Origin of the sequence: Caballeronia sp. INML3B, assembly GCF_023631305.1 — a bacterium.
GTDB classification, from domain to species: Bacteria; Pseudomonadota; Gammaproteobacteria; order Burkholderiales; family Burkholderiaceae; genus Caballeronia; species Caballeronia turbans.
In genome coordinates, this window is sequence record NZ_JALQDI010000012.1 from 57,672 (window position 1) to 114,348 (window position 56,677).

Here is a 56,677-nt window from a genome sequence, read left to right on the forward strand (position 1 = left end):
CCGTGTCGATGAAGCATCTGCTGCGCGTCGAGACACTCCACGGTTTCGCCTTTGCATCGAGCTATCCGAGCCGCGTGACGATCCGGCACGTCGGCAGCGGACAGACCTGGCATCTGCCGCTCAAATGGGCCGCGGACCATAGTGCCGACTCGACCTTCACCGTGCCCGTCGCGGCCAAGCTCGGCGAATACAGCGTGACGCTCGACAACGGCGCGACGTCCGAGAATGACGACAACGCCAACGCCAACGCCAACGACAACGACAACGCCGTCACGCAGTCGTACGAATCGGGCAGCTTCCGCGTCGAGGAATTCCGCCTGCCGGTGTTCAAAGGCTCGATCAGCGCGGGTGACGGCAAGTCGCCCGGGCTCGTCGCGGCGCCGGAAGCGGCGGTCGCGGTGCGGCTCGAATATGTGCAGGGCGGACCGGCGTCGAATCTGCCGGTGCAGGTGTCCGCGCTCGTGCGCGATACGGCGCCGCCCTTCGCTTCGCAGTACGAGGCGTTCAGCTTCGCGCCATATCGGAAACCGGCGAACGATGGCGCCAGCGCGCCCGCCGAGGACGAAGACAGCGAGCAGCAGGACAACGCGACGACGAAGCTCATCGCGGACAAGCTGCGTGTCACGCTCGATCGGGACGGCGTCGGCAAGGTCACGGTAAAGCCGCTGCCGGCGGTCGAATCGCCGAAGCGTCTCGCGCTCGAAGCGAGCTTCGCCGATCCGAACGGCGAGATTCAGACGATCAGCGGCGGCACCCTGCTCTGGCCGGCCGCGGTGGCCGTCGGCGTGAAGGCGGGGCATTGGGTGTCGGTCGGCGGCGCGCTGCCCGTGCAGGCGCTCGCGCTCGATTTGCAGGGCAAGCCGCGCGCGGGCGTATCGGTCGATATCAAGGCCGTCGCGCGCGTGATGTCGAGCTCGCGCAAGCGCATGGTGGGCGGCTTCTACGCGTACGACAATCACACCGAGAGCAAGGATCTCGGCACGCTGTGCAGCGGCAAGAGCGACGACCACGGCATCGTCTCGTGCGAGGCGAAGCTCAAGGAACCGGGCAACGTCGATCTGATCGCGCTCGCCAAGGACGGCGACGGCCACACGGCGAACGCGAGCACATCGGTATGGGTCACGCGCGAGGACGAGTTGTGGTTCGGCGGCGAGAACACCGACCGCATCGACGTGTTGCCGGAGAAAACGAGCTACGAGCCGGGCGAGACCGCACGCTTTCAGGTGCGCATGCCCTTCCGCTCGGCGACGGCGCTCGTCGCGGTCGAACGTGAAGGCATCATGGAGACGCGGGTCGTCGAACTGAACGGCAAGGATCCGACCGTCGAGCTGAAGGTCGGGAATGCGTGGGGGCCGAACGTCTACGTGTCGGTGCTCGCGTTGCGCGGGCGTATCCGCGAAGTGCCGTGGTATTCGTTCTTCACGTGGGGATGGAAGGCGCCGGTCGAATGGGCGCGCGCGTTCTGGTACGAGGGCCGGCAGTATCAGGCGCCGACGCCGCTCGTCGATCTGTCGAAGCCCGCGTTCCGTTACGGGCTCGCGTCGATCAGGGTGGGCACGGCGTCGCACAGGCTCGCGGTGAGCGTGAACCCGGACGCGACGTCGTACACCGTTCGGAGCAAGGCGCACGTGAAGGTGAAAGTCGCGCTGCCCGATGGCAAGCCCGCGCCCGCCGGCACGCAGATCGCCGTTGCGGCCGTCGACGAAGCGTTGCTCGAACTGATGCCGAACCGAAGCTGGGACGTGCTCGAAGCGATGCTGCAGCAGCGCGCGTATGGCGTCGAGACGGCGACCGCGCAAATGGAGATCATCGGACGGCGTCACTTCGGGCGCAAAGCGGTGCCTGCGGGCGGCGGAGGCGGACACAGCGCGACGCGCGAGTTGTTCGACACGCTCTTGCTGTGGAATCCGCGCGTCACGCTCGACGCCAAGGGCGAAGCCAGCGTCGATGTCCCGCTGAACGACGCGCTCACCCGCTTTCGGATCGTCGCGATCGCTGCGGTCGGCGCGGGGCAGTTCGGCACCGGTAGCGCTTCGATTCAAAGCGCGCAGGATCTGCAACTGATCTCGGGATTGCCGCCGCTCGTGCGCGTCGGCGATGCGTTTCGCGCGCAGTTCACGCTGCGCAACACGACGGCGCGAACGATGCGCGTCGTCGTCACGCCGCGCGCCGGCACGCTCGCGCTCGACGCGCGCACGGTGCAGCTCGCGCCGGAATCGTCGCAGGAAGTGGTCTGGGATGTGACGACGCCCGATGTGCCCGGCGCGGAATCGTCCGCGAGTCTTGCCTGGGAGGTGAGCGCCGCCGAACAGGCCGGCCCGCGCGCAAGCGATGCCGTAAAAGTGGCGCAAAAAGTCGTCGCGGCGGTTCCGGTCACCGTGCAGCAGGCGACCATCGCGCCAGTCGACGGCACGTTCACGCTGCCCGTCGCGCCGCCCGCCGATGCGAGCAAGTCGAGCGACGGCGCCGTGCGCGGCGGCATCGCGGTGTCCCTGCAGCCGAAGCTCGCCGATGGCCTGCCCGGTGTGCGCCGCTGGTTCGAGCGCTATCCGTACAACTGCCTCGAGCAGCAGACCTCGCGCGCGCTCGGCCTGATGGACGCCGTGCAATGGCAGGCCGTACTCGCGAAGATGCCGTCGTATCTGGACCGCGACGGCCTCGCGAACTACTTCCCGCCCGCCGACGACGAGCGCCCGACCGGCAGCCCCGCTCTCACCGCGTATCTGCTCGCCGTCACCGATGAAGCCGCGAAGCAGGACGGCCGCTTCGCCTTGCCCGCCGATCTGCGCAACCGGATGGCGGCGGGCCTCGCGAATGTCGTCGACGGCAAGATCGAGCGCAAGTTCTGGGCGCCGCGCAACGATCTCGACTTCGAGAAGCTCGCGGCCATCGAGGCTTTGTCGCGCTATGGCCTCGCGCAGGCGCGCATGCTCGACTCGATCACGGTCGCGCCGGATCAGTGGCCGACATCGGCGGTGCTCGATTACTACGCGATCCTGTCGCACGTCGACGGCATTCCGAATCGCGAGGAAAAGCGCGCGCAGGCCGAGCAGATCATCCGTGCGCGCCTGACGTATCAGGGCACGCGCCTCACCTTCTCCACCGAGCGCGACGACGATCTCTGGTGGCTCATGAGCGGCACCGGGACGAACGCCGCGCACGCGGCGCTCATTTTCGCGGACGCGCCCGGATGGAAGGACGAGATGCCGCGCGTCGTCGCGGGCTTGCTCGCACTGCAGAAGAACGGCGCGTGGCAGACGACGACCGCCAATCTGTGGGGCGCGCTCGCGGTCGGCAAATTCTCGCGGCTCTTCGAAAGCACGCCGGTGACGGGTCATACGTCGATTCAACTCGGCGCCTCGACGCAAAGCGTGAACTGGAGCGCGCCGCCTTCGAGCGCGCCCGCATCGGCGACGTCCGTCACAAAGACCGCCAGCGTGCGCAGCGTAATGCTGCCGTGGAGCAGCGCTTCGCTCACGCTGACGCAGGAGGGCACCGGCAAGCCGTGGGCGACGATCGAAAGTCTCGCGGCCGTCGCGTTGAAGGCGCCACTCGCGGCGGGCTATCGCATCGCGAAGACCGTGACGCCGGTCGATCCGGCGGTGAAAGGCGTGCTCTCGCGCGGCGACATCGTGCGTGTGCATCTCGATATCGACGCGCAGAGCGACATGACCTGGGTCGTCATCAACGATCCGATTCCCGCGGGCGCGACGATTCTCGGCTCCGGCCTCGGACGCGACTCCGAAGCGGCGACCCAGGGCGAGAAACAGGATCGCGGCGCGTGGCCTGCTTTCGTCGAACGCAGCTTCGATGGTTACCGCGCGTACTACGGCTATCTGCCCAAAGGCAAGCTGACCGTCGAATACACCATGCGGCTTAACAATCCCGGCACCTTCGGCTTGCCGCCCACGCGCGTCGAAGCGCTCTACGCCCCCTCGTCGTTCGGCGCGTTGCCGAATGCGCCGGTGGTGGTAAAGCCGCTTGCCGCAAAGTGATGTCATGAAACGCGCCGCCGGCTTCGTCACCGCGTGCGTTCTTTCGGCGGCGGCGCACGCGTCGCCGGGCTTCGACGACGTGCGCGCGAACTGGCGCAGCTCCGACTGGGTCCTGCTCGCCCGCGACGGCGAGCCGCTTGCCCGCACGCGCATCGACAAGAGCGCGCGGCGCGGCGACTGGGTCGCGCTCTCGGATGTATCGCCGGCATTGCGCGAAGCGATCGTCGTATCGGAGGACAAGCGCTTCTACGAACACGCGGGCGTCGACTGGCGCGGCGCGGCGGCAGCCGCGTGGGGCAATCTGTGGAACACGCGCACGCGCGGCGCATCGACGGTGACGATGCAGCTCACCGGACTCATCGGAGCCGATAAATCGGCCGGCCGGCGCTCGATCGGCGAAAAGGCCGGGCAGACGATCGGCGCGCTTTGGCTCGAACGAACCTGGCGCAAGGATCAGATTCTCGAGGCGTATCTGAATCTCGTGCCGTTCCGCGGCGAGATCGTCGGGTTGTCGGCGTTGTCGCAGACACTTTTCGGCAAGGCGCCGTCCGGGCTCGACGAACGCGAGGCCGCGCTCGCCGCTGCACTCGTGCGCGCGCCGAACGCCCCGTATGCGAAAGTCGCCGCGCGCAGTTGCGTGATCCTGCGCGATATGCAGGCGCTGCACGGCGTCGCCCGAAGCGTCGATCCATGCGTCAATCTCGACAGCTACGTTCAGCTCACGCTCACGCGCACGGCCGCCGCGCCCGCTTATGCGTCAGGCGACGACGCCCTCGCGCCGCATCTCGCGCGACGTGTCGCGAGCGAGGTGCATCCGGCGGCGGGCGCACGCGTGCGCTCCACGCTCGATTCACGCCTGCAACGCTTCGCCCGCGACACGCTCGCGCGAACGCTCGCCGAACTGAACGCGCGCGCGCATCCGCGCAACGTGCACGACGCGGCGGCCATCGTGATCGACAACCGTTCGGGCGACGTGCTCGCGTGGGTCGGCTCGGCAGGCGGTTTGTCGAACGCGCCGGAGGTCGATGCCGTACTCGCCCCGCGTCAGGCGGGCTCGACGCTCAAGCCCTTCCTCTATGCGCAGGCCTTCGACGAGAAGCGCCTCACCGCCGCCACGCTGCTCGACGACGCGCCACTCGATCTCGCGACCGGCGGCGGCCTCTACATACCGCAAAACTATGATCACGATTTCAAAGGCTGGGTGAGCGTGCGTACGGCCCTCGGCTCTTCGCTGAACGTGCCGGCGGTGCGCACGCTCGTGATGGTCACGCCGCATCGATTCGCGAAGACGCTGGTCGCGCTCGGCATTCCCTTGTCGCGGGCGGGCGACTACTACGGCTTCAGCCTCGCGCTCGGCAGCGCCGACGTCACATTGGCGTCGCTCGCCAACGCCTATCGCGCGCTCGCCAACGGCGGCATCGCTCGCCCCATCTTCGATCTCGCCGAACATCGGCCGACATCTGCCGCAAACCGCGTCTTCAGTCCCGAGGCGAGCTTCATCGTCACCGACATCCTCGCCGACAACAACGCGCGCACGCGCACCTTCGGCTTCGACAGCGTGCTCGCGACACGCACCTTCAGTGCGGTCAAAACGGGCACGAGCAAGGACATGCGCGACAACTGGGCGGTCGGTTTCACTTCGCGATACACCGTGGGTGTGTGGGTCGGGAACGCGGACGGCGCACCGATGTGGGACGTATCCGGTGTGACGGGCGCGGCGCCGGCGTGGAACGCCATCGTCAACTATCTGAACCGGCGATCGGATAGCCGTCCGCCGCCAGCGCCGCCGGGCGTCGTACAGACGCGCGTCACGTATCAGAACGAGATCGAACCCGCGCGCAGCGAATGGTTCGTGCGCGGCACGCAGATGAGCGCCATCGGCCTCACGGCGAATGCGTCGCAGACCGCACGCGGCGCGAATGCCGATGCACGGGCGGCACGCATAGGCGCGCCCACGGACGGCACGATCTTCGCGCTCGACCCGGACATTCCGCCCGCGCGCCAGCGCGTGTGGTTCGAGCGCGCGGACAGCGGCGCGCGCCTTGCGTGGCGGCTCGACGGAAAGCCCTACGGCCACGACGCCCGCGCCGCATGGCTGCCGTGGCCGGGCCGTCACGTGCTCGAACTCATCGATGCAAAAGGCGAAATCGTCGACAAGGTCGGCTTCGAGGTTCGCGGCGCCTTCGCGAAAACGGCCTCGGCCGCGTCGAAGTGATGAAGGTCGGCAGACACCGCGACGTCATCCATCCGGCATTTCGCAACGTTAAAGATTGTGCGGAAAGCGCGGTGCGCGCGGCGGGGTCGTGCACAATGCGAACCGTTATCGTTGCGGGACCGGGTTTTTGCCCTATCCTTAACGGCATCTTTCCGACTGGCCCGAACTTATCGATTCATCCTTTCTCTCTCAAGCTGGAGTGCCGTCATGCTGAAAAAGCTGCTGATGCTGTGCGTAGCGTTGATGCTGTCGATGGGTGCGGCCTTCGCCGCGGTCGATGTCAATACCGCCGACCAAGCCGCGCTGGAAGCGGTGAAAGGGCTGGGGCCGGTGAAGTCGAAGGCGATCATCGACGAGCGCACGAAAAACGGCCCGTTCAAGGACGCCGACGATCTCGCGACCCGCGTCAAGGGGCTCGGCACGAAGTCGGTGGCGACGCTGGAGCAGAACGGCCTGACGATTGGCGGCTCGTCGCTGCCGCCTACGGGCAAGACCCCGAAGCCCGCGACCACGTCGACGCAAGGCGGCAGCGCCGCGCCGAACTCGACGGTGAAGTCATCGGCGGCGGCCACCGGCGCGACGTCGCCGGCGGCCACTACGGCGCAGACGCCGGCTACGGCACCTGCCGCGCCGGCATCCGGCACGAAGGCGTCGAAGAAATCGAAGAAGGAAAGCGCGGCTGCAGAAACGGCGAGCGCTTCGGGCCCGTCCGCCGCGAGCGACGCGAAGCCCGCCAAATCGAAGCGCAGCAAGAAAGACAAGGCCGCCAGCGCCGCGGCTGCCAGTCAGTGATTCTTCGGGGAACCATGTCGAAGGAAAGTTGCCTTCGTATGACCATCGTTGAACGGCCGCTCGCGGCCGATGCCCGCGACGCCATGCCCGGTTCAAAGCCGGACGCGGCGGTGCGGGCGAACCCACCCCGCAACCTCTCGTAGTGAGACTGTCATGAGCCTACTCGATATCCTCGCCTCCTCCCTCGGCAATTCATCGCAACAACCAGGCGGCCAACAGGGCCAGTCCGGCCAGGCCGCGCTGATCGCAGCGGCGCTCGCATTCGTCAACAGCCAGCCGGGCGGCATCATGGGCCTGATCCAGCGCTTCCAGCAGCACGGCGCGGGCGATGTCGTCCAGTCGTGGATCGGCACCGGTGAGAACAAACCCATCAGCCCCGACACGCTCACCAACGTGCTCGGCCAAGACAATGTCGGCGCACTCGCGCAAAAGGCCGGCGTTTCGGGCGACCAACTCTCGGGCATGCTGGCGGCAGTGCTGCCGCATATCGTCGATCGCGCGACGCCCAATGGCGAAGTGCCGCCCGAAGGTCAGCTCGATCTGACCGGCGTGCTCGGCTCGCTCGGCGGCCTCGCCGGTCTCTTCGGCAAGAGCGAAGAGCCGAAGCAGGGTTAAGCGCGCTAATTCGGCTTGCATCGAAGGCCCCGCAGGCATCGCGCCGCGCGGGGCTTTTGCTTTTCGCACAGCGCTTTCGAGCGAGCAAAAAAGAAAAAAGGGCAACGAATCGCTTCGTTGCCCTTTTGCATGAACGGCCGCCCCGCTTGCGGGACGGCCCCGTGGCGCGTCAATGCACGACGCGATCGAACACGAACTCGCCTTCCCGCACATCGACCGGAATGACGTCCTTCGGCCCGAAACGCCCGGCGAGGATGAGCTTGGCGACCGGATTCTCGATCTCCTGCTGAATCGCACGCTTGAGCGGCCGCGCGCCGAACAGCGGGTCGTAACCGACCTTGCCGATCTGCCCGAGCGCCGCATCCGACACTTCGAGCTGCATGTCGAGCTTGGCGAGACGCTCACGCAGACGCTGCAGTTGAATCCTCGCGATCGACTCGATGTTCGTGCGGTCGAGCGCATGGAACACGACGACGTCGTCGATACGGTTCAGGAACTCCGGCCGGAAGTGCAGCTTCACTTCTTCCCAGACGGCATCCTTCACCTTCTCCTGCGGCTCGCCGACCATGCCCTGAATGACTTGCGAACCAAGGTTCGACGTCATCACGATCACCGTGTTCTTGAAGTCGACGGTGCGGCCCTGGCCATCGGTCATGCGGCCATCGTCGAGCACTTGCAGCAGCACGTTGAACACGTCCGGGTGCGCCTTCTCGATCTCGTCGAGCAGAATCACGCTGTACGGCTTGCGGCGCACGGCTTCGGTCAGATAACCGCCTTCCTCGTAGCCAACATATCCCGGCGGCGCGCCGATCAAACGGGCGACGCTGTGCTTCTCCATGAACTCGCTCATGTCGATGCGGATGAGATGATCCTCCGAATCGAAAAGGAAGGCCGCGAGCGCCTTGCACAACTCGGTCTTGCCGACGCCCGTCGGCCCGAGGAACAGGAACGAGCCATACGGTCGGTTCGGATCGGACAGACCCGCGCGCGAACGGCGAATCGCATCCGCCACCGCGCCGATTGCCTCGTCCTGGCCGATGACGCGCTCATGCAGCTTGCTCTCGATCTGCAGCAGCTTCTCGCGTTCGCCCTGCATCATGCGCGACACGGGAATGCCGGTGGAACGCGACACCACTTCCGCGATTTCCTCCGCCCCGACTTGCGTGCGCAAAAGACGCGGACGCGTCGGATTGTTCTGCTCCTGCGATTCGGCCTGCGTCACCTGCTTCAGGCGCGCTTCGAGCTCGGGCAGCTTGCCGTACTGCAACTCGGCGACTTTTTCGAGCTTGCCTTCGCGCTGCAAACGCGTGATGTCCGCGCGCACCTTCTCTATTTCTTCCTTCAACTGCGCGCTGCCCTGCACTGCCGCTTTCTCGGCAGTCCAGATTTCCTCGAGATCGGAATACTCGCGGTTCAGCCGGTCGATTTCCTCTTCGATCAGTTGCAGACGCTTCTGCGACGCCTCGTCCTTCTCCTTCTTCACGGCTTCGCGCTCGATCTTCAACTGAATGAGACGGCGGTCCAGCTTATCCATCTCTTCGGGCTTCGAATCGATTTCCATCTTGATGCGCGACGCGGCTTCGTCGATCAGATCGATGGCCTTGTCCGGCAAGAAGCGGTCCGTGATATAGCGATGCGACAGTTCCGCGGCCGCGACGATAGCGGGATCGGTGATTTCGACGCCGTGGTGCAACTCGTACCTTTCCTGCAAGCCGCGCAGGATCGCGATGGTCGCTTCCACCGACGGTTCATCGACGAGCACTTTCTGGAAGCGCCGCTCGAGCGCCGCATCCTTCTCGATGTACTTGCGATATTCGTCGAGGGTGGTTGCGCCGATGCAGTGCAGCTCGCCGCGCGAGAGCGCCGGCTTGAGCATGTTGCCCGCGTCCATCGCGCCTTCGGCCTTGCCCGCGCCGACCATCGTGTGAATTTCATCGATGAAGACGATCGTCTGGCCTTCGTCCTTCGCTATGTCGTGCAGCACGGCTTTCAGGCGCTCCTCGAACTCGCCGCGATACTTCGCGCCTGCGAGCAGCGCCGCCATATCGAGCGACAGCACGCGTTTGCCCTTGAGCGTTTCCGGCACTTCGCCGTTGACGATACGCTGCGCGAGCCCTTCGACGATCGCCGTCTTGCCGACGCCCGGCTCGCCGATCAGCACCGGATTGTTCTTCGTGCGACGTTGCAGGATCTGGATCGAGCGACGAATCTCGTCATCACGGCCGATCACCGGATCGAGCTTGCCCGCGCGAGCGCGCTCGGTCAGATCGACGGTGTATTTCTTGAGCGCCTCGCGCTGGCTTTCGGCGTCCTGGCTATTGACCTGCGCGCCGCCGCGCACGGCGTTGATCGCGGCTTCGAGCGCTTTTCTCGACAGACCGTGCTGCTTCGCCAGACGGCCCGCTTCGCCCCGGTCGTCGGCCACGGCGATCAGAAACATCTCGCTCGCGATGTAGGTGTCGTTGAGTTTCTGCGCTTCCTTGTCGGCGGCATTGAGCAGGCCCGCGAGTTCGCGGCTCACTTGCACGTTGCCGTCCGTGCCCTGAACTTGCGGCAGACGGTTGATCGCTTCGTTCAGCGAGGTCTGCAGCGCCTGAACCTGCACGCCAGCATGCGAGAGCAGCGAGCGCGCCGAGCCGTCCTGCTGCGCGATGAGCGCCGCGAGCAGGTGCACCGGTTCGATGTACTGGTTATCACGACCGACCGCCAGGCTCTGCGCGTCGGAGAGCGCTTCCTGAAATTTGGTGGTGAGTTTGTCGATTCTCATTTTTTGAAAGCTCCAATTCTGAATACGACCAAAATGAGGCGCTTTTTGTCACTTTCAAGCACGCTTTGGCGCAAAAAGTGCGTTTTTTGCTCTCCGACAATGACGGCGTGCACCGTCCACACGCTCAGGATTGACTGCGGCGTTCGAGCTTTGTTCAGCGCGTGACGCGTCCGCGCGCGTCAGGACGACGCGCGGACCGGCACTAAGGCGTCCGCCGGAAGCGGCGCAATGCTGACGATGCCGAGCAGCCGCGCGAGTTCGTTCGCCGGCTGCGCGAGCTCGCCGACCGTATGCTTGTCGAGTTCGGCGAGAAAGGCGTCGCGCGCCGCCGCGAGCACGCCGCGCAGGCGGCAGTTCGGCTGGATCACGCAGCGCGGACGGGTTGCATCTTCCTGATCCGCGAAGCAACCGACGAGCGCGAAATCACTCTCGGTCTTGCGCACGATGTCACCGATCGTGAGCTCGCGCGAGCGCGACGAAAGCCGCAGGCCGCCGTTGCGGCCGCGCACCGTCTCGACCCAGCCGAGCTCGCCGAGCTGCTGGACGATCTTCATCAAGTGATTCTTCGAGATGCCGTACGCATCCGAAATCTCCTGAATCGTCGAAAGGCCCGAAGGTCGAACGCAGAGATAAAGGAGAACGCGCAGCGAATAATCGGTGTAATCGGTGAGTCGCATGATTTCGCGCGAATAGAATTGGATGAAGGCACATCGGTGATTTGACGGACCGCGCGTCTCGTCAGAAACCCTCGCGCAAGACGCAGCGAACCGAGACGCATAAGATACGGACGAACGTCCATGCGTTTCGGGCAACACTCGGGCAACATTCGGACAACTCACGGCACATGCATGCCGCCCGCGCACGGAAGCACCATTTTGCGTCATCTTGATATGCTTCGTCAGCAAAATATCTGATCTACTCTCTCTTTGTTTCGCAGATCGACGATGAACACCGAACACCCGGCCACCGACGCGCCACGTGAGCGCGAACCCAGCGAAGCTAACGTCCGCGCGTTGGTGGAAGCCTTTTATCGTCGCGTCGACGACGATCCCCTGCTCGGGCCGATCTTCTCGCGCGCGCTCACGGGACGTTGGGACGAGCATCTCGCCAAAATGACGACTTTCTGGTCGAGCCTCGTGCTCGGGTCGAAACAGTATCGGGGAAATGTCCAGGAAGCCCATCGTCCGATCGACGATATCGAGCCGCGCCACTTCGCGCGCTGGCTGTCGCTGTTTCTGAACACGGTCGAGTCGCGCTACGAACCGGCCGCCGCAGTGCAGTTCATGGAACCGGCGCTGCGCATCGCGCAGAGTCTGCAACTCAGCAAGTTCGGCTGGGATTATCAGATTCCCGTCGAGCAGCAGGAATTGCTCGCGGCGCTCAAGCGCCAGCGCACGGGCGGCGCCCCCGAGCCGCGCTTTCCCGAGCGTCCGGGCGCGGAGCCGTTTCCGGCGAAATTCGTCGGCACGGGCGCTGACGAAAAGTAACGCCAATCAGGACGGATAGTCCTGCCAGCGCGCGAGCGCCGCATCGTCGGATTCGCGCGCGTCGACCCAGCGTTCGCCCGCTTCGGTCTTTTCCTTCTTCCAGAACGGCGCTTGCGTCTTGAGATAGTCCATCACGAAAGCGCACGATTCGAACGCCTCTGCGCGATGCACCGCCGTCGTTGCGACGAGCACGATCTGATCGAGCGGCTTCAGCTTGCCCACGCGATGCACGATGAGCACGTCCGAGCCGCGCCAGCGCTCGCGCGCCTGATCGGCGATCGCTTCGAGCGACTTCTCCGTCATGCCAGGGTAATGCTCGAGCTCCATGGTTTCGACGGCGCTGCCCTCGTTCAGATCGCGCACCGTCCCGACGAAACACGCGACCGCACCGACCTTCGGATTGTCGGCACGCAGCGCGGCGACTTCCGCGCTGATGTCGAAATCGGCTTCCTGCACGCGGACTTTGGAACGCGTCGACATGTCAGCCACCCGTGACCGGCGGAAAAAACGCAACCTCACAGCCCTCGGTGATGCGCTGCGACGGATTCGTCATCACGTGATTGCACGCCATGCGCAACGCCCGGCCTTCGGCGAGCGCCTCTTCCCACACGCCGCCGCGCATGCGCAGCCAGGCGCGCACATCGCCGACATTCACCACCGTGTCCGGCACGCTGACCGTCTCGTTCGCGACGCCCAGCGCCTCGCGCACGCTCGCGAAAAACCTCAGTTCGACTTTCATATCAGTTCTGAAAATGGGATGAAGCGCACGATCTCGCCAGCGCTGATCGCATGATTCGGCGGATTGTCGATGAGACCGTCGCCCCAGACGGTCGATGTCAGCACGGCCGAGCTCTGGTTCTCGAAGAGATCGAGCCCGCCCGACGCGTTCACGCGCGCGCGCAGGAATTCGTTGCGACGGTCGCCTTTTTTCTGACTGAAGTCGGCGCGCATCGAGTAGACGCGCGGCGTGACCTTCTGCACGCCCGCAAGACGCAGCAGGAAGGGCCGCACGAACAGCAGGAACGTGCAGAAACTGGACACCGGATTGCCCGGCAAGCCGATGAAGAACGCCTCGCTGCCTTCATCGCCGCGCCGCACCGCGCCGAAGGCGAGCGGCTTGCCGGGTTTCATCGCGATCTGCCACATCGAAATGCGCCCTTCGGCCTCCACCGCCGGCTTCACGTGATCTTCCTCGCCGACCGACACGCCGCCGCACGTCAGGATCAGATCGTGATCGGTCGCCGCACGCCGCAGCGTCTCGCGGGTCGCGTCCAGCCGATCCGGCACGATGCCGAGATCGGTCACCTCGCAGCCGAACTTCGCAAGGAGCGCTCGCAGCGTGAAGCGGTTGGAGTTGTAGATCGCGCCGGGTTCGAGCGGCTCGCCGGGCATGCGCAGTTCGTCGCCGGTGAAGAAGATCGCGACACGCACGCGGCGCACGACATCGAGCTCTGCGCAACCGACCGACGCCGCCAGCCCGAGCGCCTGCGGCGTGAGGCGCGTGCCCGCGGGCAGGATCACCGAATCGCGCCTGATATCCGCGCCTTGCTGCGTGATCCACTCGCCCGCTGCGGGCGTCTGCGCGAACGCGATGCGCCCGTCATCCGCAACACGCGCCATTTCCTGCATGACGACGGCATCCGCGCCGGGCGGCACCGTCGCGCCGGTGAAGATGCGCGCGGCCGTGCCCGCCGCGAGCGGCTTCCCCGCGTGGCCCGCCGGAATGCGCTGGGACACCGGCAGTGCGACGGGCGCGCCTTCGTTCGCGCCGGCGAGATCGGCGGCGCGGACCGCGTAGCCGTCCATCGAGCTCGTATGCATGGGCGGGACGTCGAGCGGCGAGGTCACATCGGCGGCGAGCACGCGGTTGAGCGCGTCGAGCGTGCCGACGCGCTCGCGGCCGTCCACCTGACGCGCGGCGTCGAGCAAACGGCCGAGCGCATCGGCGGTGGCGAGCATCGGAGGACGGTTGGAAGCGGGTGGCGTGGTTGACATGGAGTTTGCTTCAGGCGCGCGAGGCGCCCCGATCGTGAAAAGGGACACGGCAATTCTGGTCAACTATTGTAGCGAGAAGGCAGGCATCGCACCTTCGGCTTCAGGGAAGCCAGTCATGCGACGCGACTGATGCCGCAAACCGTTTGAGTGCCTCAAAGCCGCCGCGGTGCGGTGATACACTCGCAGCACATCTCCCACGTCCATTTCCATGAAATTCTGTTCCGTCTGCGGCCACGAGGTCGGCCTCGCCATTCCGCCCGGCGACAACCGTGAGCGCTTCGTCTGCAACAACTGCGGCACGGTTCACTATCAAAATCCGCGTAACGTCGTAGGCACCGTCCCGGTGTGGGACGACAAGGTGCTGCTGTGCCGCCGCGCGATCGAGCCCCGCTACGGCTACTGGACCTTGCCCGCCGGCTTCATGGAAATGCAGGAGACGACGAGCGAAGGCGCCGCGCGCGAAACGCTCGAGGAAGCGGGCGCGCGCGTCGAGATCCAGAGCCTTTTCACCCTGCTCAACGTGCCGCACGTGCATCAGGTGCATCTCTTCTATCTGGCGCGGCTGCTCGATATCGAAGTCGATCCCGGCGAGGAAAGCCTGGAGGTGAAGCTCTTCGAGGAAAGCGAGATTCCGTGGGACGAGATCGCGTTTCCGACGGTCGGCCAGACGCTGCGCTTTTTCTTCGCCGACCGCGCCGCCGGCAATTTCACGCTGCACACGGGCGACATTTTCCGCACGCTGCGCGACGGCTGATCGCATCGCTCGCTGACATCACAGAACGCCACTCACCCGAGAACATGGTTCCCTGGCTCGCCGACGACGATCCTTTTCCGCCCGTCGAGCGCGCGCTCGGCGCGGCGAGCGGCGCGCCGGGCCTGCTCGCCGCAAGCGCGGACCTTTTGCCGTCACGGCTCATCGATGCCTACGGTCGCGGCATTTTCCCGTGGTATTCGGACGGCCAGCCCGTGCTGTGGTGGAGCCCCGACCCTCGCATGGTGCTCTTTCCGGCCGAGTTCAAGGTATCTGATTCGCTGCGCAAGACCTTGAAGCGCGTCGTGCGCGATCCGGTCTGGGAAATCCGCGTCGACGACGATTTTTCCGCCGTGATGCGCGCCTGCGCCGACACGCCGCGCGACGGCCAGCGCGGCACCTGGATCACCACGGACATCGTGGATGCGTACACCACATTGCACCGCGCGGGTAGCGCGCACAGCATCGAAACGTGGCACGACGGCGTGCGCGTCGGCGGGCTTTACGGCGTGTCGTTCGGGCGCATGTTCTTCGGCGAATCGATGTTTGCGCACAAGACCGATGCGTCGAAAATCGCGCTTGCGGCGCTCGTCGGACACTTGCGCCGCAATCAAATTGAGATGATAGACTGCCAGCAGAACACGTCGCATCTGGCGTCGCTGGGCGGCCGTGAGATCGCACGCCGCGCATTCGTGGCGCATCTCCGGCGGGCCACGGCGGAACCGGCGATCGGCTGGCGCTTCGACAAATCCGTCCTTCTCGACGTGCTGGCACGCTGAACGCTGCGCGCGACGCCCCGAGCGACACACGAAATGCAGCCGCCGCGCGCGCCCGGAAAGTGGAATCTACGCGCCGGTCGGCAACGACGAGACGACGCCTGCAAGAGCCGCCAACGTGACACATCCGAACGAGCTACCGCTGTCACCGCTTTCCGCGCTGCAATTCTATGCAACAGCGCCCTACCCTTGCAGTTATCTGGAAGGGCGCGTCGCGCGCTCGCAGGTCGCGACGCCGAGCCATCTGATCAACTCCGACGTCTACACCGAACTCGTCAAGGCCGGTTTCCGGCGTTCAGGCGTCTTCACCTATCGCCCGTATTGCGACGGCTGCCGCGCCTGCGTGCCGGTGCGCGTGCCGGTCGCGCGTTTCGTGCCGAACCGCTCGCAGCGGCGCGTGTGGAAGCAGCACGGCAATCTGGTGGCGAGCGTCGCGCCGCTGCACTACGACGAAGAACACTACGCGCTCTACATGCGTTATCAGTCGGCGCGGCATGCGGGCGGCGGCATGGATCGCGACAGCCGCGACCAGTACGAGCAGTTCCTGCTGCAGAGCCGGATCAATTCGCGTCTCGTCGAGTTCCGCGAACCCGCCGATCCTGCGCACGCGGACACGCCCGGCGCCCTGCGCATGATCAGCATGATCGACATCCTCGGCGACGGGTTGTCATCGGTGTACACGTTCTTCGAGCCGGACATGCCGAAGACGAGCTACGGCACGTTCAACATCCTCTGGCAGATCGAGCAGGCGAAGAGCCTCGACCTGCCGCACGTCTATCTCGGCTACTGGATTCGCGAAAGCGAGAAAATGGCCTACAAGGCGAATTTCCGGCCGCTGGAAGGTCTGATCGACGGACGCTGGACGCTCCTCGATCCCGCCAGCACGCAATCCGCCGGCACGCTGCCGATGCCCGGGCGCATCCACGGTCCGAGCCAGCCGAAATAGCCGCCGGAGCAACCCGCAGAGTGCGACCGGCCCGCCGTCCAAAGCCGCTAAAATAGCGGTCTTAAAAAAATCCGCCGTCGCCGGCTTTCATTTCGTGTTCAGTTCCCTCTACCCGATCGCGCGTTCGCATCTCTTCAAGATGGACGCGGAAGATGCTCATCACCTGACGCTGCGCATGCTCGGCGCCGCCGGCCGCACCGGGCTCGCCGGCATGCTCGCGAGACGCGGCCCCGATTCGCCCCGCACTGTCATGGGCATCACGTTCCGCAACCCGGTCGGCCTGGCCGCGGGCCTGGACAAGGACGGCGCGTGCATCGACGGGCTCGCCGCGCTCGGCTTCGGCTTCATCGAAGTGGGCACCGTGACGCCGCGCGCGCAGCCGGGCAATCCGCGTCCGCGCATCTTCCGGCTGCCGGAGGCGGACGCGCTCATCAACCGGATGGGCTTCAACAACCGCGGCGTCGATCAGTTCGTCGCCAACGTGAAGGCGGCGCACTATCGCGGCGTGCTGGGCCTCAACATCGGCAAGAACGCCGATACGCCGATCGAGCGCGCCGCCGAGGACTACCTTTACTGCCTCGAGCGCGTCTATCCGTTCGCGAGCTATGTGACGATCAACATTTCGTCGCCGAACACGAAGAATCTGCGGCAGCTGCAAGGCGCGGGCGAGCTCGATTCGCTGCTGGGCGCACTGAAGGAGAAGCAGGCGCGTCTTTCCGACCTGCACGGCAAGCTCGTGCCGCTCGCGCTCAAGATCGCGCCCGACCTCGACGACGAGCAGATCAGGTCGATCGCGGGCACACTGCTCGCTCACAAGATCGACGGCGTGATCGCCACGAACACGACGCTCTCGCGCACCGCTGTGACCGGCATGAAGCACGGCGACGAAGCGGGCGGCCTGTCGGGGCGGCCAGTCTTCGACGCATCCAACGAGGTGATCCGCAAGCTGCGCGCGGAAGTCGGCACGGAGGTGCCGATCATCGGCGTGGGCGGGATTTTCTCGGGCGAGGACGCGCGCGCGAAGCTCGCGGCGGGCGCGTCGCTCGTGCAGCTTTACACGGGGCTGATTTATCGCGGTCCGGCGCTTGTCCGCGAATGCGTCGACGCGCTCGCGTGAACGAGCCGATCCCGCATATAGACATGAGCAAACGGTATTACGCGGCGATTGCATTCTCACTATGATCGCCGCATCCGAAAAAAACGCTGTGCCCATCAAGAGGAAAACAACACAATGAAACTGTCCACGCTCAAGAAACTCGTCGCTGCCAGCCTGATCGGCGCGGCATTCACCGCCGTCACCACCGCGGCACACGCCGACGACCTGCTCGATCAGGTCAAGCAGCGCGGCACGCTGCGCGTCGGCCTGGAAGGCACCTTCCCGCCGTTCAACTCGAAAGCGCCGAACGGCGAGCTGGTCGGCTTCGATGTCGATATCGCCAAAGCCGTCGCCGCCAAGCTCGGCGTGAAGCCCGAGTTCGTCACGACCGAATGGAGCGGCATCATCGCGGGCCTGCAGGCAGGCAAGTTCGATGTGATCGTGAACCAGGTCGGCATCACCGACGCGCGCAAGCAGACGCTCGACTTCTCGCCGGCGTACACGTATTCGAACGCGCAATTGATCCAGCGTTCGGACGACAAGCGCGAGTTCAAGACGCTCGAAGAACTGAAGGGCAAGAAGCTCGGCGTCGGACTCGGCACGAACTACATGGACATGGCGAAGTCGGTGCCGGGCATCGACGTGAAGACCTATCCGGGCGCGCCCGAGTATCTGCGTGACCTCGCCGCCGGCCGTCTCGACGCGGCGCTCAACGACCGCCTGATGCTCGCGTATCTGCTGAAGAATTCGCAGTTGCCGCTGCGCACGGGCGCGAATGTCGGCGCGGGCAATCCGTCGGGCATTCCGTTCAAGAAGGGCAATCCGAAGTTCGCGAAGGCAATCGACGACGCGATGAACCAGCTCGAAGCGGACGGCACGTTCACGAAGATTTCGGACAAGTGGTTCGGCATCGACGTGACGAAGCCCGCGAAGTAAGTCTGCGCTTCTGGCGCTTCAGGGCGGCATCGTTCGACGGTGCCGCCCTTCGCTTTTTCCTCGCCGGTTATGATGTGCCGAATTTTCTGACTCGCCACGCCGGTTCTTTCACGTTCCCCCGTCCATGTCCACGACATCCCTGCTCGTTCAATCGGCGCCCGTGCTGGCGCAAGGCGCGCTGCTGACAATCAAGTTCGCGCTCTATTCGATGTTCTTCGGCCTCATCGCGGCCGTCGTGCTGGCGTTGATGGGCATCAGCCAGAATCGCGCGCTCGTCGCGATCGGTCGCTGCTATGTGAGCGTGATGCGCGGCACGCCGCTGCTCGTGCAGATTTTCGTCATCTACTATGGCCTGCCGAGCCTCGGCATCTCGCTCGAGCCCACACCCGCGGGCGTGATCGCGCTGTCGGCGAACGTCGCCGCGTATCTGTCGGAAAGCATGCGCGGCGCGATCCTCGGCATCCACACCGGACAGTGGCTCGCGGCCTATAGCCTCGGGTTGTCGCGCACGCAGACGCTGCGCTACGTGATCGGGCCGCAGGCGCTGCGCATCGCGGTGCCGAGCTTGTCGAACAGTCTCATCAGTCTGATCAAGGACACGTCGCTCGTCTCGGTCATCACCGTGACCGAGCTGTTGCGAAGCGCGCAGGAAGTGATCGCGGCGACCTATCAGCCGCTGCCGCTCTATCTCGCGGCGGCGTTCGTCTACTGGATTCTGTGCAGCGTGCTCGAATTCGTGCAGCGGATTTTCGAACGGCGTCTCGCGCTGCCGGGACGACACTGAGCGACATCGACGAAAAAGAGCCGCTGAAAAGCGGCTTTTTCGTATCAGTCGGTCTCGAAGGGAAAGCGCAGCTTCAGATCGCGCCGCGCGGCGTCGATGATCGCGATCATGCGCATCGACATCGCGTGCGGCATCACCGGGCTTTCCGTTTCGCCCGCGCGCAGCAGCTCGCAAAAATGCGCGGTTTCGTAGTTGAGGCCGCCGCCCGTGAAAGGCTCGTCGAGTTCGATCTTGCGTCCGTCGGTGTACGCAATCGTCGCGCGCGCCGGATTCCACCAGTTTTCGTGGATCGTCACCGTGCCGAGCGTGCCGCCGATGAGCGCATCGCCGCGGCCTTGCAGATCGAGTCCGCAGAACAATTGCGCGATGCCGCGTTCGTGGCGCACGTTCAGGCTCGCGAACACGTCGACGCCGGTGGCGCCGAGGCGGCCGATAGTCTGCACGTCGAGCGCCTCGCCGAGCCAGTCGACCGCAAGAAACGCCTCGTAGATACCGATGTCGAGCAGCGCGCCGCCGCCCGCTTCGAGCGAGAACGACGGGTGATCGAGCGGCACGTGCGCGATCGAGCAACCCGCGCGCACGAGCCCGATTTCGCCGATGGAATCGTGCTCCAGATGCGCGCGCAGGCGGCGATACAGCGGATAAAACGGCGGCTTCATCGCTTCCATGAAGAGCAGCTTCGCCGCGCGCGCCGCGTCGATCATGCGCTGCAGATCGCGCGCGCTCACGGCGGCGGGCTTTTCGCACAGCACGGGTTTGCCCGCCGCGAAGGCGCGCAACGCGTATTCCGGGTGACTGTCCTGCAAGGTCGCGATGTAGAGCGCGTCGACATGGTCGAGCATCGCGTCGAATTCGTCGAACGCGCGTGCATCGAATGCGTCGGCCAATGCGCGCGCCGGTTCCGCGCGGCGCGACCAGACGGCCGCGAGGCGCGCGCCATCGACATGCGCGAGGCTTTCGGCGAAGCGCCGCGCGATGCGTCCCGCGCCGACGATGCCCCAGCGTATCGTTGCTGCGTTGATGTTCGTGTCGGTCAATCCTGCCTCCATGCGCCATGTTCGTCGTGCGACGCATTGTGCCTGATTGCATCGCATGTCGAATTCGCACGGCGCGCAGACGGCAAAAAGCCGGGACATGTCCCGGCTCCATGCTTGCGGCCCGATGGTCTCCTACGTCGCGCTATTTGAGGACGTCACACTCCCGCGGACGCATTCACATTCGGCGAGGCGGGCTGACTGTTCACCCGCTCCAGCGAGAACGCGCGGCCCACTTCTTCCGCGGCCAGATCGACGAGCGCGCGCGTCGCGGATTCGGCGGCGGCGGAATCCTTCGCCTCGATCGCCTCGACGACGCTCTTCTGCGCCGCGAGCGTCGCCTCACGCACGGACTCGATGCCGTCCACGATAGGATTGACCGTCACCAGCGCGCCGCGCACGATCGCCGTCATCTGGCGAAAGAACTGGTTGCCGCTCGCCGCGACGATGCGCGTGTGCAGCACCTCGTCGGCCGCCTGATACTCCGGCTCGCCGACCTGCAGGCGCGAGAGCGTGTCGAACGCGTCGCGGATGCCGGCGATCTCGTCCGGCGTCGCCCGTGCGGCGGCCAGCGCTGCCGCGCGCGGCTCGATCAGCATTCGGAATTCGATTACATCGCGCAAAAATGTCTGATCGGGCTTGGCGCGAAATCTCCAGCTCACCACGTCCTCGTCGATGAGACGCCAGTCGCTCATCGGACGAATACGTGTGCCCGTTTTCGGCCGCACGTCCAGCATGTGCCGCGCGAGCAGCATCGAGAGCGCCTCGCGCATGACGGTGCGGCTCACGTCGAACTCCTTCGAGAGGATGTCCTGCGGTGGCAGTATCGCGCCATATTTTTGCTCGACGATGCCGGAGACCAGTCCGTCCATGACCTTCGCCACCAGCGATCGCTCTTTGTTGTCATCCATCTCGCTTCTCCCCTTCTCGCCTGTTCCGTAGCCGTATGTATGAGCGCATCGCTTTCGCTTTCCCCGGGCTGCGAAAGGCACGACGAGTTCCCGACAGGCCCATTCGTCGTGCTAGATACGTTGCGTCTTCGTTGCTTCGAATGCCAGTTGGGAAACACCTGACAGGGTAATCCCTCTGACGTCGATATTTCGTCGATTCTTACCGCTTCGCGTGTATCCGCTGCACTCGCGCCGCGCGCGCGCAGGCATTCATCAGGGAAACTGAAGAATGGCGGCGTCGCAGCGCGGCGGGTGCGTTTTTCGGTCCCTTATGTCCTCGGACCGATCATGCACTCATTTGAGCAAGCATCTCGTAGGCGTTCTGTGCGAACGCGAACGGAAGGCCGCTGGCATGGGCCTTTTGTATGATCGGACGGTTTGAACGAAAGCACCGTGGCGCGGTGCGAGCGCGGCGATTCGTCAGCCCTATGCTTAAATCGCGCCATCCGTTGCTCGAGGCCTTCGCGCATCGAGCGCGAGCCGCTGGCGCTGCATCGCTTCGCGTTCCGTGAGCGTGTGCTGATAGACCGCCATGTAGTCGCTGCTTACTCTCTCGACCGAGAGCGGCTGCAGGTTTTGCCGCGCACGCGCCGCGAACTGGCCGCGCGCCTGCCCGTCGAGCAGGAGCCAGCGCAGTTTCGCCGCCGCCTGCTCGATATCGCCTGCGGGCACGAGCACGCCTGCCGCACCGTCGTCGAGCATTTCGGGAATGCCGCCCACGCGTGTCGAGACGATCGCGCAGCCCGCCTCGCGCGCCTCGGCGATCACGAGCGGCCCCGGATCCTGACGCGACAGGAGCGCGAAAATATCCGCGCTCGCGAAATAGGGCCGCGGATCGGCGACAAAGCCGGCGAAGTGCATGATCTCCGCGATGCCGAGCTCTGCCGCGAGTGCTTCCATCGATGCTCGCTCGGGGCCATCGCCGACGAGATACAGATGCGGCTCGGCCATGAACTCCCGCTCGCTCTCCGACTGCTCGCGCACGAGCGCGAACGCTTGCAGCAGATCCGCGATGCCTTTCCTGCGATACATGCCCGCCACGCAGACGATGTTCGGATGCCTAAGGCGCAGCGGCTTCGCGGCGGGCCGGCACACGAGGCGCGGCGCGCCCACGGCGCCGTTGAGCACGATCGACATGCGCCCGGGATCGATGCCGCGCGCCTCCAGATCCAGCGCGAGCGCGCGGCTCACGGCGACCATGCGATCGCCCGCGCGCACGAGCGATGCGCTTTTCTGCAGTTCATGATGAACCGTCGTCACGAGCGCGAAACGGCGCCGCATGCTGGAAAAACGCGAGATGAGCGCACCGGTCATCATGTGCGCATGCACGATGTCGGGATCGAAACGATCGATGAGACGATTGAAGCCCGCGATCATTGACGGCACGCGCCAGGGCTGCCGCGATTGCTGCAGCGGAATATGCAGGATGCCGTGACGGCGCAGGAGCGGCTCGAACCCGCCGCCGGACGACGCGATCACGACATCCTGACCCATGCTCGCCTGCATGCAGGCGAGATCGACCATCATGTTGACGGTGCCGTTGCCGATCGTCTGCGCGTGATTGGCGAGATGGACTATTCGCATGAGATAGGCTGTTTTTGCGCTCGCCGGCGCTGGCCGGCTGCGTCGATCTTATTGTTTCGAGGACACGCTTGGTTATTGCGCCGCTATTTCGTCGCTATTGCGCCTTCCTTGCCTCGATGCCCGGATGGTCTACGCCTTCAATGCCGCCGACTCGTGCGTTCCTTTGCGTCGCTCGTGGCGCTTACAGCAACTCGTACGTGGTGGCGCGCTCGCTCGGCGCGAACCGCGCCTTGCCCGTGCCGGACGTCTCGCGCGGCTGACGGCTCTTTCTCGTCAGACCGATGTAGGGCATGCCATGCTCGAGGAACGGGCCTTCGGTCTTGCGAAAGCCGAACGCCTCATAGAAGCCTCGCAGACTCACGGGCGCGCTCAGGCGCACGCCGCGGCCGGGCCAGCGCTCGGCGGCCACCGCCAGCACGCGTTCGATCAGAGCGTGCGCGGTGCCATCGCCACGACGCAGCGGGCTCGTCAAGATCTTGTCCACCACGACCTCCGGATCTTCCGCATCGCCTTCGTGAATGCGTGCATAGGCGAGCACGGGCATCGAGCGGCTCATGTCTTCGGCGGCGAATACATGCGTACCGGTTTCGTCGCGGCCATCCGGATCGAGATGGACATGCGACTGTTCGACGACGAACACCGCACTGCGCGCGCGCAAAATCAAATAAAGCTCACGCGCAGTGAGTTGTTCGAAATCCAGGGTTTTCCAGTTCATCGATTATCTCCATGCTTTACCGGCAATTACCGGCGTTACGACGATTGAACGTTACGTGCCGGCCCGCCCGGAATCAGTGCGCCATCGCACCGACCCACGCCTCGCGCGCCTTTCAAATAAGCTCGACCACACGCAAAAAGGCGTCCCGGGGAAAAAGACGCCTGCCCGACGATCGACACGACCACGCAACAGCCCTTCGATGCGGGCTGCCGCGCGCGTTCGCATGGCGTCGATAGCGCTCGCGTAATACGGCACCTTCATGGGAAAATCACAATGCATACCGCCATCGAACGCGACAGAGACGCACAACGAAAAGGACACTCGCTCGGACGCGCACGCGGTATCGAACGCCGGCCCTGCCGGCCCGAGGTCACGGCATGAGCGCGTTCCATACGAGCGGTGTGACGGATTCAGGCGCGAGTCGTTCCCGCGTCGTATCGCTCGATCCTTTACGCATGCGTGCGCGGCGCCATCATGCGCATGCGCTGCATCGCGGCGAGCGCATCTGGCGCGAGGCCGTCGCGCCCGTCGATCTGTGGATTGAAATCCTGCACGGCAACGGGCTCGAACCGCGCGCCGCGCTGGCCTTCACCGTTGCTCAGGACTTCGAAGCCGATCAGTTCACGCTCGGCAAGCTGCCGCTGGACGACATCGAAACGCTCTATGGCCTGCAAGTTCAGGAGCTTTCCGTGTTCGATTCGCTCGAAGAGCGCGCACTCGTGCAGACGCGCCGCGCGAACATCGTGCTCGTCGAAGTGGATGCGTTCTTTTTGCCCGACATGCGCACGGCGTCGTATCACCGCGAACATGCGAAAACGACCATCGGCATCGATGTGATCGATCCCGACGCGCGGCGTCTCGGCTACTTTCATCACACGGGTTATCACCTGCTCGACGGTGACGATTACGACGGCGTACTGCGTTCTCAGGCGACGCCGCAGCCCGCACTCTTTCCGCACGTCGAATTCGTCAAGCGGGTACGGGAACCGGTGTCCGGCACGCCGCTCGCCGAGGCCTCCGCCGACGCGCTGTGCGCGCATCTGTTACGGCGTCCGATGCACAACCCCATCGCGCGCTGGCGCGCTGCCTTTCCCGAGCATGTCGATACGATGATCGCGCGCGGCGAATCGTACGCGCGCCTTTACGCGTTCAATGTGATGAGACCGCTTGGGGCCAACTTCGAATTGCTCGCGCATTACCTGCAATGGATGCGCGAACAAGGCTTCGACATTCCCGTTCAGACGCACGCGGGCGCACGAAAGATCGCAAGCGAAACGATGGTCATGCAGTGCCGGCTCGCGCGTGCGCTTTCGCGCGGACGTCACGAGCTTTGCGAGGCATCGTTCGACGCCATCGAGGACGCGTATGAACGCGTTATTCCTCCGCTCGCGAATATCGTGTGTTGACCGAATGCGGGCGCAATCGCATTACGCGCCGATTTGTATAAGCAAACGCTTGTCGCTTAAACATATTCGAACCGCTAATTCAAGGGGTTTTTCACTCGCTTACCTGAATTGTGACGTCGGTTCGTGACTTCGTTATGTCTTCACTGCAATTCGGGCGATGGGTTTTTGCATGCTTAAATCGGTGCCGCATGAAATTGTCCGCGATGAAACATTTCCGGGCACCGCGCCTCGCATGGTCCAGATGTATCTCAAAGTATCGATCCGACGAAATGCGCGCAAACGTTTGACGAAGAAACGCCGTCGCTTGTGGCGCCTGACAGGTTAGCGCAAGCCCTGTGTGAGCCATTCCGCGTGCGGTTGAGCGCTCGGTGCACGCGCACATGCGAGTCCCCGCGTACCGATTTTTCACTTCGTGCAAGCGACGCATCCTTTCCGCTTCATGAAGCGCCTCGCGGCAGACTTTTCCGATCGCCCGCGATACCCCGTCTGGCAAGGCTCCGGGGGCAATCGAGCGCTGGCGAAAATGACGGGCGTTAGCAAGCCCGCTAGGGCGATGGAACATGGATGAATCATTTTCCATTGTCCCTACGAAAGAAGGTGTGCTGTCGAGGGGATGTCGACCTGTGAGGCCTGTCGCACGGTGATTGCAAAACTCTGAACCGCCAAACGGGGGGATTGCGCTGATGAAACGTATCGGTGCCCGCGCGCATTCCTAAGACCACCGATGTTCAAGACTGAAACAAAAACGCCGCGCTGCGCTGCAATACAAAAACCGCCTTATTTATGAGGCCCCGCCAGCATTGCGATTGCGCGCATTGGCACAGTCCTCGCTAATAGAGTCGCGCAACCCGAAAAAACGCGAAACAACAAATTCAATCCACGCGTGAACGGGCGGCTACGGGGCTGGCGAGATGCTTCATCGACGGGTTCGCTACGAGACCACAGTCGAAAACGATCACGCCAGTAAATAAAAACTGAAGCGCAACGCGCGAAGTTACGAGAGAGAACAAATCATGCTGACCCTCCAGTCCGACCTGCACGGCAACCATCTGCTTGGCGCACTTCCGGCCCACGAATGGCAGGCGCTCACGCCGCATCTCGAACTCGTGCAACTGCGCACCGAGCAACTGCTGTGCGACTCAGGCCAACGTATTCACCACGTTTATTTCCCGACGACGGCGATCATCTCGCTGCTGCATACGATGGAAGACGGCGGCTCGGTCGAGATCGCCGCGGTGGGCCGCGAAGGCATGACGGGCGTGCCCGTGCTGACGGGGGGCGAAACGATGCCGACGCGCGTGCAGGTGCAGTGCCCGGGCTTCGCCTATCGCATGAGCGCGCAGGCCCTGCGCGAACAGTTCGGCCGCTCGGACTTCCTGCGCCGCCTGATGCTGCTCTATATGCAAGCGCTTCTCACGCAGGTCGCGCAGACGGCCGCGTGCAACCGGCATCACTCGTTGAACAAGCAACTTTGCCGCTGGCTGCTGATCGAAATCGATCGCACCGCGTCCAACGAGCTGCAAGTCACGCAGCAACTGATCGCCGACATGCTCGGCGTGCGCCGCGAAGGCGTAACCGAAGCGGCCGGCAAGCTTCACGACGCGGGTCTCATTCATCACAGCCGCGGCTGCATCAAGGTCGTGGATCGCGAGGGACTCGAAGCCCGCGCCTGCGAGTGCTATGGGCTCGTCAAGCGAGAGTTCGACCGACTGCTCCCGCGTCTTCGTGCAACCGAGGCGGCCTCTGCCTCCAGTGTTTAACGGCTTGGATTAATGCAAGAAAAAAATCACGACTTGTTTTCATGGCTGGCACGTTGTCTTGATGTCTGTCTCATCATCGCGGGCGGATTGATCGCGCATGACGTACGCTTTTCCTCGCTCGATTTCAGCGATATCGAAAGGCTTCTGATCGCGTTCAACTCCGCACTCGCTCTTCTGCTTTTCCCGGCTTTCGGCGTGTACGAGACCTGGCGCGGCAAGCCGTTCGCCATGATGCTGGCGCGCGTCACGCTGGCGTGGATGGCGGTGGTCGCCGCGGGCCTTCTGCTCGCGTTCACGCTGCATCGCATGGATACCGTGTCGCGGCTGTGGTTCGCGTATTCCACGCTCATATCCGGCGCGCTCATCATCGCGGCGAAACTGCTGGCGTATTCAGCCTTGCGCCTGATGCGCGGGCGCGGCCTGAACCAGCGCACCGTGGCGATCGTCGGCGCGCAAGGCTTCTCGCGCACCTTGCTCGCGCATCTGTGCAGCACGCCCGAGCAGGGCTTCACGCCCGTGTGCGTGCTGGACACGACCGGGGACGCGGAACTGCATGCGACCGGCGCAGGCGGCGTGAACGCCCCGACGACGGCAATCGGCATGGGAGGCAATCGTTTGCCCGTGCTGAACGACTTCGACGATCTCGTGGACAAAGTGCGCGCCGAAGGCATCGACGAAGTGTGGCTCGCGCTGCCCCTGTCGCAGGAGCACACGATCTACCGGTTCGTGCACGCGCTGCGGCACGACTTCGTGAATCTGCGGCTGATTCCGGACACGCGCAGCATCTCGCTCTTCAATCATTCGATGACGGATGTCGCCGGACTCGCGACCATCGACCTGACGGCGTCGCCCGTCAATTCGTTGCAGATGTGGCCGAAGATGCTCTTCGACCGCCTCTTCGCGGCGACGGCGCTCCTCGCGCTGTCCCCTCTGCTGATCGCGATCGCGATCGCCGTGAAGACGACGTCGAAGGGTCCGGTGTTCTTCACGCAACATCGCAAGGGCGCGGACGGACGGCCGTTTCGCATCTACAAATTCCGCTCGATGGGCGTGCATCGGGAGCACAAGGGTCACGTGACGCAGGCGACGCGCAACGATCCGCGTGTGACGAAGGTCGGCGCGATTCTGCGGCGCACGAGTCTCGACGAGCTGCCGCAGTTCCTGAATGTGCTGTTCGGGCACATGTCGGTCGTCGGTCCGCGCCCGCACGCGCTCGAGCACGACGATCTCTACAAGGACCTCGTCTACGGCTACATGTTCCGCTACCGCATCAAGCCTGGCATCACGGGCTGGGCGCAAGTGAACGGCTATCGCGGCGCGACGGAAAAAGTGGAGCAGATGCAGAGCCGCGTGAAGTTCGACCTCTTCTACATCCAGAACTGGTCGTTCTGGTTCGACATCAAGATCGTCGCGATGACGATGTTCAAGGGATTCATCGGACGCAACGCGTACTGATCGATTCAGCAGCAGAAAGCGCGGCACGCCCACGTCGGGCGGCCGCGCGTTTTGTCTTTACTTGTAGTCGATGCGCTCGACGCCCGTTTCGGTGCCGAGCAGACAGATGTCCGCGCCGCGCGCGGCGAACAGCCCGACCGTGACGACGCCGGGCCACGCATTGATCCGTGCTTCGAGCGCGCGCGGATCGGTGATCGACAGGCCCTTCACGTCGATGATTTCGTTGCCGTTGTCGGTGATGAACGGCGAGCCGTCCTTCGTCACACGCACGATCGGCACGCCGCCGAGCGCCGCGAGCTTGCGGCCGATCGCGGTGCGGGCCATCGGCACGACTTCCACGGGCAGCGGGAACGTGCCCATCACCGGCACGCGCTTGCTCGAATCGGCGATGCACACGAACACGTCCGCCACAGACGCGACGATTTTCTCGCGTGTGAGCGCGCCGCCGCCGCCCTTGATCATCGCGCCGCTCGCGTCGATTTCATCGGCGCCGTCGACGTAGATCGAGAGCGTCTCGATGTCGTTCAGATCGAACACCTTGAAGCCGTGCGATTCCAGTCGCGCAGTCGTCGCGAGCGAACTCGACACCGCGCCGCGATAACGCGCCTTCGACTTCGCGATGGCGTCGATGAAACAGTTGGCCGTCGATCCGGTGCCGACGCCGATGATCGCGCCTTCCGGCACGTTCGCGTTTACGTAGTCGGCTGCGGCCTGGCCGACGAGTTGCTTGAGTTCGTCTTGAGTCATGGGAGCGGTGCTGCTTATCGGTGAAAAACGGAATTTTATCGGAGCGCGCGAGGCGCATCCTCCGATCATGCCATCGCGCGCAGGAAGCCGAGCGGATCGTGCGAGCGCGCGACCGATGCGATGAACGCGAACACGATAATCGCCAGAACGCCATACACGGCGCGCGCGCCCTTCGTGCGACCGCGCTTGAGCGCAAACGTGCCGAGCACGACATAGACGACGAGGCCCGCGATTTTTGCGCCGAGCCACGCGGCGTTCGCGGAGAAGCCGATGATCGCGACCAGCGCGATGGCGCTTGCGAGCAACAGCGTGTCGACGATGTGCGGGAGGATTTTCGTCGCGCGCGTCGTGAGGAGCCGCGAATTCGTCAGCATCCAGATCCAGCGCAGCACGAAACCGGCGATGGACACGCCCGCGAAGATCATGTGGAGCGCGCGCAGCGGCAGAAAATAGTCGCTCATCGGGCTTCCTTTTAGTTGGAGAAGTACTTGTCGAGCAAGGCTTGGGCGATGGCGTCGCTTTCCGCGTCCGCATTGCCCGCGTAGTCCGACGGACGGAAGTGCATCTGGAAGGCGCTGAAAACGCGGCGTGTCTTCTCGTCAAGCACGCCGTCGGTCGCGATGTCGTAACCGTAGCGCTTCAGCTTTTCCTGCAGCGCGCGCACGTCGCTCGGCGCTTTGGGATCGCGTCCGGCGAGATGTGCGGCCACGGTTGCGTCGTCGGGCCATGCGCCCACGCCGGCATCGTATAGCGCTCGCCACGGAAAAAGCGGGCCCGGGTCGATCTTGCGTTGGGGTGCGATATCGCTATGGCCGACGACGCGCGTCGGCGGGATCCGGCAGCGCGCGACGATATCGCGCGAGAGTTTGATGAGCGCGTCGATCTGCGCGGGCGGATACGGCTGCCACTTGCGGTCGCCGCCTTGTTCACCGATAGGCCCGAGGTTCACATTCTCGATGCCGATCGAGGACGCGTTCAGTTCCGTCGCGCCTTGCCAGGAACTCACGCCGGCGTGCCAGGCGCGCTTGTCTTCGGGCACCAGCTGATAGACGACAGGCTCGCCCTTTTCGATGCGGGGGGCGTCGGGGACCACGTAATGCACGCTGACCTGATCGCCCGTGAGCACCGCGAGCGATCGTGTCTCGTCGATCTCCGTGTAGTGCATCACGAGGAAACGGACGCGGGAGTCGGCGTTTTTGGCGTGATACCGGGTGTCGGCGATGTAGGTGCCGCGGTCGATCTGGGTGGTGGTGCAGGCGGTGAGGATGCACATCGATATCGATGCGGCTAAGCCGAGCGCTTTTCTTATGCCTATCACGATTGCCTTTCCCGGATCGATCGCACGTGCATCCAGTGAATCTGCAGCGCTTCGCGACTTGGTCGTTGCTGAGGATGCTTCGGCAAACGAAGCAAACGTCCTTCGAGCGAGGCGTATTCGCTTTCTCGCAGCGCTGGAGCGATCGACACTTCGTGAGTCAACGGATCGATCGCGATCAACGCGCGGTCGTAGAGTGTGTGCAAGTCGGCGCGCAGCAAGAGTCCGTTTCGGACGTCGTTGGTTTCCGGGCCCATGTAGCCGCAGATGTGAGCGGCTTCGAGAACCTGTGGGACATCGCAGCCCGTTAGCGCGCAACGCTGTTCATAGGCATTGAGCAAGGCCTTGCGGAACGCGGGCTGCCCTTGACGCATGACGATGGCGGAGAGTGTCTTTTTGCGGGCATCTTCGATACTCGAGGGATTGAAAGCTCCGCTTGCTTCGACTTGCGCCCCCGCCTCGGTTTCGGCCTTGATTTCGGCCTGCGCGGGCCTCTCGGCTTCGCGCCGCAACGTGAAACTCGTGGGCATCGAGCCTTGGTGCGAGACGTATTCGAAGGAACCTTCGTACTTGAATCCAGCGCCCGGGTACTCGTACTTTCTCGTGCGATAAAACAGCAGAAGCTCGATGCCACGAAGCCGATGTTCGACGATCAACGAGTCTGAACGTCCAGCGTTCTGCCCTTGCCAGTGCAGGACGTCGCCTTCGAGCTTATCGACATACTGAACACGGTCCGGCGTTTTCGTCTCGGTGACGAACAGCAGAACCGAATCGAAACCCGCTGGGCGGAACACGCCCGTATTGATCGTCGCGTCCTGGGTATCGAGAACACCCTTCAACTGCTCGCGCGTGTACACGCTTTTTGCGGCGAGCAGATCACTAAGTCGGTTTAACGCCATGACTGATGTTCGAAGCTTCGAATTGCCGATGTGACTAGTGGACGCCGGCCGTTACTTCTTCACCTGCCTCTGCCTCACCGCCTCGAACAAGCAAACCCCGCTCGCCACCGACACATTCAAACTCTCGACCGTCCCCGACATCGGGATATTCATGACCTCGTCGCACGTCTCGCGCGTGAGCCTGCGCATACCCTCGCCTTCCGCGCCGACGACGATCGCCACGGGGCCGTCCAGCTTCGTCTCATAGAGCGAAGCCGTCGCCTCGCCCGCCGTTCCGATCACCCACACGCCCGCGTCCTTGAGCTCGCGCAGGGCGCGCGCCAGATTCGTCACGGTGATGTACGGCACGCTCTCGGCCGCCCCACTCGCCACCTTTGCCGCCGTCGCGTTCAACCCGGCGGAGCGGTCGCGCGGCGCGATCACCGCGTGCGCGCCGGCCGCATCCGCGACGCGCAGGCACGCGCCGAGGTTATGCGGATCGGTGACGCCGTCGAGCACCAGCAGCAACGGCGTGCCCGAGATGCCGTCGAGCAGTTCCGCCAGGTTCTGCGCGAGCGGAAGATCGTTCGCGCGCGCGACGATACCCTGATGCTGGATGTTGCCCGCGAGCCCCCACAGGCGCGATTCGTCCGCCGCGATCAGCCGCACGCCCGCTTCCTTCGCGGTCCGCAGAAAGTCCTGCATGCGCCGGTCCTTGCGTGTGGGGTCGTACAGCACCTCCTCGATCGAGGATGCGTCCGCGCGCAAACGTGCGGTCACTGCGTGAAATCCGTATAGAACCTTGAGACGTGACATGACTGATTCGAACCTTCGGTGAAAACTTGAAAAGCACGACGCGGTCCGAAGCACGAAGCATCGGACCGCGCGTATTCGATGGCGGCAGTATCGCGCCCCGCCCTAACGCTTCTTGCGCGCCGGCCGCCCCTGCGGCGCCGACTTCGACGCCGCACCGCGTTTCTTCGCCGCGCCAGCGCGCGGGTTTGTCGAAATCGGCGCACCCTTTTTCGTGCCGCCACGGGCGCGCGTGCCCGGCAGGTCGTCGTCGCCGAACGGGCGGATACGCGGTCCCGCCCCGCCATTGCCGACGTTCGCGGGCTCGCCCGCAACCACCGGCGGACGCGGCGCCGGCGGCTTCACCGGCGTATCGCGGACGAGCCGGAAATCGATCTTGCGCGCATCGAGATCGACGCGGCCCACCTGCACACGCACGCGATCCGACATCCGGTAGCGGATGCCCGTGCGCTCGCCGCGCAGTTCGTTCTTGATCTCGTCGTACTGGAAATAATCCGAGCCGAGTTCGGTCACGTGCACGAGACCCTCGATGAAAAGGGAATCCAGCTGCACGAAGATGCCGAACGACGTCACGCCGTTCACCATGCCGCCGTATTCCTCGCCGAGCTTGTCGCGCATGAAGTAGCACTTGAGCCACGCCTCGACATCGCGCGAGGCTTCATCGGCGCGGCGTTCGTTCGACGAGCAATGCAGACCGAGCTCCTCCCAGATCGCGACGCTGTTGCGCGCGCGGCCTCGCGCGGTGTCGTCGGCTTTCTGCATCTCGCGCGCCGCTTTCGTGAGGCCGGTGCTCAGCGATACATCGTGACCGATGTCCGGCAGATACTTCTTACCCTGCAAGATCGCGTAGATCGCGCGATGTGTGAGCAGGTCGGGATAGCGTCGAATCGGGCTCGTGAAGTGCGCGTACGCCTCATACGCGAGTCCGAAATGGCCGATATTGTCCGGGCTGTACACGGCTTGCTGCATCGAGCGCAATACCATCGATTGCAGCATCTGGGCATCGGGCCGGTCGCGGATCTGCGCGATCAGCGCGGCGTAATCGCTCGCGTGGGGCTTCGCACCGCCGGTCAGCGTGAGGCCGACGCCGCGCAGGAACGTGCGCAGATTCTCCAGCTTCTCTTCCGTCGGCCCGGCATGCACGCGATACAAACCCGGATGCTTGTTGCGCTTCAGGAAGTCGGCCGCGCAGACGTTCGCGGCCAGCATGCATTCCTCGATCAGTCGATGCGCGTCGTTGCGATGACGCGGCACGATCTGCTCGATCTTGCCCTGCGAGTTCACGACGATGTAGGTCTCGGTCGTATCGAAATCGATCGCGCCGCGTTTCTGGCGCGCGGCATGCAGCGACTTGTACACGCCGTAGAGATCCTGCAACTGCGGCAGGATATCGGCGCGCTTCGCCGCTTCCGGACCCTTCGTATTGGTGAGCACGGCCGCGACTTCGGTGTACGTAAGACGCGCCGCCGAATGCATCACGCCCGGATAGAACTGATACGCCTTGATTTCGCCGCGCGCCGTGATGACCATATCGCACACGAGCACGCAGCGGTCGACATTCGGATTTAGCGAACACAGTCCGTTCGACAGCTTTTCCGGCAGCATCGGAATCACGCGGCGCGGGAAGTACACCGACGTGCTGCGATCGAGCGCATCGACGTCGAGCGGCTCGCCGGGCCGCACATAATGCGACACGTCCGCGATCGCGACCAGCAGGCGGAATCCCTGACCGCGCCCGACCGCGACCGGCTCGCAATAGACGGCGTCGTCGAAGTCGCGCGCGTCCTCGCCATCGATGGTGACGAGCGGCACGTCGCGCAGATCGACGCGATGGCGGATATCCACCGGGCGCACTTCGTCGGGCAGCTTGGCGGCCGAGCTCAGCGCGGCGTCACTGAACTCATGCGGCACGCCGTATTTGCGCACCGCGATCTCGATCTCCATGCCGGGATCGTCGATATCGCCGATCACTTCGGCCACGCGCCCGAGCGGCTGCGAGTGACGGCTCGGGAAATCCGTCAGATCGACGGACACCACTTGTCCGACCTTCGCCTTCTTCGGATTTTGCGTGATGAGGATGTCGTGACCGATGCGCTTGTCTTCCGGCACCAGAATGAGCGCGCCGTTCTCGTTGACGAGGCGTCCGATGATGCGCTTGTTCGCGCGATCGGTCACCTCGACGATATGCCCTTCCGGCCGCCCGCGCCGGTCATATCCGACGATGCGCGCGAGCACGCGGTCGTTGTGCATGACCTTCTGCATTTCGCCGTTGGGCAGGAACAGATCGTCCTGACCGTCGTCGCGGATCAGGAAGCCGAAGCCGTCGCGATGTCCCTGTACGCGGCCCGCCACAAAATTCGACGGATGCGTGAGTTGATAGTGGCCGCGCTTGTCGAGGCGGATTTGCCCGTCGCGTTCCATTGCCGCCAGTCGCTTGAAAAATCCTTCGCGCTCCTGGCGCTTGATCGACAGTGCCTCGGCAATGTCGTTCGCGGCATGCGGTGTCTCGCTCGTGCGCAGCACGCCGAGAATTTCTTCGCGGCTCGGAATCGGATACGGATATTTGCTCAAGGGCGTAGTCGTGATTTTTCTCGTTGGACGGGACTTTTGCGGTGCTTTGCAACCAATAATGCGGTCATCGTTGCGGGTCATTCTAACACCCGTCTTTTCAGCCTCACGGGGCTGGCAAGCCGATACGGCGCGCCCGGCGCGTCGTTACGCGCATTGCTACGAAACGCTTGACAGGCACATTGGGGTCGCTATAATGGCGTTCTTTGCTGGACGCAAAGCAGATTTGCAGCACACGCACCCTTGCCCAGGTGGCGGAATTGGTAGACGCACTAGGTTCAGGTCCTAGCGGTGGCAACACCGTGGAGGTTCGAGTCCTCTCTTGGGCACCAGATGTTTGGAAAAGCCACCTTCGGGTGGCTTTTCCTTTTTGTGCAGGGACCGTGTTTTCGATTCAGCTTAGTCGTATGACTTTGCAGTTGACACGGTGCCGGTTCCCGCTAAAATAGCGGGCTCGCTGTACCCCTTGGCCCAGGTGGCGGAATTGGTAGACGCACTAGGTTCAGGTCCTAGCGGTGGCAACACCGTGGAGGTTCGAGTCCTCTCCTGGGCACCAAGGTCCCTCTTTCGCGATACGCTGATTCAAGCGCATCGCACGCAAAAGCCCCACGCATCGTCGTGGGGTTTTTTGTTTCCCGCCTTCATTTTCTATTCGATTTTCTTTCGTTTCTGATTCGGCTCTCTCCATACCGAATTGAAACTGAATCGAATCCGTATTCTCCGATTCATATCGCTCACGCGCGAACGCGGATTCGCCCGCTCGCTTAAGCAATCGATTAATCGACGGCGTACACTCGCACGGACGAAACCCCGCAACGCCCGGTCCACGCGCCTGCGGCCGTTTCGCTAATTGCTAAACCGCACAAGCAACCCTCGCCAATCGATTATCGAATCGGAGAAACTGGCAATGAGCTGGACGCGCGAACAAAGAAACGTGACGATTGCCGCCTATTTGGGCTGGACCCTCGACGCATTCGATTTCTTTCTGATGGTCTTCGTATTGAAGGATATCGCCGCGGAATTCAATACGAAGATCCCGGACGTCGCCTTCGCGATCACGCTCACGCTGGCGATGCGCCCGCTGGGCGCCCTGCTCTTCGGCCGGCTCGCGGACAAATTCGGCCGCCGCCCCACGCTGATGATCAACATCGCGTGCTACTCGCTGATCGAGTTGCTTTCCGGCCTCTCCCCGAATCTCACGACGCTGCTCATCCTGCGCGCACTCTTCGGCATCGCGATGGGCGGTGAGTGGGGCGTCGGATCGGCACTGACGATGGAAACCGTGCCGACCGCCGCACGCGGCGTCGTTTCGGGGCTTTTGCAGGCGGGCTATCCGAGCGGCTATTTGCTTGCGTCGATCGCTTTCGGCGTGGTGTACCCGTTCGTCGGGTGGCGCGGGATGTTCTTCATCGGCGTCGCGCCTGCCCTGCTCGTGATGTACGTGCGTGCGCACGTGCCTGAATCGCCGGCGTGGCGTGCGATGGAAAAGCGCCCGCGCCCCGGCCTCATCGCCACGCTCAAGCGAAACTGGACGCTCTCGCTCTACGCAATCGTGCTGATGACCGCGTTCAATTTCTTCTCGCACGGCACGCAGGATCTTTATCCGACCTTCCTGCGCGAGCAGCATCATTTCGATCCGCATACCGTGTCGCTCATTACGATCACGCTGAATGTCGGCGCGATCGTCGGCGGGCTGTTTTTCGGGGCGCTGTCTGAGAAGATCGGCCGGCGAGTGACGATTTTCATCGCCGCGTTGATCGCGTTGCCGGTGCTGTATCTGTGGGCATTCTCGACGACGCCTCTCATGCTCGCGATCGGAGCGTTCCTCATGCAGATCTCGGTGCAAGGCGCGTGGGGCGTGATTCCGGTCCATTTGAACGAAATCTCGCCCGATGAGATTCGCGCGACCTTCCCCGGACTCGTGTACCAGCTCGGCAACTTGCTCGCGGCGGTGAACGCGACGATGCAGGCGTCGCTCGCCGCATCGCACGGCAACAACTACGGCATGGCGATGGCGATCGTCGCGGGCGTCGTCGCCGTGGTGATCGCGGGGCTGATTTTCTTCAGCCACGAGCGCAGAGGCATCGATATGACGCGCTCCGCGCGCGAAGCAGGCGCCACGGGATAGCCGTGCCCAACGGAGACTGCCTCGCATTGCGCGGGGGCGACGCATTCAACCGCGCGATTCGAAATGCAATCCCGTGGCGCCACGCTCATGAACGCGAGGTGCCGGAAAGGCGAGCATCCGCAACAGGGAATTCGTATTCCGCGGACGCAGCGCAACGACGCCTTGCAGTCCCTTTCGATACCGGTAGACCGTCGCCTCCGACACGTTCACGCCGCGCGAAACCGCCGCGACCGACGCGCCGTGCTGCAACAGCGCCAGCGCCTGAAATTTGCGTTTGGGATCGATCCGTCCTCCGGCGGCGGCGCTCGGCGATACTTCGATCACGCGAATATCCTTGTGCAGCATTTCGAGCGCGGCCCCTTCCAGCGACGTGGAGCGATAAGCATAGCCACCATCTTCGTTGCCGAACACATAAAGCCTGTTGTCGTAGATGTAGCTTTGGTCGATCGCCGCGATCTCTCGAAATAGCGAGTTGATTTTTAGCTCCACCGGGTAAACACATTTGTTTAGGAACACTTATTCTCCTGTTGCTGCTTGTTCAGGGCAGGTGATTGCTGCCTACAGGAGGAGTTCTGTAGTTTTGCGATCGTCGTGAGCGGGTCTGCCAACTCACTCACGACATGTCCTACGGGTCCCGGCTCCGCGCTAGCGGACCCGGGATCGACACCACGCGCGCGCCCCGACCGGCCAGATCGTCGCGCGCCCACTGTTACCCATTTCCATCGGCCGCCAGCAGACGAATGAGTCGCAATCGCTTGTTTCGATCGATGATTCCGGCAACGCATTGCCAGACTTCGAGCAGCCAGTTCATCGTCGCTTCGGCCATTCCGAGTTCGCGCCTGATAGCCGACGCGGGCACATTGCGGTCCAGAAAAACCAGCGCCAGATACGTCGCCAGTTGTGTCGGTTCGCCTCTGATATCCCGATAGAGGCCACCTCCCTTGCATTCGCTCGACTCCCGTATGCTCATGATCATCTCCATGTCCAGCGGGACGTGCACATAGCTCACTTCCCCGTCGGAGCGCATCAGCATGTAAAGCAAGTCACCCAGAATAAGAACCCAGTCTGAAATATCGAGTTCTTCAGGTATCGCGCCGATGTTTAGCCTGACTAATTGATCCCACGTCTCCATTTATGAATATGCTCCCGTGGCCACCATGCGCGTGGCAGGTGGTCGCAACAGAGCCCGGCGTTGTGACCTGCTGTGGCTTATCCCCCAAGATTCGCCCACAGCGCCCTTTGACGCTCCCGCTTCGGCGGGGAGTCAAGAAAAGTTCCCTCCCCATTGTTTAGTCGTTCGAACGAATCATTCGCTTTTGTCGGTCTTGATGTGAGGCAAAAGAATAGCTCCCGAATATTGGGCTTTGAAGTGGACACGTCCTAATCCGAACAGGACTAGAGTGAACACTCAGGTTCGGCTCATGACACCGGTGCCGGTTCTTATCAGCGACGCCGCCCGACGTCGACCCCGTGGCATGAAGCGTGCTTCTTCCCTGAAAACGCCGGAGACCTTGATGCTCGCGCTATATGTCATCGCCTTCTTCCTGGTAGCCGTTACGCTCACATTTCTCCAGGCGCCCGCTCTCGTCTGGCTCGTCGGGCTGGCGCTCTGGGTGGCCGTCGGGCCGCTCATCGGCGTGACGGGCACAGTCGGCGTCACTCTGCTCGCGATTGCCTTCGTGCTTCCGGCGCTCATGCTTGCCATCACGCCGCTGCGCCGCGCATTCTTGAGCCGCCGCGTGCTGGCGACTTTTCGCAAGATCCTGCCGGAGATGTCGTCGACGGAGCGTGACGCCATAGAAGCCGGCACCGTCTGGTGGGACGCCGAACTTTTTTCGGGGCGCCCGCGATGGGACAGCCTGCTCGAACACGGCGCGCCGAAGCTGACGCAGGAGGAGCAAAGCTTCATCGACAACGAATGCGCGCGGCTGTGCGAGTTGTCGAACGACTGGGACACGACTGCGATCTGGCAGGACTTGTCGCCGCAAGCGTGGGCCTACATCAAGGAACAGGGCTTTCTCGGCATGATCATTCCGAAGCGTTACGGCGGAAAGGCGTTCTCCGCGTACGCGCACTCGCAGGTGATCATGAAGCTCGCGACGCATTCATCGGCGGCGGCTGTATCGGTGATGGTGCCGAATTCGCTCGGCCCCGCCGAACTGCTGCTGCACTACGGCACCGAGGAACAGAAGAACCACTATCTGCCGCGTCTCGCGCGCGGCGACGACATTCCGTGCTTCGCGCTCACCAGCCCTTACGCGGGATCGGACGCCGCCGCGATCCCGGATGTCGGCGTCGTGTGCCGCGGCATCCACGAGGGCCGCGAGACGCTCGGCTTTCGCGTTACCTGGGAAAAACGCTACATCACGCTTGGGCCGATCGCGACCGTGCTCGGCTTCGCCTTTCGCGCGCTCGACCCCGACCATCTGCTCGGCGGTGACGCCACACCCGGCATCACCTGCGCGCTCATTCCGACGAACCATCCCGGCGTCGACATCGGACGGCGGCACTGGCCGCTCAACGCCGTGTTCCAGAACGGCCCGAACCGGGGCAAGGATGTGTTCATCCCGATGGACTGGGTCATCGGCGGGCGCGCACAGGTGGGCAACGGCTGGCGCATGCTGATGGAATGCCTCGCCGCCGGGCGTGCGATCTCGCTGCCTTCCTCGAACGTCGGCATGGCCAAGCTCGCCGTGCGCGGCACGGGCGCATACGCCGCCGCGCGCCGGCAGTTCCGCACGTCAATCGGCCGCTTCGAGGGCATTCAGGAAGCGCTCGGTCGCATGGGCGGCAACCTGTACGTGATGGACGCGGCGCGCCGGCTGTCCGCGCAGGCGGTCGATCTCGGCGAGAAACCTTCGGTCATTTCGGCGATCGCGAAGTATCACATCACGGAACGGGCGCGCAAGGTGATCAACGACGGCATGGACGTCGTCGCCGGCAAGGGCATCTGCATGGGGCCGTCGAACTTTCTCGCGCGCGCGTATCAGCAGATGCCGATCTCGATCACCGTCGAAGGGGCGAACATCCTGACGCGCTGCCTCATCATCTTCGGACAAGGCGCGATCCGTTGTCATCCCTACGTGCTCAGGGAGATGGCTGCGACGCGAGAAGCCGATCCGCGCCGGGCGCTGCGCGATTTCGACGACGCGTTTTTCGGCCACGCGAGCTTTCTCGCGTCCAACGCGGTACGCAGCCTTGTGTATGCCTTCGGCGGCAGCGCGCTCATGCGCAAGCCCGCGCGCGCCGATGCGCGTCTTCTGCCCTACTACCGCGCAGCCACGCGCCTGTCGAGCGCGTTCGCGTTGTTCGCCGACGTGTCGATGCTCGCGCTCGGCGGCGAGCTCAAGCGCCGCGAGCGTCTGTCGGCGCGGCTCGGCGACATCCTCTCGCAGTTGTACCTGTTATCCGCGACGCTCAAGCGCTTCGAAGACGAAGGCCGTCCCGAGAGCGACTTGCCGCTCGTGCGCTGGGGCGCCGAAGACGCGCTCGATCAGGCGAGCATCGCGTTCGAAGGCTTGCTCGCGAACTTTCCGAACCGCGCCGCCGCCGTGCTGCTGCGCGCGCTCGCGTTCCCGTTCGGCCTGCCGCACGCACCGGGCAGCGATGCGCTCGGCAACGAGGTCGCGATGCTGATGCAAACGCCCGGCGCGGCGCGCGAACGCCTCGTCGCGGGTTCGCACGTTTCGACCGTCGAAACCGATCCGATCGCCCGCGGCGAGAAGCTGCTCGCGCTCACGCCCGCCGTCGCGGCGCTGGAAACGCGTGTGCGCGATGCCGTCAAAGCGGGCCAGACCGATCCGCTGCCGCAAAGCCCGCAAGACGTCGAAGCATGGGCGCAGACGGCTTGGGCGTCCGGCGTCATCGACGAAAGCGAGCGCGCGTTGCTGGCCGAATGGGCGGCTCATGCGCGCGAAGCCGTGAAAGTCGATGATTTTTCCGCAGACTTCGGTATCCTCGAAGCATTGCAAAAGCGCAGCGCGGCACTCGAGCGGCAATGGCCCGAAACCGTCGCCTGAAGCCGTCGCCTGAAGCACGCAGGCCCGAGGCCACGCCGCGCGCGCCCCGACGACCGATCGCCAATCGATGAAAGACCGCTATCTCGACTTCGTCAATTCGCCCTTCGGCACGAGCATCGCGCGCTCGCTCGGCCTGCCGCGTCCCGAGGTGTTGCGCCGCCATCGCGCGGATCAGGCCGAATTCGGCGGCATGGCCGCTATCGGCGCGGGTCCGTCGCCCGCGCTCTTCGATGAACTGATGGGCGTGCTGTCCGCCATCGGCATGACGGGCATCGCCCACGAAAGCGCGACCGGCTGGCTGCCCGTCGCCGCGCGCCACGGCGCGATGAGCGGCCGCTTCGAGCCGCGCGCGCGCGACGCATCCCCGAGCGATCGCGTCGAGGCGCTGATCTTCGATGCGACCGGCATCGACGAAAGCGCGCAACTGCATTCGCTGTACGCCTTCTTCCACGACGCGCTGCGCTCGCTCGCGAAGAACGGACGCATCGTCGTGATCGGGCGTCCGCCCGCCACGCGCGCGAGCGTTGCCGCCGCCACCGCGCAGCATGCGCTCGAAGGCATGACTCGCTCGCTCGGCAAGGAAGCGCGCAACGGCATCACGTCGAATCTGCTGCGCGTGGCCGATGGCGCGGACCTCGAGTCCGCACTGCGCTTCTTCCTTTCGCCTCGCTCGGCCTACGTGTCGGGCCAGGTCGTGACCCTCGACGCACCCGCCGCCGCGCCCGAAAGCTGGACGAAACCGCTCGCGGGCAAGCGCGCGATCGTGACGGGCGCGGCGCGCGGCATCGGCGCGTCGATCGCGGCGGTGCTCGCGCAACACGGTGCGATCGTCACCGGGCTCGATGTCGACGCCGCCCGCGACGCGCTCGATCAGACCATGCTCTCGATCGAAGACGGCTCGCCCTCGGGCGGCGCGCATGCAGCGCTCGTCGCGGACATCGCCGCGCCCGAAGCGCCCGGCGAGATCGCCGCCACGCTTGCCGCGTCGGGCGGAATCGATATCGTCGTGCACAACGCGGGCATCACGCGCGACAAGACCATCGCGCGCATGAGCCCGGACATGTGGGATAGCGTGATCGACATCAATCTGCTCGCGCAGGCGCGCATCGACGACGCGCTGCTCGCGCAGAACGTGTTGCGCGAACACGGACGCATCGTTGCTGTTTCGTCGATCAGCGGCATCGCGGGCAATCGCGGGCAGACCAATTACGCGACCTCCAAGGCGGGCGTGATCGGCCGCGTGCGCGCGATGGCGCCGTCGCTGCGGGGCCGCGGCATCACGATCAACGCGGTCGCGCCCGGCTTCATCGAAACGCACATGACCGCGCGCATGCCGTTCGGCGTGCGCGAGGCCGGCAGACGGCTCAATTCGATGGGACAAGGCGGCTTGCCCGTCGATGTCGCCGAGACCGTCGCGTGGCTCGCGAGTCCGGGCAGCGCGGGCATCACGGGCAACGTCGTGCGCGTGTGCGGCCAGAGCCTCATCGGCGCGTAGGGAGGCGACTGCATGCACGCACCGACCATGCCGCGCGCCCGCACCGTCGTCATCGATACCTTGCCGCCGCCCGCAAAGCTCTACGGGCGCGCGCTGCCCGCGCTCTTCAGGCGCGCGCGCTCGCCCGAGCTGCCCGCGCTGCGGCTCGTGCGCCCCGATGTCAGGCTCGACGCGGAGCAGGTCGGCCGCTACGCGCGCGTGTGCGGATTCATCCCCGAACATGGCGTGCCGCTCACGTTCCCGCACGTGCTCGCGTTCCCCTTGCATCTGATGATGCTCACCGATCCGTCGTTTCCCTGGTCCGCGCTCGGCGTCGTGCATCTGTCCAACAGCGTGCGGCTGCGTCGTCCGCTCGCGGCGGGACAGGGCTTGCGCATCGAAGTCGAGTGCGGTCCGCTGATGCCGCATCAAAAAGGTCAGGCGTTCACGCTGCATACGCGCATCTACCGGCGCGGCGAGGCCGTGTGGGACGGCGACAGCGTCTATCTGAAGCGCGGCGTGCGCAGCGAAAGCGCAGCGCCTTCGATCGAAATGGCCGAAGCATCCGATGCGCGCGTGCCGCTCCTCGCACGCGAAGCGCGCTGGCAGCTTCCGCCGCAGCTCGGACGCGATTACGCGAAGGCATCGGGCGACTTCAATCCGATCCATCTGCATACGCTGAGCGCGAAAGCGTTCGGCTTTCCACGCGCGATCGCGCATGGCATGTGGACGCTCGCGCGCACGCTCGCGGCGCTGCATCCAATCAAGCCGCTCGCCTCCGGATACGCGCATGGCGATTTCAAATCGCCGCTGTATCTGCCCGGCGACGCCACGCTCTGGACCGCCGCGCCCTCGCCCACCGCGCGTGATTTCGAAGTGCGCGATCTTGCGGGCGACCGGCCGCATCTGCGCGGCCATTTCGAATGGGAGCTGCCATGAGCGAAGCGCGGCGCGAGATTCGGCGCGAGGTTCGTCGGATTGCGATCATCGGCAGCAACCGGATTCCGTTCGCGCGCTCGAACACGGCGTACGCGAGCGCGTCGAATCAGGACATGCTGAGCTTTACGCTGCAAGGTCTCGTCGATCGCTTCGACCTGCATGGCATGCGTCTCGGCGAAGTGGCCGCGGGCGCGGTCGTCAAGCATTCGCGCGACTTCAACCTGACGCGCGAGGCCGCGCTCTCGACCACGCTCGCGAAGGAAACGCCCGCCTACGACGTGCAGCAGGCATGCGGCACCGGCCTCCAAACGGCGATTCTCGTCGCCAACAAGATCGCGCTCGGGCAGATCGACGTGGGCATCGCGGGCGGCGTCGATACGGCATCGGATGCGCCCATCGCCGTGAACGAGCGCATGCGCAAGATCCTGCTCGAAGCGAATCGCGGACGCTCGGCGGGTCAACGCGTCGGTGCGCTCGCGAAACTGCGTCCCGGCATGTTCTTTCGCCCGCTCCTGCCGCGTAACGCGGAGCCGCGCACGGGCCTCTCGATGGGCGAGCACTGCGAACTGATGGCCAAGCGCTGGAAGATTTCGCGCGAGTCGCAGGACATGCTCGCGCAGGAAAGCCATCTCAAGCTCGCGTCCGCCTATGGGCGCGGTTTCTTCAACGATCTGATGACGCCGTACAAAGGGCTCGCACGCGACAACAACCTGCGTCCCGATGTCACGCTCGATCAGCTCGCGCAGCTCAAACCGGTCTTCGATCGCGACGCCGGCACGCTCACGGCGGGCAACTCGACGCCGCTCACCGACGGCGCATCGGCGGTGCTGCTCGCGTCCGAGCAATGGGCGGCCGAGCGCGGCCTGCCGGTGCAGGCGTTCCTGACATTGTCCGCGACCGCGGCCGTCGATTTCTTCGACAAGCGCGAAGGCCTCCTGATGGCGCCCGCCTACGCGGTTCCGTCGATGCTCGCGCGCGCCGGGCTCGCGTTGCAGGACTTCGACTTCTACGAGATTCACGAAGCGTTCGCCGCGCAGGTGCTGTGCACGCTCGCCGCATGGGAAGACGAGGAATACTGCCGTACCGCGCTCGGCCTGAACGGCCCGCTCGGCCCGATCGACCGCGCGCGCCTCAACGTGAACGGCGGGTCGCTCGCGACCGGACATCCGTTCGCGGCGACGGGCGGGCGCATCGTCGGGACGCTGGCGAAGATGCTGGCGAAAGCGCCCGAACGCAGCGACGGCAAGCCGTTGCGCGGACTGATCTCGATCTGCGCGGCGGGCGGCCAGGGCGTCGTCGCGATACTGGAGCGGTAAGGAGCGGAAGCAAAAATAAGGCGCGCTGTTCGACGAAAACGGATCGCGCCAACGGAGACACCACATGAGCCCGGGACAGACAGCGCCGCGCGGGGCGTCCAAGCCGCACGCGACGGACGGCATCTGGTACGCGTCGTATCCGCGCGATGTCGCGCACGAAATCGATCCCTCGCGCTATCGCTCGCTTGCGCATTTCTTCGATGAGTGCGTCGAGCGCTTTCGGGATCGCGTCGCCTTCGTGAGTCTCGGCTCCGAGCTGACATTCGCCGCGCTCGGCGAGAAGGCGCGCGCGTTCGCGTCATATCTGCAGAGCATCGGCGTGAAGCCCGGCGATCGCGTCGCGCTGATGATGCCCAACACGCTCGTCTATCCCGTCGCGCTTTTCGGCACGCTGATCGCGGGCGCGATCGTCGTCAACGTGAATCCGCTCTACACGGTGCGCGAACTCAGCCATCAACTCAAGGACAGCGGCGCGCAGACGGTGGTCGTGTTCGAGAAATTCGCGAAGACCGTGCAGGACGCGCAGCCGGGCACGCGCGTGCGGCATATCGTCGTAACCGGGCTCGGCGATCTGCTGGGCAGCGGGCTCAATGTGAAAGGCCGCGCGATCGATCTGTTCCTGCGTCACGTGAAAAAGCAGGTGCCCGCTTACGCGCTGCCCGATGCGGTCCGCCTGCCGCAGGCGCTCGCGCGCGGCGCGCGGCAGAAGTTCGAGCCGGTGAGAGTCGGTCACGGCGACATCGCGTTCATTCAATACACCGGCGGCACGACGGGCGTCGCGAAGGGCGCGATGCTCACGCATCGCAATGTCATCGCCAATCTGCTGCAGGCGCTCGCCTGGGCGGGCGGACGGCTCGTCGACGGCGAGGAAATCATCGTCACGCCGCTGCCGCTCTATCACATCTATTCGCTGACCGTGAACGCGCTCGCCTTTCTCGCGATCGGCGCGCGCAATGTGCTGATCGTCAATCCGCGCGACATCGGCGCACTCATGCGCGCGCTGCGTCACGAAAACTTCACGGCGATCACCGCGCTCAACACGCTCTACAGCGCGCTCATCGACAACGACGCATTCCGCCGGCGCGACTTCTCCGCGCTCAAGCTCGCGATGGCGGGCGGCATGGCGACCCAGCGCGTGATCGCCGAGCGCTTCCGGGCGATGACGGGCCAGACGCTCGTCGAAGGCTACGGCCTCACGGAGTGTTCGCCGCTCGTCGCCGCGACGCCGCTCGATGCCCGCGGCGCGAGCGAATTCGACGGAACCATCGGCGTGCCTGTGCCGTCGACACTCGTGCGCATGCGCCGCGACGACGGCACATGGGCGAACGTCGACGAACCGGGCGAGCTCTGCGTGCAGGGCCCGCAAGTGATGAAAGGCTACTGGAACCGTCCCGAGGATACGGCGAAAGCCATCGACGCGGAGGGCTGGCTCGCGACCGGCGACATCGGCGTGATGGATGGACGCGGCATCATCCGGCTCATCGACCGCAAGAAGGACATGATGATCGTGTCGGGCTTCAATGTGTATCCGAACGAGATCGAGGAAGTGCTCGCCGCGCATCCGAAAGTGCGCGCGGTGGCCGCGGTCGGTGTGCCCGATCCGGTGACGGGTGAACGCGTGAAGGCGTTCGTCGTGCGCCGCGACGACGCGCTCACGGTGGAAGAACTGTTGAAGTTCGCCCGTTTACACCTGACCGGCTACAAGGTGCCTTCCTACGTCGAGTTTCGCGACGCGCTGCCGCTCACAACGATCGGCAAGGTGCTCAGGCGCGAACTGCGCGACGCCGAATCGCAAGCACGGAAATCGCAAGACTGACTTTTAGGAGATGTTCATGCCGCGTGCGCGATGCCGCCGGGCTTCGGACTTGCGGCTCGCGTGCGCGGGCCTGTTGTGTTTCTTCATCGCGTTCGCGGCCGTGTTCGTGCCCGCGCCCGCGCGCGCCGACACGACGGAGGACGCCGCGCGCGTCGGCGATCTGGGCGTCGAGCAGCAGGCGCAATGGCTGTCGCACGCGGCCGAAAGCGGCGCGCTCGCGAAACTCGACGACGCGCAACTCGTCGCCCTCTTTCACTCGCTCGACGCGCGCACGCTGCCGCGCTACTTGCAGGAAGGCCTGCACGAGTTCCAGTCCTGCGAGTTCACGATGCGCCGGCGCGAGCGCATCAAGGGAAAGTGGCCGAGGCGCGCGGATCACATGCTCGTGCGCGTCACGCGCGAGCCGTTGCGCATCTACGCGAAATGGCTGCCCGATGGCGCGCATGCGGGCCAGGAAGTCATCTACGACCATTCCAAGCGCCCCGACGAGCTCTACGGTCATCTCGGCGGCTTTCTGGGCGTCGTGCCGATGTGGGCGTCGGTGAACGGCGCCCTCGCCCGTGCGCAGTCGAATCATTCGATTCGCGAGCTCGGTATCGAAGCGGTCACGCAGCGCTTCATCGACGAGGGGCGCAGATTCGCCGAAGCGGGGATTACGAAGCCGGCGAATATCGAGGTGAAGACCGTCGACGGACTGCGCGTCGTCGCGCTCACGTATGAAACGCCCGAGGGACAGCCCGGTTTCTACGCGAAAAAGGAAGTGCTCGGACTCGACCTCGAGCGGCCGGTTTTCCGCACGCTGGAGTCGTACGACAACGAAGGCAATATTTTCGAAAGCGTCGTGTTCGAGCGCATCGAAGTCAAACCCTTCGATGATCTGACGTTCGACCCGAAGAATCCCGACTATCGCTTCTGATCGGCACGCCAATGAAATGCCCGCTGATTTCGTGACATCGAATGTAACAACGCGTCGCACCGCGCGCCGCCCATTTTTAAGTTTCGCCTAAGAGTCGGCCGATAACCTGCCCGCACTCCATCGACATCAAGATCCGCGCGCAGGCAATAGCCGGGAGCGCCGCACATCGTCATGCAAACCTGAGGACATCTTTCATGAACCTCCGCCGTCCGGCCTCCGCACCCGTGCGAGCCATCAAAAGGCTTCTGAGCCATCACGAAATCGCCACACTGCTGTTGCTGTTGCACGCGCCTATCGACGCGATGGCCGCGACGCCCGACGTTGCTTCGTTGCAGGAATACGGCTATGTCGAGATCGTGTCGCCGGATACCGGTGCGCCGAAAGTGCGTCTCACCGAGGACGGCAACGCCGTGCTGCGCGGCCTGGGCGTCAGGTAAGGCGTCGGGCCGCGGGACGCCCGAATACGCGAACTCTGTAATAATCGGTCGATACTTTTCATCATCGACCAAGGAGTGATTCGCGATGTCCGCCCTCTCACCCATCGTGCAGCGTGTCCTCATCACCAACGACGACGGCATCGACGCGCCCGGCCTCGCCGTGCTGGAAGCGGTCGCCGCCGAACTCGCGCACGAAGTCTGGGTCATCGCACCCGAGCACGATCAGAGCGGCACGTCGCACTCCATCAGCCTGCATTCGCCATTGCGCGTGTCGCGCCAGGGCGAGCGGCGCTACGGCGTGCAGGGCACGCCGGGCGACTGCGTCGTCATGGGCGCGCGTCATATCATGAAAGACGCGCCGCCGACGCTCGTGCTCTCCGGCATCAACCGCGGCGCGAATCTCGGCGTGGAGACGATGTTCTCCGGCACCGTGGGCGCCGCCATGACGGGCCTGCTGCTCGGCCTGCCGTCGATCGCGCTCAGCCAGGCTTTCACCGATCGCGAGAACGTGCGCTGGGATACGGCGCGCGCGCTCGCGCCGGGCGTGATCCGCCAGTTGCTCGCGATCTCCCACGATGCGCCCACCTGCCTGAACGTCAACTTCCCCGATTGCGACGCGTCCGCCGCCGGTCCGCTCACCGTGACGCGGCAAGGCGTCGGCCTCGTGGAAGGCATCGATGTGCTGCCGCTCGTCGATCCGCGCGGCATCGAATATCACTGGCTGCGCTTTGAGCGCGGCCCGCGCCCGAATTCGCCCGATAGTGAAACCGCGGTGGTCGCGTCCGGCCGCGTCTCGGTCACGCCGCTGCATTTCGATCGCACCGACGAGCGCACTTTCGCGACACTCGAAGCGGGTCTGAAAGGCGGCGCCTGAGTGGTGAATGCGCGCCGCTAGAACGTTTCCTCCCAGACGGGATCGATCGCTTTCTCGTATGCTCGGGCGATCACGACAAGGAGACGACATGACCCGTTCCATCGGCTCGCGCGGCGCGCGGGTGACGCTCGGCGCGTTTTGCGCCACCTTTGCCATGAGCGTGTTTGCACAAGCGGCAACGCCCGTCGGCACCTGGCAAACCATCGACGATCAGACCGGCAAGCCGAAAGCGATCATCCAGATCGTCGACGACGGCAGCGGCCAGTTGTCCGGCAAAGTCGTGCGCGGTATCGGCGAGTTCGATCATCCCGACCGCCGCTGCACGGCCTGCACCGACGAGCGCAAGGATCAGTTGGTCAAGGGAATGACGATCATCACCGGCATGCGGCAGAACGGCGATGCGTGGGACGGCGGCCAGATTCTCGACCCCGAGAGCGGCAAGCTCTACAAGTGCAGGATGAAGATGGAAGACGGCGGGCAGAAGCTCGTCGTGCGAGGGTATATCGGCGTGTCGTTACTGGGGCGTTCGCAGACCTGGCTGCGTCAGCAATAGGTTTCAAAAAGCACAAAGCCGCTCGAAGAGGTGTGTCTGCGACCGGCTTTGTTCATTTCGCGCGTGCGCCCGAGTCGATCATGCGGCGCGACGCTGGTGCGCCTCGTCCGCTTGCACTACTACAGGCAACTCAGCGCTCTCGAGCTTGAACTCCGGCGGCACGCGCATGCGGGATGTCATCAACGCATAAAGCGATTCTCCGGCCGGCCCGAACAACTGTGTCATCACGCGCAACAGGACGCCCGATTCGTGCCATGTCTTGAAACGCCGATACGGAAAAGCGCTGTGGGCCGCGTCCAGCAAGGCTGTAGCTTCTGACCGGGTTCCATTGGGACACTACTGGGACACCGACATGGCGACGATCACACATAGACCGGACAACGCACCTGCACGCAAATGGCAGGCGAAGGTCAGAAGGAAAGGTTTCCCGTCTCAGAGCAAAGCATTCGCCTCGCGCCCCGAGGCAGAGGTATGGGCTAGAGGCATCGAGGCCGAATACGACAAGGGTCATGCGGTCGATCACAGCGACGCTCGGGACACCATGCTCCGCGATCTGCTCAGGCTTTACCTCGCGGAAGCGGTGCCACGTCAGAAAGGCCGTGAGCAGGAAGGTTACAGAGTCAAATTCCTATTGCGTCAGCCGGTCACGGCGTTCTCGCTAGCCAACCTCACCCGCTCGGCGCTCGTTGCGTACCGTGACCATCGGCTGCGCGCCGTCAGCGGCTCGACAGTGCGGCACGAACTCCTCGTGATGCGTCGCGCCATCGAATACGGCAGGAAGGAGCTAGGGCTGTACTTGGCTGAGAATCCGCTCGCATGGATCAGGTTGCCGGATGAAAACGAAGCTCGGGACAGGCGGCTCGCGCCGGGAGAGGAAGAACGGCTGCTCGTGGAGTGTCAGGCGGCTCGTGCGCCGTACCTGCTGCCGCTCGTAGTGCTCGCCATCGAGACGGGCATGCGGCAGTCCGAGATGCTTGCGCTAACGTGGGAGAGAATCGACACGGCGCGGCGGGTCGCGTACCTGCCAACAACGAAGAACGGTCAGCCGCGAGGTGTGCCACTCACTAGGCGGGCTGTCCAGGTACTGGAAACGATGCGAGATGCCCGCATTTACAAGTGGTCCCGCGAACCTGCTGACGGGCCTTTCCTGCACGTCTCTGCGACCGTAGTGCGCCACGCTTTCATGCGGGCCAGAGACAAGGCCGGGATGCACGAACTGCGGTTCCACGATCTGCGACATGAGGCTGTCTCGCGGCTATTCGAGCGCGGGCTGAACGTGATGGAAGTCGGTTCAATCTCGGGCCACAAGACGCTTTCGATGCTTCGCCGGTACAGTCACCTGTCTATGGATCACCTACTGTCCAAGCTCGATTGACTGCGCTTATCGGTTGGGCGGGCTGCTGGCGGGTTGAGATACCGCGCCGCTGCCCTTGCATCGGACGCACTCTTGCTGCATGAGAGCGTCTAGGAATCCTCGCCCGCCACAGCGCGGGCATAGGCATTGTCCTTCTTTCAGTTCGGGTGGTTGCATGTTCGCCCTCTCCTCTTTGCTATCAGTCTACATCGTGGGCGGTCTTCCGGCCTGCGCGGCTCGCGTCGGCTTCGCCTCGCTCGGCTGACGCCCGCGCCAACAGATGGCGCATCGAAAGGCGGCTCGCGCCGCCCTCCTTAGATGAACGTCCGATGCTTGCGCCGCACGATCAAGGAGACAAGCGACTCGCTCACGCCGTACTTGCGGGCGAGCGCTGCGCCGCCGTACTCCTTGCTGCCGCGCACGTACTCCGCACGGATAGCGCGCACCTGCTCCTCAGCCAGCTTCGAATTGCCGTTACGTGCGCCGATGAGTTCTGTACCGTCGCGGCGTCGGTCCTTCGCGTTCTCCTTCCTCGTCTTCCAGTTCAAATGCACCGGATTGCAGCATAGCCGGTTATGACAGGGACCATGAGCCGCCTCAACGTACTCACCGTCCTCCGGCCAACCACGCGCCAGCATCAGCGAAAGCCGGTGCGCATTGATCCATCGGCCTCTGTGATAGGCCCGCCCGTATCCGTTGTCTCTGCGCGGGCCTTGCCAAATCCAGCAGCCCTGCTCACTGACGATGCTCCGGCTTCTGATCTCATTTAACGTCACATATTCTCCTTAAAGGTTTGGTGTTGATGTAGTCCTGAACCTCGTGTCACACTGTCTCCGCTGAGTGGCACGCGACACTGACCGGCCTGCACCTGCATTCGATCAACTATCGGAGAGCAAGGTATGGGTACGCTTCAGGAACGTCCGAACGGCAACTGGACGGGCAAGATTCGCCGCAGTGGTTTTCCCTCGCTATCGCAGACATTTCGCCATCGCTTCGAGGCCGCAGCTTGGGTCGCAGAACAGGAAGCCGCGCTAGAGAAACGCATCGCTGCTGTGCGCGCTGCGGGACACAACAAGCGCATCGCGTCCGAGGGCGACTCCCGCTACTTGCTGTTCGGTGATCTCATGCGCCGCTATTTGGAAGAGGTGTCACCGCAGAAGGACGCTTCTGGCGAGGAGGCCATCCGTATGCGAGGGTTGCTGAAACACAGCATCGCCGCATGTCCAGTCGGGGCGCTGAATGGCGCACGCGTCGCGGAATGGCGCAACGAGAGACTGAAATCCGTTAGCGGATCGACAGTGAGGCGAGACAAAAACCTGCTCTCCCATGTAGTCGAGATCGCCCGGAACGAGTGGGAGGTGAACATTGACCCTAACCCGTTCAAACGAGTTCGGATGCCGCGAGAAGGACTGCCTCGCGAGCGTCGCCTATCGCCCGCAGAGGAGGCTGCGTTGCTGGCCGCGTGCAGCGAAACGTGGAGTCCCTTCATCCGACCTATCGTCATCCTCGCGCTGGAAACAGCGATGCGGCGAAGCGAGATCATTGGGCTGACGTGGGAGCGCGTCTTCCTGTCGGAGCCGTCCGTCCAACTCGTACACACCAAGACTGGTAAGCCTCGCGGCATCCCATTGTCTCGGCGGGCAGTCGCAGTGCTGCAAGAGCTACGTCCGAACTCTCCCGAAGGCGCTCAGTTGAAGGGCAGCGTCTTTCCGGGCTTTACCGCCAACGCGTTGAAACTCGCATTCCGACGCGCTGTCGAGCGAGCGAAGATAAAGGGCTTACGCTTTCATGATCTCCGGCATGAGGCAACGTCGCGGCTATTCGAGAAGAGACTAGCCGTCATGGAAGTAGCCAGCATCACCGGCCATCAGGACGTGCGGATGCTTCGTCGGTACACCCACCTGCAAGTACGCGATCTAGCTCGCAAGCTCGACTAGAGAACGCTGGCGCGGCAGCAGCCTCGTGAGAAGCCGCTGCTGCACCGCGCTAGATTAGAAGACGCCCGCTACCGGGTCGCCCAGTACATCGCCGGGTTTGTTGCCGTAAGACGAGTCCAGCGACTTCTTCGCCATACGCTTGCCGAAGCTCGCCGCATCGACTGTGATGTTCAGCGGCGCGTGGTCGCCCTTGCGCATCAGGTTGAGGTTGAGGTGCCCGCCGCCGATGTAGGTGCCCCACTGAACGTGATAGTCGTCAGGGTTGAAGTTCGCCATGTCAGCGCCCTTGCCCTTGACTGCCTCGCGTGCGAGATCAGCGATCTCCTCGCGCATCGAGTCCTGATACAGCTTCGAGTCCTGCGAGGCGGTCGCGCCGGGAACCTTCGCCACGAAGTCCTTGAATCCCTCGCCGCGTCCCCACCGACCCTTGTCCTCCGGGATCAGCGCGCCGGGCACAGCCGTGGCCGAGCCGACGACTTCCTGATACGCCATGCGGCTCGCGTCCTCGTCGGACAAACCGAACGCGGCCTTCTTCGCCGCCATGCGATCAGCGATCTTGCCTGCGAGCAGTTGCTTGTTGCCGTCGCTGATGTCCCATGCCGAGAGGTTGCCCTGACGGAACGGGTTCCACCACGGGCCGGACTGTGCGTTCACGTACGACAGCGCCTCCTTCTTGTCCGCTGCGTTCGCCTGCGCGAGTCGCCCGCGATTGCGTTGCGTGCGCAGCATGTCGAACTGCTGCGGGTCCGTGATGTCCGCGCCGCTGTCGAGGATCGAGAGCACCGACTCGGCGTTATCACCGAAGTACGCCTTCACCGCGCCTGCGCCGCCCGGTCCTTCGCGGAGCTTCTGTGCGAGGCCGATAACGTCGCGCTGTTGCGCGGTCGCAGGGCCGGTGCCGTCGAACAGCGTGCCCATCGTGCTGTTGATGTAGCCTTGGAGCATCGGTGGCTGCATGTCCTTGTCGCGTGCATTCGCGCTGGCGTGCTGCCAGAAGGTGTTCCACGTCGGATCGTTCTCGCCGTTCGCCAGCTTCGCCTTCAGCGCGTCCTGCCATGCGCCATTCAGCACCGACACATGCGCGCCTTCGGGGATCGGGATGCCCTTCAGCGACTCAGGATTGTCCGAGGCCCACGCGTTGGCGACCATCGTCTGACCCTGCTCGAAGTTGAGCAACCCTAACTGCGCTCGCTGCAAAACGCGTTGCTGCCGCAGATTGTTCACGTCCATCTTCTGCAACGTCTCGGTCATCTTCTCAGGCGTGAAGGGAACTGTGGCGTCACCGTTCTTCAGCTTCCAGTCCGCGTTCACCTTCTCCATCTGAGCAATCGCGGCTGCATGCCCTTCCGTCGAGGTAGCATACGGACTGATGCCCTGCGTCATGCGGAACTCCAGCGTGTGAACGTCCTCCAGACCCTTCACGTTGTCGGGGTTCTTCATGGCCCACTGCGCTTCGAGGCGCGGAATCTTGTCGCCAAGTTCAGCCTTCATGCTCGCATCGAGCGACTGGTACTCAGGCTGCTGCTGGATAGCACGCACCGCCTGCCAGTTCCCGGTCATTGCATTGGACACCGTAACGTCACGCAGCGCCCGCTGGTACGAGGTGAGGTCCATGTTCTCCGGTCGAGCGATCTGCTGCCTGAAGTTCTCGTGGGCCTGTGCCACGTCATCGTCAGTGAGGTTCGGATTCGCACCGAGCGTCGTCTGCATGGACTTCGCCGCAGTCGTCGCCATGTTCGTGAAGCCGTTGTAGTTCTGCTCCTGCGTGAACTGGACGTACTGCTGCATGTGCTGCGAGAGCATCTGCGGCATCTGCTCCGCGAGCTTCTGCTGCACCATCGCGTCAGTCCACTGGTCGCCTGTCGGCTGCACCTCGGACATCTTCTGCACGACGTACGCCCGCACCTGATCCGGTGACTTCTCGCGCAACTGAGGCATGGCCTGCATGAACTGCGTCTGCGCATCGTTCATCGCAGCGTTCACGTTGAACATCTGCGCGCCCTGCACCGTGGCGTCGGGGCCGTACAGCTTCGTGTACCACGGCTGGTCGTTCTCGATCTCGATAAGCGACTTGCCCTGCGATGCCTGTGCCATACCCTCGGCGTACTGCTCCTTCTTGGCGCGGTCGATGTACGGCTGGATCATGCCCTGCGTCAGCTTGTTGAAGCTGTCGATGTCGATGCCTGATCCGAGCACGCCCTGCCGCCGCATACCATTCGCCAGTGCGTCGATACCGCCGCCGCCCTGTGCTACCTGCCCACTCGACTGCTGAGCGTACGAACCACCGCCGCTGAAGGAGGTGGAGCTTCCGCTCGTTCCGCTGGGCTGCTGGACGACTACACCGCCGTCGCTGCCGAGACTGAAATTGATTCCCATAGTATTCCTTATCGTTAGTCTGTTGGGTAGAGCATTAAGACGGCGGGCTATCGCGCCAAGAGCGAGCGGCTACCCATCAAACGTCGCCCGACAATGTGAAGTTGAAGCCGCCGCTGCTACTGCTGTCGCTGCCGCCGAGATTCCAGTCATTGCTGGACTGGCCGCTGCTGAAGCCGTAGCTGTTGCCGCCGCCTGCGTTTGTGCTCGTCCATGTGTCACCCACTGAGTTCACGCCGTTGATGACCGCGTTGGACGAGTAGCCGTTCGTCTGACCCACACCACCGCTACCGTTGCTGTTGTCGCTACCGTAGCCAACGGACGTACCGCCACCGCCGCCATTGCGGAACTGGCTGAAGCCGCCACCACCCGCTGCGCCCATGAGCGCCATCTGCTGAACTGTGAGGTCGGGAGCCTTCGCGGGCTTGATGTACGTTGTGGGGATCGCTGCTTGGTAGTTCATATTCGCCACCGTCGCGCCGTAGTCCTGCGACATGACGAGATTCGAGCGCAGCCCGCTGTTCTGCATCGCGGCGTCGAACGACACCTGCTGCATCTTCGTCGTCTGGTTGACGCCGAGCCGCGCATTGCGACCCTTCATCGTGGCTCGCATGATGTCGGCGCTGGAGCCGCCTACGCCTCGCGCCGCGTTGTCGGCGTTGATCGCGCCGAGCGTCTGTGCAGCTTGGATCTGCTGCTCGACGTTGCCGCGAATCATCGAGTCGAGCACGCGACCTTGGTTCACCTGTGCTGTGTTCCACTGCGCGCCCGCCGCCGACGCCTTGATGTTGTTGCTGATCGAGCGTTGCGTGTTGGCTAGATTCGCCTGCGCCGCCGCAAAGCCGTTACCGGCCTCGCGGAGCTTGTTCGCATTATCCGCTTGATCCTGCGAGAGCAGGTTGGCCGCGTCGGTCTTGGCAGAGTCCACCGTGTACTGCGCGTTGTTCTGCGCATTCAGGATCGTGCCTTGATAGACACCGCTAGCCGCACCCGCGATCATCTGTACGAATTGACACATAAGTTTCTCCCTTAATGAATTGTTGGAGAGGCCATCACTGGGATCAGCCCGAGCATTGCGCCTCGCCCGAACTGCGCCAGATAAGTCAGCACCTCAGACCGCGCCGGATGTCCCGGTCGGATGATTACTAGACCCATGAATTGAGCTAGCTTCATCTCGCCCTCTGCCGAATTGCGAGCGTCTTCGTTCGCCTCGGCTGCGAGTTCCACCAGCGTCCGGCCTGACGGCATCCGGCAAGGCTCTCCGATGTAGTTAATGCTCATTGTTCTCTCGTTAGATTGACCAGCCCGCGAGCCGAAGCACAGCGATCAGGTCGGGGAATTGTTCGCAAAGCTGAAGGATGCGCCAGCCGGGAACGCTGTTGAAATCCTCGCTGTCGATGTGGAGCGAAGGACAGCGCACCGCGAGCCGCCCTGTCGGGTATTGCCGAGCGCACCATTCACCACTGCGGTACTCGACGGATTCGCCAGCCCGCTCGCGCCGTCGCTCGTCTTGTCGCGCCAGATAGCCGTCGCGGGATTGGTTCGCCGTCCACCGCGTGACGCAGCGCCCTCGGACGTCCGTCTCGAAGGGCGTGCGCTTCCGCTGGCATGTCCAGCACGAGGAGTCGTACACCCTGCGCCGGGTCGTGCCGCACCTTGCGCACAGCCTGCCGTCGAACCATGTGCGGCCAGCTATCAGCGCGTCAATGCGGGTCGGGTAGCGCGTCTGCTCGCGCAGATCGCGCTCGAAGGCGTGGTCAATTCTCGCGATGTCGCGGTGCCGCCTAGTCAGCTTCGCCGCGTACGGCGCGATGTGCCAAGCGGTAAGCGCTCGCTTCTTACGTGCGCCGCGAGGGAGGCTCACGGAATCGCCGCCAGTGACTCGGCAATGCCGGGGGCGCCTTCGGCCTGCGGGAGCGTCATCGCCTGTTCCACCTGCGCGAAGACGAGGGCCAGCCTCAGAATGGCCTCTACCTCACTGGGTTCGATGTCAACGGTCGCTGCGATGGTCGCGATACTCGCGCCGCACAGGAACAAGCGCGTAATAAGCATCCGGTCCGATCCAGTGCGGCACATCACAGCGCGGCCCCATTCAGCACAGCAGCGGTGCGGGCGTGGATCAGCGCGCCGCGCACGGTCTTCAGCACAGCCGTCTGCGTGC

The 56,677-nt window shown here is 64.1% G+C and carries 51 protein-coding genes and 2 tRNA genes (2 of these 53 only partly in view); 28 read left to right on the plus strand and 25 right to left on the minus strand.

Annotated elements, in window-relative coordinates; translation table 11 throughout:
• From NCS58_RS08485 to NCS58_RS08500, 4 genes are all read left to right on the plus strand, one after another.
• Positions 1-3,995, plus strand: the 3' portion of a protein-coding gene (locus NCS58_RS08485; protein ID WP_250538225.1) for an Ig-like domain-containing alpha-2-macroglobulin family protein. It extends 2,023 nt beyond the left edge of the window; only the last 3,995 of its 6,018 coding nucleotides appear in the window; its start codon lies off the left edge, out of view; the stop codon is at positions 3,993-3,995.
• A 4-nt stretch (positions 3,996-3,999) separates the two neighbouring features.
• Positions 4,000-6,210, plus strand: coding sequence for a penicillin-binding protein 1C (pbpC, locus tag NCS58_RS08490; RefSeq protein ID WP_250538226.1), 2,211 nt, complete (start codon positions 4,000-4,002; stop codon positions 6,208-6,210).
• A 207-nt stretch (positions 6,211-6,417) separates the two neighbouring features.
• Complete coding sequence (locus tag NCS58_RS08495; RefSeq protein WP_250538227.1) at positions 6,418-7,002, plus strand: helix-hairpin-helix domain-containing protein; 585 nt, start codon at positions 6,418-6,420, stop codon at positions 7,000-7,002.
• A gap of 153 nt (positions 7,003-7,155) precedes the next feature.
• Complete coding sequence (locus tag NCS58_RS08500) at positions 7,156-7,617, plus strand: YidB family protein (RefSeq protein ID WP_061120373.1); 462 nt, start codon at positions 7,156-7,158, stop codon at positions 7,615-7,617.
• Positions 7,618-7,786: 169 nt separating this feature from the next.
• Here NCS58_RS08500 and clpB read toward each other — a convergent pair whose 3' ends face one another.
• Positions 7,787-10,384: an ATP-dependent chaperone ClpB gene (gene clpB, locus NCS58_RS08505; protein ID WP_250476718.1), complete on the minus strand. Its 2,598-nt coding sequence runs from the start codon at positions 10,382-10,384 to the stop codon at positions 7,787-7,789.
• A gap of 179 nt (positions 10,385-10,563) precedes the next feature.
• The gene (locus NCS58_RS08510) at positions 10,564-11,061 is read right to left on the minus strand and encodes an Rrf2 family transcriptional regulator (RefSeq protein ID WP_061120375.1); all 498 of its coding nucleotides are present in this window, start codon (positions 11,059-11,061) and stop codon (positions 10,564-10,566) included.
• Between the two features lie 267 nt (positions 11,062-11,328).
• On the opposite strand from NCS58_RS08510, the gene NCS58_RS08515 reads away from it, so the two are divergent.
• On the plus strand, positions 11,329-11,871 hold the full coding sequence (locus NCS58_RS08515) for a group III truncated hemoglobin (RefSeq protein ID WP_250538228.1): 543 nt from the start codon (positions 11,329-11,331) through the stop codon (positions 11,869-11,871).
• Between the two features lie 6 nt (positions 11,872-11,877).
• On the opposite strand, the gene moaE is transcribed toward NCS58_RS08515, so the two are convergent.
• From moaE to glp, 3 genes are read right to left on the minus strand one after another with little or no spacing between them, the layout of a single operon-like run.
• Positions 11,878-12,351: a molybdopterin synthase catalytic subunit MoaE gene (gene moaE, locus NCS58_RS08520; RefSeq protein ID WP_061120377.1), complete on the minus strand. Its 474-nt coding sequence runs from the start codon at positions 12,349-12,351 to the stop codon at positions 11,878-11,880.
• 1 nt (position 12,352) lies between these two features.
• Positions 12,353-12,610 (minus strand): molybdopterin converting factor subunit 1, encoded by a 258-nt coding sequence (gene moaD, locus NCS58_RS08525; RefSeq protein ID WP_062262081.1) that lies wholly within the window; start codon positions 12,608-12,610, stop codon positions 12,353-12,355.
• On the minus strand, positions 12,607-13,830 hold the full coding sequence (gene glp, locus NCS58_RS08530) for a gephyrin-like molybdotransferase Glp (RefSeq protein ID WP_409219272.1): 1,224 nt from the start codon (positions 13,828-13,830) through the stop codon (positions 12,607-12,609). The genes moaD and glp overlap by 4 nt, the downstream gene beginning before the upstream one ends.
• A 244-nt stretch (positions 13,831-14,074) precedes the next feature.
• On the opposite strand from glp, the gene NCS58_RS08535 reads away from it, so the two are divergent.
• The 6 genes from NCS58_RS08535 to NCS58_RS08560 all read left to right on the plus strand — a co-directional run bounded on the left by NCS58_RS08535 (position 14,075) and on the right by NCS58_RS08560 (position 19,155).
• Entirely contained in the window at positions 14,075-14,620 is a 546-nt protein-coding gene (locus NCS58_RS08535) for an NUDIX hydrolase (RefSeq protein WP_035501055.1), read from the plus strand.
• Positions 14,621-14,664: 44 nt separating this feature from the next.
• A complete protein-coding gene (aat, locus tag NCS58_RS08540) occupies positions 14,665-15,396 on the plus strand; it encodes a leucyl/phenylalanyl-tRNA--protein transferase (RefSeq protein WP_061120380.1) in 732 nt (243 codons plus the stop codon).
• 115 nt (positions 15,397-15,511) lie between these two features.
• Positions 15,512-16,339 (plus strand): arginyltransferase, encoded by an 828-nt coding sequence (locus tag NCS58_RS08545; RefSeq protein ID WP_250538229.1) that lies wholly within the window; start codon positions 15,512-15,514, stop codon positions 16,337-16,339.
• Positions 16,340-16,433: 94 nt separating this feature from the next.
• A complete protein-coding gene (locus NCS58_RS08550; RefSeq protein ID WP_061120382.1) occupies positions 16,434-17,456 on the plus strand; it encodes a quinone-dependent dihydroorotate dehydrogenase in 1,023 nt (340 codons plus the stop codon).
• A 114-nt stretch (positions 17,457-17,570) separates the two neighbouring features.
• Positions 17,571-18,371, plus strand: a complete 801-nt coding sequence (locus NCS58_RS08555; RefSeq protein WP_061120383.1) for a cystine ABC transporter substrate-binding protein — start codon at positions 17,571-17,573, stop codon at positions 18,369-18,371.
• 124 nt (positions 18,372-18,495) lie between these two features.
• Positions 18,496-19,155 (plus strand): amino acid ABC transporter permease, encoded by a 660-nt coding sequence (locus NCS58_RS08560; protein WP_061120384.1) that lies wholly within the window; start codon positions 18,496-18,498, stop codon positions 19,153-19,155.
• A 44-nt stretch (positions 19,156-19,199) separates the two neighbouring features.
• On the opposite strand, the gene NCS58_RS08565 is transcribed toward NCS58_RS08560, so the two are convergent.
• The 4 genes from NCS58_RS08565 to NCS58_RS08580 form a co-directional block, all read right to left on the minus strand.
• Entirely contained in the window at positions 19,200-20,204 is a 1,005-nt protein-coding gene (locus NCS58_RS08565) for a Gfo/Idh/MocA family protein (RefSeq protein ID WP_250538230.1), read from the minus strand.
• 143 nt (positions 20,205-20,347) lie between these two features.
• Positions 20,348-21,100, minus strand: a complete 753-nt coding sequence (locus NCS58_RS08570; RefSeq protein ID WP_061120386.1) for a FadR/GntR family transcriptional regulator — start codon at positions 21,098-21,100, stop codon at positions 20,348-20,350.
• A gap of 471 nt (positions 21,101-21,571) precedes the next feature.
• Entirely contained in the window at positions 21,572-22,723 is a 1,152-nt protein-coding gene (locus NCS58_RS08575; protein ID WP_250538231.1) for a glycosyltransferase family 4 protein, read from the minus strand.
• Positions 22,724-22,904: 181 nt separating this feature from the next.
• Positions 22,905-23,438 (minus strand): GNAT family N-acetyltransferase, encoded by a 534-nt coding sequence (locus tag NCS58_RS08580; protein WP_061120388.1) that lies wholly within the window; start codon positions 23,436-23,438, stop codon positions 22,905-22,907.
• A 377-nt stretch (positions 23,439-23,815) separates the two neighbouring features.
• Between NCS58_RS08580 and NCS58_RS08585 the strand changes: the two genes are divergently transcribed.
• The 3 genes from NCS58_RS08585 to NCS58_RS08595 all read left to right on the plus strand — a co-directional run bounded on the left by NCS58_RS08585 (position 23,816) and on the right by NCS58_RS08595 (position 28,059).
• Positions 23,816-24,844 (plus strand): DUF1839 family protein, encoded by a 1,029-nt coding sequence (locus NCS58_RS08585; protein ID WP_250538232.1) that lies wholly within the window; start codon positions 23,816-23,818, stop codon positions 24,842-24,844.
• A gap of 1,013 nt (positions 24,845-25,857) precedes the next feature.
• Positions 25,858-26,604 carry a Crp/Fnr family transcriptional regulator gene (locus NCS58_RS08590; protein WP_014191659.1) on the plus strand — a complete coding sequence of 249 codons (747 nt, stop codon included), beginning with the start codon at positions 25,858-25,860 and terminating at the stop codon, positions 26,602-26,604.
• 33 nt (positions 26,605-26,637) lie between these two features.
• Positions 26,638-28,059, plus strand: coding sequence for an undecaprenyl-phosphate glucose phosphotransferase (locus NCS58_RS08595; protein WP_061120402.1), 1,422 nt, complete (start codon positions 26,638-26,640; stop codon positions 28,057-28,059).
• Between the two features lie 57 nt (positions 28,060-28,116).
• Here NCS58_RS08595 and rpiA read toward each other — a convergent pair whose 3' ends face one another.
• From rpiA to rnr, 6 genes are all read right to left on the minus strand, one after another.
• Positions 28,117-28,806: a ribose-5-phosphate isomerase RpiA gene (rpiA, locus tag NCS58_RS08600; protein ID WP_250476723.1), complete on the minus strand. Its 690-nt coding sequence runs from the start codon at positions 28,804-28,806 to the stop codon at positions 28,117-28,119.
• Positions 28,807-28,871: 65 nt separating this feature from the next.
• The gene (locus NCS58_RS08605) at positions 28,872-29,267 is read right to left on the minus strand and encodes a SirB2 family protein (RefSeq protein WP_250476724.1); all 396 of its coding nucleotides are present in this window, start codon (positions 29,265-29,267) and stop codon (positions 28,872-28,874) included.
• A gap of 11 nt (positions 29,268-29,278) precedes the next feature.
• Positions 29,279-30,079: an N-acetylmuramoyl-L-alanine amidase gene (locus NCS58_RS08610; protein ID WP_250476725.1), complete on the minus strand. Its 801-nt coding sequence runs from the start codon at positions 30,077-30,079 to the stop codon at positions 29,279-29,281.
• Positions 30,080-30,120: 41 nt separating this feature from the next.
• Positions 30,121-31,020, minus strand: a complete 900-nt coding sequence (locus NCS58_RS08615; RefSeq protein ID WP_250538233.1) for an HNH endonuclease — start codon at positions 31,018-31,020, stop codon at positions 30,121-30,123.
• Between the two features lie 51 nt (positions 31,021-31,071).
• Positions 31,072-31,815: a 23S rRNA (guanosine(2251)-2'-O)-methyltransferase RlmB gene (gene rlmB / locus NCS58_RS08620; RefSeq protein ID WP_250538234.1), complete on the minus strand. Its 744-nt coding sequence runs from the start codon at positions 31,813-31,815 to the stop codon at positions 31,072-31,074.
• Positions 31,816-31,917: 102 nt separating this feature from the next.
• Positions 31,918-34,383, minus strand: coding sequence for a ribonuclease R (gene rnr / locus NCS58_RS08625; protein WP_250538235.1), 2,466 nt, complete (start codon positions 34,381-34,383; stop codon positions 31,918-31,920).
• Between the two features lie 242 nt (positions 34,384-34,625).
• Here rnr and NCS58_RS08630 point away from each other — a divergent pair.
• From NCS58_RS08630 to NCS58_RS08640, 3 genes are all read left to right on the plus strand, one after another.
• A tRNA-Leu gene (locus NCS58_RS08630) sits at positions 34,626-34,712 on the plus strand.
• Positions 34,713-34,849: 137 nt separating this feature from the next.
• Positions 34,850-34,936, plus strand: a tRNA-Leu gene (locus NCS58_RS08635).
• Positions 34,937-35,287: 351 nt separating this feature from the next.
• Positions 35,288-36,508 (plus strand): MFS transporter, encoded by a 1,221-nt coding sequence (locus NCS58_RS08640; protein ID WP_250538236.1) that lies wholly within the window; start codon positions 35,288-35,290, stop codon positions 36,506-36,508.
• 45 nt (positions 36,509-36,553) lie between these two features.
• On the opposite strand, the gene NCS58_RS08645 is transcribed toward NCS58_RS08640, so the two are convergent.
• On the minus strand, positions 36,554-37,024 hold the full coding sequence (locus tag NCS58_RS08645; RefSeq protein ID WP_250538237.1) for a helix-turn-helix domain-containing protein: 471 nt from the start codon (positions 37,022-37,024) through the stop codon (positions 36,554-36,556).
• Between the two features lie 193 nt (positions 37,025-37,217).
• Positions 37,218-37,640, minus strand: coding sequence for a hypothetical protein (locus tag NCS58_RS08650; protein WP_061121113.1), 423 nt, complete (start codon positions 37,638-37,640; stop codon positions 37,218-37,220).
• 382 nt (positions 37,641-38,022) lie between these two features.
• Here NCS58_RS08650 and NCS58_RS08655 point away from each other — a divergent pair, with 382 nt between their 5' ends.
• From NCS58_RS08655 to NCS58_RS08695, 9 genes are all read left to right on the plus strand, one after another.
• Positions 38,023-40,527 (plus strand): acyl-CoA dehydrogenase, encoded by a 2,505-nt coding sequence (locus NCS58_RS08655; protein WP_250538238.1) that lies wholly within the window; start codon positions 38,023-38,025, stop codon positions 40,525-40,527.
• Between the two features lie 67 nt (positions 40,528-40,594).
• Positions 40,595-42,022, plus strand: coding sequence for a 3-oxoacyl-ACP reductase (locus NCS58_RS08660; RefSeq protein ID WP_250538239.1), 1,428 nt, complete (start codon positions 40,595-40,597; stop codon positions 42,020-42,022).
• Positions 42,023-42,034: 12 nt separating this feature from the next.
• On the plus strand, positions 42,035-42,940 hold the full coding sequence (locus NCS58_RS08665; RefSeq protein ID WP_250538240.1) for a MaoC family dehydratase: 906 nt from the start codon (positions 42,035-42,037) through the stop codon (positions 42,938-42,940).
• The gene (locus NCS58_RS08670; RefSeq protein ID WP_250538241.1) at positions 42,937-44,256 is read left to right on the plus strand and encodes an acetyl-CoA C-acetyltransferase; all 1,320 of its coding nucleotides are present in this window, start codon (positions 42,937-42,939) and stop codon (positions 44,254-44,256) included. The genes NCS58_RS08665 and NCS58_RS08670 overlap by 4 nt, the downstream gene beginning before the upstream one ends.
• Positions 44,257-44,320: 64 nt before the next feature.
• On the plus strand, positions 44,321-46,072 hold the full coding sequence (locus NCS58_RS08675) for an AMP-binding protein (RefSeq protein ID WP_250538242.1): 1,752 nt from the start codon (positions 44,321-44,323) through the stop codon (positions 46,070-46,072).
• A 16-nt stretch (positions 46,073-46,088) separates the two neighbouring features.
• Positions 46,089-46,988 carry a DUF1571 domain-containing protein gene (locus NCS58_RS08680; RefSeq protein WP_250490088.1) on the plus strand — a complete coding sequence of 300 codons (900 nt, stop codon included), beginning with the start codon at positions 46,089-46,091 and terminating at the stop codon, positions 46,986-46,988.
• Between the two features lie 194 nt (positions 46,989-47,182).
• On the plus strand, positions 47,183-47,425 hold the full coding sequence (locus NCS58_RS08685) for a hypothetical protein (RefSeq protein WP_061121107.1): 243 nt from the start codon (positions 47,183-47,185) through the stop codon (positions 47,423-47,425).
• An 85-nt stretch (positions 47,426-47,510) separates the two neighbouring features.
• Positions 47,511-48,299 (plus strand): 5'/3'-nucleotidase SurE, encoded by a 789-nt coding sequence (gene surE / locus NCS58_RS08690; protein WP_250490089.1) that lies wholly within the window; start codon positions 47,511-47,513, stop codon positions 48,297-48,299.
• 88 nt (positions 48,300-48,387) lie between these two features.
• Positions 48,388-48,852 (plus strand): DUF2147 domain-containing protein, encoded by a 465-nt coding sequence (locus NCS58_RS08695; protein WP_409219270.1) that lies wholly within the window; start codon positions 48,388-48,390, stop codon positions 48,850-48,852.
• Between the two features lie 78 nt (positions 48,853-48,930).
• On the opposite strand, the gene NCS58_RS08700 is transcribed toward NCS58_RS08695, so the two are convergent.
• Positions 48,931-49,155, minus strand: a complete 225-nt coding sequence (locus NCS58_RS08700) for a hypothetical protein (protein ID WP_250476732.1) — start codon at positions 49,153-49,155, stop codon at positions 48,931-48,933.
• A 49-nt stretch (positions 49,156-49,204) separates the two neighbouring features.
• Here NCS58_RS08700 and NCS58_RS08705 point away from each other — a divergent pair, with 49 nt between their 5' ends.
• Positions 49,205-50,227 (plus strand): site-specific integrase, encoded by a 1,023-nt coding sequence (locus NCS58_RS08705; protein ID WP_250538243.1) that lies wholly within the window; start codon positions 49,205-49,207, stop codon positions 50,225-50,227.
• 293 nt (positions 50,228-50,520) lie between these two features.
• On the opposite strand, the gene NCS58_RS08710 is transcribed toward NCS58_RS08705, so the two are convergent.
• Positions 50,521-50,982 carry an HNH endonuclease gene (locus tag NCS58_RS08710; RefSeq protein ID WP_250476734.1) on the minus strand — a complete coding sequence of 154 codons (462 nt, stop codon included), beginning with the start codon at positions 50,980-50,982 and terminating at the stop codon, positions 50,521-50,523.
• Positions 50,983-51,105: 123 nt separating this feature from the next.
• Here NCS58_RS08710 and NCS58_RS08715 point away from each other — a divergent pair, with 123 nt between their 5' ends.
• The gene (locus NCS58_RS08715; RefSeq protein ID WP_250538244.1) at positions 51,106-52,143 is read left to right on the plus strand and encodes a site-specific integrase; all 1,038 of its coding nucleotides are present in this window, start codon (positions 51,106-51,108) and stop codon (positions 52,141-52,143) included.
• A gap of 54 nt (positions 52,144-52,197) precedes the next feature.
• On the opposite strand, the gene NCS58_RS08720 is transcribed toward NCS58_RS08715, so the two are convergent.
• The 6 genes from NCS58_RS08720 to NCS58_RS08745 form a co-directional block, all read right to left on the minus strand.
• The gene (locus NCS58_RS08720; protein WP_250538245.1) at positions 52,198-54,519 is read right to left on the minus strand and encodes a hypothetical protein; all 2,322 of its coding nucleotides are present in this window, start codon (positions 54,517-54,519) and stop codon (positions 52,198-52,200) included.
• Between the two features lie 76 nt (positions 54,520-54,595).
• Positions 54,596-55,516 (minus strand): hypothetical protein, encoded by a 921-nt coding sequence (locus NCS58_RS08725; protein ID WP_250538246.1) that lies wholly within the window; start codon positions 55,514-55,516, stop codon positions 54,596-54,598.
• 29 nt (positions 55,517-55,545) lie between these two features.
• Positions 55,546-55,797 (minus strand): hypothetical protein, encoded by a 252-nt coding sequence (locus tag NCS58_RS08730; protein WP_250538247.1) that lies wholly within the window; start codon positions 55,795-55,797, stop codon positions 55,546-55,548.
• Between the two features lie 10 nt (positions 55,798-55,807).
• Complete coding sequence (locus NCS58_RS08735; protein WP_250538248.1) at positions 55,808-56,380, minus strand: hypothetical protein; 573 nt, start codon at positions 56,378-56,380, stop codon at positions 55,808-55,810.
• Positions 56,377-56,568 carry a hypothetical protein gene (locus NCS58_RS08740; protein WP_250538249.1) on the minus strand — a complete coding sequence of 64 codons (192 nt, stop codon included), beginning with the start codon at positions 56,566-56,568 and terminating at the stop codon, positions 56,377-56,379. Before NCS58_RS08740 ends, NCS58_RS08735 begins: the two co-directional genes overlap by 4 nt.
• A 23-nt stretch (positions 56,569-56,591) precedes the next feature.
• On the minus strand, positions 56,592-56,677 hold the 3' end of the coding sequence (locus tag NCS58_RS08745; protein ID WP_250538250.1) for a hypothetical protein. Its footprint extends 211 nt past the window's final position; the window shows 86 of its 297 coding nt (coding positions 212-297); its start codon lies beyond the right edge, outside the window — the gene reads right to left on this strand; the stop codon is at positions 56,592-56,594.

Bases quoted from the DNA above. Each gene is read 5' to 3' on its own strand.
- NCS58_RS08570 (WP_061120386.1), bottom strand. From the start codon at position 21,100: ATGGATGACAACAAAGAGCGATCGCTGGTGGCGAAGGTCATGGACGGA.
- NCS58_RS08655 (WP_250538238.1), top strand. From the start codon at position 38,023: ATGCTCGCGCTATATGTCATCGCCTTCTTCCTGGTAGCCGTTACGCTC.
- NCS58_RS08585 (WP_250538232.1), top strand. From the start codon at position 23,816: ATGAGCGCGTTCCATACGAGCGGTGTGACGGATTCAGGCGCGAGTCGT.
- NCS58_RS08685 (WP_061121107.1), top strand. From the start codon at position 47,183: ATGAACCTCCGCCGTCCGGCCTCCGCACCCGTGCGAGCCATCAAAAGG.
- NCS58_RS08615 (WP_250538233.1), bottom strand. From the start codon at position 31,020: ATGGCGTTAAACCGACTTAGTGATCTGCTCGCCGCAAAAAGCGTGTAC.
- moaD (WP_062262081.1), bottom strand. From the start codon at position 12,610: ATGAAAGTCGAACTGAGGTTTTTCGCGAGCGTGCGCGAGGCGCTGGGC.
- moaE (WP_061120377.1), bottom strand. From the start codon at position 12,351: ATGTCGACGCGTTCCAAAGTCCGCGTGCAGGAAGCCGATTTCGACATC.
- NCS58_RS08565 (WP_250538230.1), bottom strand. From the start codon at position 20,204: ATGGAGGCAGGATTGACCGACACGAACATCAACGCAGCAACGATACGC.
- NCS58_RS08495 (WP_250538227.1), top strand. From the start codon at position 6,418: ATGCTGAAAAAGCTGCTGATGCTGTGCGTAGCGTTGATGCTGTCGATG.
- NCS58_RS08500 (WP_061120373.1), top strand. From the start codon at position 7,156: ATGAGCCTACTCGATATCCTCGCCTCCTCCCTCGGCAATTCATCGCAA.
- NCS58_RS08650 (WP_061121113.1), bottom strand. From the start codon at position 37,640: ATGGAGACGTGGGATCAATTAGTCAGGCTAAACATCGGCGCGATACCT.
- clpB (WP_250476718.1), bottom strand. From the start codon at position 10,384: ATGAGAATCGACAAACTCACCACCAAATTTCAGGAAGCGCTCTCCGAC.
- surE (WP_250490089.1), top strand. From the start codon at position 47,511: ATGTCCGCCCTCTCACCCATCGTGCAGCGTGTCCTCATCACCAACGAC.
- NCS58_RS08640 (WP_250538236.1), top strand. From the start codon at position 35,288: ATGAGCTGGACGCGCGAACAAAGAAACGTGACGATTGCCGCCTATTTG.
- NCS58_RS08660 (WP_250538239.1), top strand. From the start codon at position 40,595: ATGAAAGACCGCTATCTCGACTTCGTCAATTCGCCCTTCGGCACGAGC.
- rpiA (WP_250476723.1), bottom strand. From the start codon at position 28,806: ATGACTCAAGACGAACTCAAGCAACTCGTCGGCCAGGCCGCAGCCGAC.
- NCS58_RS08715 (WP_250538244.1), top strand. From the start codon at position 51,106: ATGGGTACGCTTCAGGAACGTCCGAACGGCAACTGGACGGGCAAGATT.
- NCS58_RS08610 (WP_250476725.1), bottom strand. From the start codon at position 30,079: ATGTGCATCCTCACCGCCTGCACCACCACCCAGATCGACCGCGGCACC.
- glp (WP_409219272.1), bottom strand. From the start codon at position 13,830: ATGCTCGCCACCGCCGATGCGCTCGGCCGTTTGCTCGACGCCGCGCGT.
- NCS58_RS08575 (WP_250538231.1), bottom strand. From the start codon at position 22,723: ATGCGAATAGTCCATCTCGCCAATCACGCGCAGACGATCGGCAACGGC.
- NCS58_RS08670 (WP_250538241.1), top strand. From the start codon at position 42,937: ATGAGCGAAGCGCGGCGCGAGATTCGGCGCGAGGTTCGTCGGATTGCG.
- NCS58_RS08740 (WP_250538249.1), bottom strand. From the start codon at position 56,568: ATGCTTATTACGCGCTTGTTCCTGTGCGGCGCGAGTATCGCGACCATC.
- pbpC (WP_250538226.1), top strand. From the start codon at position 4,000: ATGAAACGCGCCGCCGGCTTCGTCACCGCGTGCGTTCTTTCGGCGGCG.
- NCS58_RS08580 (WP_061120388.1), bottom strand. From the start codon at position 23,438: ATGAACTGGAAAACCCTGGATTTCGAACAACTCACTGCGCGTGAGCTT.
- NCS58_RS08515 (WP_250538228.1), top strand. From the start codon at position 11,329: ATGAACACCGAACACCCGGCCACCGACGCGCCACGTGAGCGCGAACCC.
- NCS58_RS08590 (WP_014191659.1), top strand. From the start codon at position 25,858: ATGCTGACCCTCCAGTCCGACCTGCACGGCAACCATCTGCTTGGCGCA.
- NCS58_RS08725 (WP_250538246.1), bottom strand. From the start codon at position 55,516: ATGATCGCGGGTGCGGCTAGCGGTGTCTATCAAGGCACGATCCTGAAT.
- NCS58_RS08510 (WP_061120375.1), bottom strand. From the start codon at position 11,061: ATGCGACTCACCGATTACACCGATTATTCGCTGCGCGTTCTCCTTTAT.
- NCS58_RS08665 (WP_250538240.1), top strand. From the start codon at position 42,035: ATGCACGCACCGACCATGCCGCGCGCCCGCACCGTCGTCATCGATACC.
- NCS58_RS08555 (WP_061120383.1), top strand. From the start codon at position 17,571: ATGAAACTGTCCACGCTCAAGAAACTCGTCGCTGCCAGCCTGATCGGC.
- aat (WP_061120380.1), top strand. From the start codon at position 14,665: ATGGTTCCCTGGCTCGCCGACGACGATCCTTTTCCGCCCGTCGAGCGC.
- NCS58_RS08680 (WP_250490088.1), top strand. From the start codon at position 46,089: ATGCCGCGTGCGCGATGCCGCCGGGCTTCGGACTTGCGGCTCGCGTGC.
- rlmB (WP_250538234.1), bottom strand. From the start codon at position 31,815: ATGTCACGTCTCAAGGTTCTATACGGATTTCACGCAGTGACCGCACGT.
- NCS58_RS08675 (WP_250538242.1), top strand. From the start codon at position 44,321: ATGAGCCCGGGACAGACAGCGCCGCGCGGGGCGTCCAAGCCGCACGCG.
- NCS58_RS08705 (WP_250538243.1), top strand. From the start codon at position 49,205: ATGGCGACGATCACACATAGACCGGACAACGCACCTGCACGCAAATGG.
- NCS58_RS08695 (WP_409219270.1), top strand. From the start codon at position 48,388: ATGACCCGTTCCATCGGCTCGCGCGGCGCGCGGGTGACGCTCGGCGCG.
- NCS58_RS08535 (WP_035501055.1), top strand. From the start codon at position 14,075: ATGAAATTCTGTTCCGTCTGCGGCCACGAGGTCGGCCTCGCCATTCCG.
- NCS58_RS08730 (WP_250538247.1), bottom strand. From the start codon at position 55,797: ATGAGCATTAACTACATCGGAGAGCCTTGCCGGATGCCGTCAGGCCGG.
- NCS58_RS08560 (WP_061120384.1), top strand. From the start codon at position 18,496: ATGTCCACGACATCCCTGCTCGTTCAATCGGCGCCCGTGCTGGCGCAA.
- NCS58_RS08605 (WP_250476724.1), bottom strand. From the start codon at position 29,267: ATGAGCGACTATTTTCTGCCGCTGCGCGCGCTCCACATGATCTTCGCG.
- NCS58_RS08720 (WP_250538245.1), bottom strand. From the start codon at position 54,519: ATGGGAATCAATTTCAGTCTCGGCAGCGACGGCGGTGTAGTCGTCCAG.